The following is a 57,671-nucleotide window of genomic DNA, read 5'->3' as shown; positions in this document are numbered from 1 at the left end:
TGCTGTAATACACGAGGTTTGATTTGATGATGTTTTAGAAAATCATGGATTTGTTGATACAGTTTTTTTCCTTTTTCAGGAGACAACTGAATAAGCCCAAGCGTATTAAAGTAGTGGAGTGGATCATCATCAGCCTCTAGCACCATAATAGTTTGCGTGGGGATTGCTAACATTAATCGCTCTTGCACTAATGAAATACTTTTTAGTGGCTCTGTAACCGGTAAACGTGAAAATGCCAGATCAAGCTCACCCAAAAGTAATTTGTCTTCCATTGTGTTAGAAGGCATATCATCAATGTGAACAGTAATATCAGGGTGAACACGATTAAATTTTGCCAATAATGGTGTAATAAAATTTAATGAGGACAGACCAAATCCTGCATACAGCTCTACTTTTTGAGGTGCACTTAATTGGCGAGCTTGTTTTTCTAGAATACGGGCTTCTCTTAAGACTGACTGAGATTGACTCAGTAAATACTGTCCTTCAGGGGTTAATTTTGCTCCGTGACGCCCACGCTGAAAAAGAGTGACACCCAACTGAGATTCTAATGTTTTTATCTGTTTAGTGAGTGCGGGTTGGCTAATACAAAGCTTTGATGAAGCTTCACCAAAATGTTCTGTTTCAGCTAAAACAACAAATGCGTTCAATAAACGGGTATCCATGATTAATTATTAATCCTATCTTATTTTTCCTTTTATTATTCTAACATAGAATAAATAAATAAAATTAATAACCAAAAGCAATGCATTAATAATGTAAAACAAAAACAGCCAACAAAATAAAAGCTGTTTTTTTATTGAATTACTCTTTACCAAATCGAACTGAAATAGGATCTTGTTCATTTCCTAATCTTGTCGTTAATATCGAATAAAGTTCAGGTCTTCGCCCTGTTAGCCAGCGTCTTCCTGTTGAGTTTTCTAATAATGTAAGATCAAGATCTGCAATCACCATATCATCATCAATTGCTTTGCTCTCTTTTACTATCCGTCCATAAGGGTCAATGATCATCGTATTACCTGTGCGAATTTCTTCCTCATCACGGCCTACACCATTACTAAATAACACAAACATGCCGTTATCATGAGCTCTTGCTGGTAACCAACGCATTAACCAACCTCTTCCATGCTCTCCTTGAAACGCCTCTTGTAATGATTTGGGGTCTTGATGTCGATTTTCCCAAAGTGTCATAGGGATCGGCTTCATACTATGTGGGCTACGTGAATTTGTTCCACCTGTTTGATGAGGCGCGAGTAAAATATCAGCACCTAATAATGCATTAGCCCGTGCATTCTCAACCAAATTATTATCCCAGCAAATTAATACTCCCATTTTAACGCCCCAAGGGGTTTCAAATACGGTGTATTGCTCACCATTTTTGATGATCGGATGTTCGAAGGCATGTAATTTCCGATGCTTATGCAAAGAGCCGTCAGGCATACAAACAACCCATGTATTATAGAGTGTATTATCTTCTGCCCGCTCAATAAGTCCGACACCTATCGCCATTTGATGCGCTATCGCTTTTTGTTTGATTAATGCTAAAGACTCACTGTCAGAAACACGCTCGCTTAATGCATAGACCGCATGTTCTGGCAATTGAGGAACGTGCCAATATCCAGTAATACACATTTCAGGAAGCACTAATACATTCACCTGCTGACTGACTGCACTATCTATAAATTGATGGATTTTCGCTAAATTATAAGCTTTGTCGTTTGCTTTATGCTGAAACTGCACAGTAGCAACGCGTAGTGTTTTAGATGTGTTCATACGTTTTTACCTGTTAAGCCCTGAATTTCTCTCAATATAAAAACGTATTTATTGCTTAAAAGATAATCACTTATTCTCTATTTTCAATAACCTTTTGGAATGAAATAGGATAACAGCAAGAAATAACAGGGTTCTACACCTCTGTTTCACGGAACAAATACCTTATTTTTTGGCATCATAATGGCAATAAAGGAGTATTTATGTCTGCTAAGTCCCTATTTATAATTCTTTCATTGTTAGGATTATCTGTTTCCTGTTTGGCAGGAGATGGCTTAGTGGATAGAACATGGCCAGCTTCAGGACTAGATACACAAAGCTATCGGCAAGCATTAAGACAGCAAACGGCAAGTTCTCGATATACACTTTTTAATATCACACCAGACATGCCCGTTCCGGGTGGTGCAAGCCATTCTGATCCTCAAGGTATTCGTTATATTGCAATGAAATATGGCCCTTATGGTCAACCAGAACACTACAAAACCTACCAAATTATGTTTTCTCACTATTCAAATAGTAGTACGAAGAAAATTCGCTATTTAGGTGAACTATATACCGTTGTCGGCGATATCTATTTGATTGATCCTTTTGCAACAACCAATGAATGGCAACGTGGCCGTAGCCAAATCGTTGAAGAGTATTATGAGATATTAGATGCTCACGGAAATAGAACTGGCAAAGGATTACGCTTTAATAATTGGGATAAACCAATTCATATAACTAAATGGTCATCAAATTAATATACTCTTAATCAATATTCCTTTTTGTTAACTCTCTCTTAATGTCGTCATTTTTTTCTTTTATTAAAATAAGTACTTTGAATATTAACCTACGTTAATACTTTCTAAGTTTATATAAAAAAACATAAGAATATCAATAACTGACATTATTCTCTTAATTTCTATTTAATTTAATTATTTCTTTATATAGAAGTTTAATTCAAAGAAAAGTTAGTTTTTATTTCACTTATCTATTTAAAATAATCATTAGCTCATGAAAATTATAGAATATTATTTCAAACAGTTTCGTACTATCGTATTACCTGATCGTGTGTATTTGAAGAACAAGTTTATACGTAACTTAGGTTATCAGCCTAACTTTAAAATACCGACATCACTTAATGAAAAAATTAATGCTCGTATGCTATTCGATAGAAATCCAATTTATACGCGCTTAGCTGATAAAATCAAAGTCAGAGATTATGTGATAGAAAAGATTGGCCCACACTATCTTGTTCCTATTATTAACACCTATTCTCATCCTGATGAAATCGATATTACTCAACTTCCTTCACGTTTTGTACTCAAATGTAATCATGACAGTGGTAGTACAATCATCTGCCTTGATAAAGCCACTTTTGATTTTGAAAAAGCAAAGAAAAAGCTTCAGTTTCATTTAAAACGTAATCTCTATCCTGTCACTCGTGAATGGCATTATAAAAAAATCAAAGCTCAAATTCTCTGCGAAGAATATATTGATTTATTTGATACACAAAAGCCAATGATACCAACAACTTGTCGTCTTCACTGTTTTAATGGTCAGCCTCTTTATGCTGAAATTGATATTTCTGACACCAAAGGGAATGAGTATATTAATGTGTATGATACAAATTGGCAGTTACAACCTATCACATTAGAAGATCCCAACACTCCAGAACGTGTTGAAAAACCAACCCAATTTGAAAATATGCTGCAATTAGCCGCTAAAATGGCAAGTGACTTTAATTATTGCCGAGTTGATTTTTTAATGTCTGAAAATAGGCTTATCTTTAGCGAAATGACTTTTACTCCAAATGCAGGACGTATCCCCATCAAACCTAAAGAGTGGGATTACAAATTAGGTGCATTGTGGTCATCAATCAAATAGGTGTAATGCGATAACATGTTCGCATGTAGTTATTACACCTATTTTCAATAATCGCACTTTAGTCAATCAGTCGTTGTGGATGAGTAAACACCGTTGCTCTTCCGCGACGACAAAAACCCACCAGTGTCACATTGTATTTATTAGCCACTTCAACAGCTAAAGAGGTTGCGGCAGAAACAGCGAATAAAATTTCTGCGCCACACATAGCGGCTTTTTGCACCATTTCATAACTGGCACGACTAGAGACTAATACCGCACCTTCATTCCATTTTTCTTGTGCTTTCATACCTAAAAGCTTATCAAGTGCGACATGACGACCAACATCTTCACATCCCCCTTGCATTTCACCTTCTGGCGACAACCAAACAGCGGCATGAGTACAACCCGTTAGCTCTCCAATTTCTTGAATGGTTGTCATCTGCTCTAACGCTTTATCAAGGTTTGAAAGTGAAAACGTTTGTGTAAAAGGTAACGGCGTAATAGGACGGAAAATCTCTTCTAGTTGTTCAGTTCCACAAATACCACAGCCAGTGCGGCCAGTCATATTGCGGCGACGCTCTTTTAATCCCATAAAACGTCGGCTTGATAATTCAACTTGAACTTCAATACCTCCGTTACAACTTTCTACAATTTCGATACTGCGGATTTCATTGGAAGATTCTATAATGCCTTCGGATAAAGAAAATCCGACAGCAAACAACTCTAAATTTTTAGGGCTTGCCATCATAACAACGTGAGAAATTCCGTTGTACACTAATGCAACAGGAACTTCGAGTGCAATATAATCGTCTTCTTGTCTGCTAAGTGATCCTTTGTGTTGCACAATTGTTTGATCTACGCCAATGATTACACGTTTAGTTAACAATTTTGTCGATTTTGTTTCATCCATAAGATGAATTCCTAAATTTATTAATACATAATAACAATACGGGTAAAACGATTTTACACTACCTATCAGGCAATGAACCTGATCCTATTAAGGATAATAGGAATAAAAAAACAATCAGCTCCATTTTCGTGAAGAAAATCAGAGTCAGTAAAAGCAATGTATGATGAGGAGAGACCCCATGCAGGTCAGCAGAAGGCAGTTCTTTAAGATCTGTGCTGGCGGTATGGCAGGTACTACAGCGGCGGCGCTTGGTTTTGCACCAGCAGTTGCGCTAGCAGGTTCACGTCAGTATAAATTACTGAGAGCCCGCGAAACCCGCAATACCTGTACGTACTGTTCTGTCGGTTGTGGACTATTAATGTATAGTCTGGGCGATGGCGCGAAAAACGCAAAAGAAACGATATTCCATATTGAAGGTGACTCAGACCATCCAGTAAACCGTGGTGCATTATGCCCTAAAGGCGCTGGTCTTGTGGATTTCATCCACAGTGAAGGTCGTTTAAAACACCCTGAATACCGTGCACCCGGCTCGGATAAATGGGTAAAACTCTCATGGGAAGAAACGTTTGACAGGATTGCGCGCTTAATCAAAAAAGACCGCGATGCCAACTTCCAGAAATTCAATAAAGAAGGTGTAGAAGTCAACCGTTGGTTAACAACCGGTATGCTTTGCGCCTCAGCAGCAAGCAACGAAACTGGGTTTTTAACTCAGAAATTCTCAAGAGCTCTTGGGATGCTAGCTGTCGATAACCAAGCGCGTGTCTGACACGGACCAACGGTAGCAAGTCTTGCTCCAACATTTGGTCGCGGTGCGATGACCAACCACTGGGTTGATATGAAAAATGCCAACCTTATCGTCGTTATGGGCGGTAATGCGGCAGAAGCACACCCTGTGGGATTCCGCTGGGCGATGGAAGCTAAAATCCATAATAACGCCAAGCTCATTGTTATTGATCCTCGCTTCACCCGTACTGCGGCTGTTGCGGATTTCTATACGCCTATCCGTTCTGGTACTGATATTACGTTCTTATCGGGCGTTATCTTATATCTGCTCGAAAATAAGAAATATCAAAAAGAATACGTTGAGGCTTATACCAATGCTAGCTTGATTGTCCGTGAAGACTACCATTTTGATGATGGTTTATTCAGCGGATATGATGCAGAAAAACGTAAATACGATAAAACCACTTGGAACTACGAGATGGATGAAAATGGTTTCGCAAAACGCGATACCACATTACAACATCCTCGTTGTGTCTGGAATCTGTTAAAACAACACGTTAGCCGTTATACGCCTGATGTGGTTACTCAGATTTGTGGTACACCAAAAGACGATTTCTTAAAAGTCTGTGAATATATTGCTGAAACAGCGGCGAAAGATAAAACAGCTTCTTTCCTGTATGCATTAGGCTGGACTCAACATACCGTTGGTGCCCAAAACATTCGTACCATGGCAATGATCCAATTACTGTTAGGTAATATGGGTATGGCTGGTGGCGGTGTTAACGCACTACGTGGTCACTCCAATATTCAAGGCTTAACTGACCTCGGTCTATTATCTCAAAGCTTACCAGGCTATATGACTCTGCCTTCTGAAAAGCAGACTTCATTAGAAACCTACTTAGCTGCGAATACGCCAAAAGCGACAGTACCGGGACAAGTTAACTACTGGGGCAATTATCCTAAATTCTTCGTCAGTATGATGAAGACATTCTATGGCGATAATGCTCAACGTGATAATGATTGGGGCTTCTCACTGTTACCTAAGTGGGACAAACCTTACGACGTTCTACAATACTTCGACATGATGGATAGAGGTGAAGTCAACGGCTATATCTGCCAAGGCTTTAACCCAGTTGCATCGTTCCCGAATAAGAACAAAGTTGTTCGTTCATTATCAAAACTGAAATTCCTTATCACAATGGATCCGCTAAACACTGAAACTTCATGTTTCTGGCAGAACCACGGTGAAGAGAACGACGTTAAAACAGCAGATATCCAGACAGAAGTCTTCCGTCTGCCAACAACCTGTTTCGCAGAAGAAGACGGTTCTATCGTTAACTCTGGTCGCTGGTTACAGTGGCACTGGAAAGGTGGTGATGCCCCAGGTGTTGCTATCCCTGATGCTGAGATTTTATCAGGTATTTTCCATCGTTTACGCCAACTCTATAGAGAAGAAGGTGGCGCGATGCCAGAGCAGGTGTTGAATATGACTTGGGATTACTTTGATCCTGATAATCCAACATCGGCAGAAGTGGCACAAGAAAGTAATGGTAGAGCATTAGTCGATTTAAAAGACGCTGATGGCAATATCATTCTAAAAAAAGGTCAACTGCTTAGCTCGTTCGCTCAGTTACGTGATGATGGTACAACAGCAAGTGGCTGTTGGATCTTCGCCGGTAGCTGGACAGAGAAAGGTAACCAAATGGCCAACCGTGATAACTCAGATCCATCAGGATTGGGTAATACATTAGGTTGGGCATGGGCATGGCCTCTTAACCGTCGCATTATTTATAACCGCGCATCGGCAGACCCACAAGGTCAACCATGGGATCCTAAACGTAAATTAATCGAATGGGATGGCAGCAAATGGACAGGTATTGATGTACCTGACTATAGCAACGCTGCACCGGGTTCTGATGTTGGTCCATTTATTATGCAGCCGGAAGGTATGGGACGTCTGTTTGCTATCGATAAGATGGCAGAAGGCCCATTCCCTGAACACTATGAGCCAATTGAAACACCATTGGGTACTAACCCACTGCATCCAAATGTGGTTTCAAACCCAGCAGCGCGTATCTTTAAAGATGACTGGAAAGATATGGGTAAAGCAGAAGATTTCCCATATGTCGGTACGACTTATCGTCTGACAGAACATTTCCACTTCTGGACTAAACACGCGCGCTTAAATGCGATTATTCAGCCTCAACAATTTATTGAAATTGGTGAGCGTTTAGCCGCAGAAAAAGGCATTGTTCAAGGCGATACCGTTAAAGTCAGCTCAAAACGTGGTTATATCAAAGCGAAAGCAGTGGTCACTAAACGTATTAGAACCCTTGATGTTGATGGACGCAAAGTGGATACCATTGGTATTCCTATTCACTGGGGCTTTGAAGGTGTTGCAGTGAAAGGCTTTATTGCGAATACATTAACGCCATTCGTTGGTGATGCGAATACACAAACGCCTGAGTTTAAAGCGTTCCTTGTTAATGTGGAAAAGGTGTAAGGAGATAAATTATGTCACTGCAATCCCAAGACATTATTCGTCGCTCTGCTACCAATTCCCTTACTCCCGCGCCTCAGGTGCGGGATTACAAGGAAGAAGTGGCAAAACTTATCGACGTAACAACCTGTATCGGCTGTAAAGCCTGTCAGGTTGCTTGTTCTGAATGGAACGATATTCGCGATAAAATTGGCACTAACGTCGGTGTTTACGATAACCCAACTGACCTAACCGCGAAATCATGGACAGTGATGCGTTTCTCTGAAGTTGAAGAGAACGGCAAACTGGAATGGTTAATTCGTAAAGATGGTTGTATGCACTGTGCTGATCCAGGCTGTTTAAAAGCCTGTCCAGCAGAAGGCGCAATCATTCAATACGCTAACGGTATTGTTGATTTCCAATCAGAACACTGTATTGGTTGTGGTTATTGTATTGCAGGTTGTCCTTTCAATGTGCCTCGCATTAATGAAGAAGATAACCGTGCTTACAAATGTACGTTATGTGTTGACCGTGTCGAAGTCGGTCAAGAGCCTGCATGTGTGAAAACTTGCCCAACAGGCGCGATTCATTTTGGTTCGAAAGAAGCCATGATTAATCTTGCTAATGAGCGTGTTTCTGAACTGCAAACTCGTGGTTACGACAACGCTGGTCTTTACGATCCACAAGGTGTGGGTGGTACACACGTGATGTATGTTCTCCATCATGCTGACAAACCAAATCTGTACCACGGTTTACCAGAAAACCCTGAAATTAGCTCTACGGTTAAATTCTGGAAAGGTATCTGGAAACCATTGGCTGCCGTTGGTTTTGCCGCAACCTTCGCGGGTGCTATTTTCCACTATTTAGGTGTCGGTCCAAACCGTACAACTGAAGAAGATGAAGAAGAAGCGCTCAAAGAGATGGAAGCATCTTCTAAAACACAGACCTCTGTGAATAAGGAGGAGCAGAAATGATGAAGAAGAAAGGCGATAAAATTCTTCGCCACACCGCTTCTGAGCGTATTAACCATTGGTTAGTAGTGATTGTATTTCTATTTACTGCTATCAGCGGATTGGGTTTCTTCTTCCCATCTCTGAACTGGTTCATGAATATTTTAGGTACACCAGAACTGTCGCGTTTGTTACACCCATTCGTGGGTAGCGTGATGGCGTTCCTCTTTCTCTTTATGTTCTTCAGATATCTGAAGCACAACTTTATTGATAAAGATGACTTAGTCTGGGCTAAAAACATTCATAAAGTACTGCAAAATGAAGAAGCTGGCGATATTGGCCACTACAACTTAGGTCAGAAGGGCATTTACTGGACATTAAGTATCAGCCTGATCTTACTAACAGTCAGTGGTGTTATTATTTGGCGTCCTTATTTCGCAGAGTATTTCTCGATCCCAGTGATCCGAATTGCCTTATTAGTTCACTCATTATCAGCAATCTTACTGATAATCACCGTATTTGTTCACGCTTATGCAGCATTCTGGGTGAAAGGTTCAATTCGTAGCATGATTGAAGGCTGGGTAACTCGTGGTTGGGCTAAAAAGCACCACCCTCGTTGGTATCGTGAAATTCTCGAAGAAGAGAAAAAAGAAGCCGAAAAGCAGTCAGAGAAATAATGCCCTAAAGCGTATTTCTGAACAAACGGAGGCTTGTAAGCCTCCGTTTTTTATTCAATTTACGTCTGATTTTAAGACGTAAAAAACAATAAAATCACGCTATTATTACCCACTGTCATGGCTTCGTATCTGTATTTGATTTATTCTGAAGCCAAACCCTGTGGGTATTCACTATAAAATTTATGATAATAGGAAGATAGAACGTTATGAGTATTCGCATCGTTCCTAAAGAGCAATTAGGTAAAGAGCAATCAGAAAAAGGGATCAGTTTCATTCCACCCGTATTATTCCCTAATCTGAAAAACCTTTATCAACGTCGTGCTGAACGTTTTCAAACACTAGCAAAAGATAACCCCTTCGCAGACTACCTTGAATTTGCTGCAGAAATTGTCAAGGCTCAAGAAAAAGCACTTCATGACAATCCACTTGTCATTGATCTTGCTCCACTCCTTGCACAACAAGTCGGCGTAGCGCCTTTAGATAGAAAAACATTTAAACGCAGTAAACATTGGCATGCTTTATTAGCCTCGATTATTGCTGAATTACGTCCAGTTGTGCCTGAAAGTGCCACTATCACTTTAGAAAATCTCTCTAAAGCTTCTGAAACTGAATTAGAAGAGATGGCAACAGCATTACTTAATGATGAATATTCAAAAGTCTCAGCAGATAAATCTGTCTTTATTTGGGCAGCACTGTCTCTTTACTGGGCACAATTAGCAGCAAATATTCCGGGTAAAGCTAAAACAGAATACGGTGAAAATCGTCAATTCTGCCCAGTTTGTAACAGTATGCCAGTGGCAAGCATGGTACAAATCGGCACAACACAAGGTTTACGCTATTTACACTGTAATTTATGTGAAACACAGTGGCATGTCGTACGCATTAAATGCACTAACTGTGAATTAACAGGCAAATTAAATTACTGGTCTTTAGACAGTGAAAATGCCCCAGTGAAAGCAGAAAGCTGTGGTGATTGTGGAAGCTATCTGAAAATTTTATATCAAGAAAAAGATGCCAATGTGGATGCTGTCGCTGATGATTTAGCGTCTATTGTTCTTGATGCAAAAATGGAAGAAGAAGGCTTTGCTCGTAGTAGCATTAATCCATTCCTGTTCCCAAATGAATAATAATTAGGTATTAGCATGACAAATGATACGCGCTCACTTTATAGCCAACTGCCATCTATTGATAAGTTACTGCACCAAGCAGACATTCAAGCCCTTGTAACTTCTTATGGTCAGACATTTATTGCAGAGCATTTACGAAAGTTACAAGAAGAAGCGCGTATCATTATTCGTCAAGAAAACGAGTTACCACAATGGCACAACCATTGGGCTGATGAATTAAAAAATCGCATTACATTACAACGAAAATCCTCGATTAAACCTGTTTTCAATTTAACAGGTACCGTTTTACACACCAATCTAGGGCGTGCATTAATGGCAGAATCCGCCATTGAAGCCGTTAGCCAAGTTATGCGTTCACCAGCAACCTTAGAGTATTCTCTCGATGGTGCTTCAAGAGGACACCGTGATCGCGCTATCGCTGACTTGTTATGTGAATTAACAGGAGCAGAAGATGCCTGTATCGTAAATAACAACGCAGCAGCTGTTTTACTGATGCTTGCAACAGTGGCCCCAAATAAAGAGGTTGTTGTTTCTCGCGGTGAATTAGTTGAGATAGGTGGTGCTTTTCGTATCCCTGATGTAATGACACAAGCAGGCTGTACACTCAAAGAAGTCGGTACAACAAACCGAACTCACCTTAAAGATTATCGTAACGCCATTAATGAAAATACGGGTTTGCTAATGAAAGTTCATACTAGCAATTATTGTATTCAAGGCTTTACAGCTGAAGTGCATGGCGATGAACTTGCTACGCTTGGTAAAGAGATGAACTTACCAACCGCTATCGATTTAGGCAGTGGCTCAATGACTAATTTAGCAGCCTTAGGTTTACCTTCAGAGCCAATGCCACAAGATTATCTGCAACAAGACATCGACCTTGTCACCTTCTCTGGCGATAAACTGTTAGGTGGCCCACAAGCAGGGATAATCCTTGGTAAAAAAATGTGGATTGAGGCTATTCAGCGCCATCCTTTAAAGCGTGCATTACGTGTTGATAAAATGACATTAGCTGCTTTAGGCGCCACATTACGCCTTTATCAGCAACCTGAAAAAATGGCTGTTGAAATTCCGACATTACGTTTGTTAACTCGGACACAAACAGAAATTAATGATATGGCGCAACGGTTATTGCCTCATTTTCAGGCATATTATGGGGATAACTACCATATCACGATATCCTCATGTGCTTCTCAAATAGGCAGTGGTTCGTTACCTATTGAAAGTTTACCGAGTGCAGCACTTACCTTTGAAGCCAAAGATGGAAAAGGTAGCCAGTTAGATGCGCTAGCTGCGCATTGGCGTAATTTAGAAAAGCCAATTATTGGTCGAATTACTGATGGTCGCCTGTGGCTTGATCTGCGCTGTCTTGAGGATGAAAATGCATTAATACAGGCACTTTTACTATGATTTTTGCGACAGCAGGTCACGTAGACCACGGAAAGACCACTCTTATACAGGCCATTACTGGGGTAGATACGACCCATTTACCTGAAGAGAAAAAACGAGGCATGACCATTGATTTAGGTTATGCCTATTGGCGTCAAGATGATGGAACCTCAATTGGTTTTGTGGATGTTCCCGGCCATGAGAAATTTCTTTCAAATATGCTCGCAGGTGTTGGTGGGATCTCTCATGCACTATTAATTGTGGCTTGTGACGATGGCGTTATGGCCCAAACCATCGAACATATTTCTATTTTACGTCTTGCTGGCTGTCCTCAAGTTACCGTTATTCTCACCAAAGCAGATCGCGTTACACCTGAGCGAATTGAAGAAGTCCGTTCACAAACAATCGATGTATTAGCCAATTTAGGCTGGCAACAACCTGATATTTTTGTCACCTCAGCCCCTTCTGGTGAAGGTATTCCAGCGCTTCGTAACTACCTTGTTGAGTTGCATCAGCAAGAGCAACAACACCCTCAATGGCATAAGCGTTTTCGTTTAGCAATAGACCGTGTTTTTAGCATTAAAGGGGCTGGTTTAGTTGTCACGGGTACCGCACTTGCAGGACAAATCTCTGTTGGTGATACCTTTTGGCTAACTGGCGCAGATAAACCAGTAAGAATAAGAGCCTTACATGCACAAAATCAGCCCGTAGAGAGCGCGGGGGCAGGTCATCGTATTGCAATTAATATCACAGGGGATGTCAGTAAAGAAAACGTCTCTCGTGGTGATTGGTTACTTTCTCAAGCACCTAACTATCAATCTCATAAAATATTAGTCAGTTTAATTGGAGATGAACCTTTAAAGCATTGGCAGCCTGTGCATATTCACCACGGTACACGCCATATTACAGGTCGTGTTGCTCTTTTAAATGATGCTAATGAAACACCACAGTTAGCAGAGCTTATTCTTGATGAATCCCTTTGGCTGGTGGATAACGACAGACTTATTTTGCGCGATATCAGTGCTCAACGCACTTTAGCCGCAGCGAAAGTCTTACATTTACACTCGCCACGTAGAGGTAAACGACAAGCTCAGTTCTTAACTTGGTTACACCAACTTGATAGCGCAGACAACGTTAGTGCCAATTTAGCGTTATGTTTACCAAAAGGTGAACTTCCTCTAAGTCAGTTTGCTTGGGCTCAGCAATTAACTGAGAGTGCGCTAACTCAGTTATTAGAAACCTTTGATTTAGTCAGCGTTGCAGGCGTTATTCTTTCTAAAGAAAATGCTGATAATGCAAAACAGAAATTACTCGATACCCTTGAGGAATATCACCAACAACATAATGACCAAATGGGTGTGGGTCGTTCTCGTTTAAAACGGATGGCACTACCGACTTATCATGATGAATTGGTCTATCACTTAATAGATCAATTACGTAAAGAAGGTGCTATTAGCCAAAGTCGTGGTTGGCTTCATCTCCCAACTCATGGTCTTGCTTTTTCTCCAGAACAAGATGCGCTATGGCAAAATGCCAAAGCCTACTTTGAACAATCTGAACCTTGGTGGGTACGTGATCTAGCCAATGAAATGAAAAATGATGAGAAGGTGATCCGCTCATTATTACGTAAAGCAGCGCAATTAGGTTTAATTATTCCGATTATTGCCGATCGCTACTATACACACCAAACAATAGAAAAATTTGCATCTATCATTGTGAAATATAATGAAAGCAATGGCAGTGTTACCGCCGCGGATTTCCGTGATGAATTATCCGTTGGGCGTAAATTAGCAGTGCAAATTTTAGAATATTTTGATCGTACGGGTTTTACTCGCCGCAAAAAAGATCTTCATATTTTACGAGACAAAGGGTTATTCTAAATACAGATGTTAATTTAGGCTAAATAAATTTATTTAGCCTATTTAAGGTTATCGCCTACAATATTTGTAAAATACCCCTTTATTCTTTATCGCTATACTCGGAAGAGATATGAAAAAAATATTAGGAAGTGCATATCTTGCACTTATTCTTATAGCCTCACTCTTTATTGTTTTTGAGAAAATAACGTTTATTTATACTGCACTTCTTTCAGTAGGTGCTTATTTTATTCTTTTTTCTCTTTGCTTTATTTTATCTGCTCGAGTCTTATTTTCGGCTATTACCACCGGTACACTCTTCCTGATAACTAAGTTTATTAATCAGCTCAAAGTCCATTATTACAAAGAAACATTAATGTTCTCTGACTTTGATTTAGCTTTTGATAGCTCGAATTTAGGGACATTAGGCCATTATTGGGAAGCCGGTGTTGCATTGATTGCGATGCTAATATGGCTTCTTATCAATATGTCCATCGCTTGGCGTTTTTCCCAAAAATCACGCCCAGCCTTGCGTATAAGTAGCCTACTCTTAATAGTCATTGGGTTTACCACTATCCATTTCACCGTAGAAAAATGGCAGTCTGAATGGGAAGGCACACTTCCGGGTGGACGAGGTACTGTCACTAATTTAATCATGTCTGGTTACCAAACGGCTTATCACCCTCCTTATTTCAAGGAAAATGCGGATTACTTCCTTGAACAAGCAAATAAAACCGTATTACCAGAAACACAAACAGACATAAAACCTGACATTGTCGTTTTATTACAGGAATCGACAGTTAACCCTCATATTTATCAATTTAATACAGATGTTGCACTGCCTGATTTATTTATGTTCCAAAAAGATGAAGGTGTGAGTGCACAAAGCCCTTTACGTGTACAAACCTTTGGTGGTGGTACTTGGCTTTCTGAATTTTCTGTATTAACAGGGCTAAATACGGATGATTTCGGTGCACGCAAAAACTCCGTATTCTATTTTGTTGTCGATAATCTTAATGAAAGTTTATTCCGCCAACTAAAAGCTGAAGGTTATTACACTGTTTTACTCACCCCGTTTAATCGTAGTGCTTACCATGCAGGTTACGCTTATGAAAAAATGGGAATTGATGAAATCATTCAACCTCAGGAGCTTGGCTACCCGGGAACATTAGAGGAAAACCTCTGGAAGATATCGACAGTAGATATGCTGGGTTACGTTGAAGAGGTACTGAAGAAACGTACAGACAAACCCTTGTTCATATTCTCATTAACTATGTATGAACATGGCCCTTATGACGAATCACACAGAGATATGTACCAAATTGCAGGTCATACAGAAAGCAGTAATGCACCGGGTAAATTTAGCCACTATATGGAAAAAATAATTACCAGTGATCCGGCAATTAAAGATTTCTCTAATTTTGTCGCCCAAAGAGAAAAACCGACAATGTTTCTCTATTTTGGTGATCATCAACCTAATATTGAGCTAAATAATTACCAGTCACCATTTACTAACCCCGCACATATCACTCAATTCACATTGAGAGACAACCTAACGCAAGGTGCGTCACTTTCAACGGGTGAGTTAACGGATATTAGCTTCTTAGGTGGCATGATACTGGAGCGTGCTCGTTTGCCATTATCTCCTTTCTACAAAGCAAACATTCAAATGCGCCATTTATGTGAAGGTAAATTAAATGACTGTGAAGACGAGAAATTAGTTAACAGTTATAAAAATTATATCTATAACAAACTTAAAGTTGCAGGTAGTACAGATAATTAATATCAAAAAGAAAGAGGCTAAATATTTAGCCTCTTTCTTTATTTCAAGAAATAAACTTGCAATTATTTGCGTGTCGCAACAATCACACTTGATGCTTTCACTAACGCTAAAACATCACTACCTTTTGCCAGTTTCATCTCTTGTAAGCTTTCATTTGTAATAACAGCTGTCAGTTCTAAACCTTTAGCTGTTTCTAAATGAACGGTAGAGTTCACCGCACCTTGTGCGATTTGAGTTACTTTACCTAAAAATTGGTTACGTGCAGAGAAATTTAAACCGCAATCAGGCAGTGCTAAAACAACCCACGGCGCTTTAATAATGGCAATTGCTTCGCCATCTTTTTTGATCTTTAAACTGTCACAGCTCTCTTTAGTAATAATTGTGGCAAGCTTCTCTCCATGGGCTAAAGATAAAATCACTTCGCTATTAACGGCACCTTCAATAATATCAACAACTTTACCAACTAACTGATTGCGTGCTGAAACTTTCATTTATTCACCTCTATTCTATTATTGATGAGAAATTATATTAATAACACTACCAAATTACTGAGATAACTTTAGCATAAATATCATCAAATAAATTATTTTCAGATCATAGTTTAAAGTTTGTTTATTGTTTAAAAACATAGTGTTACAAAAATATAGAGATAACAAGTTACTATTAACTTATTAGAATCGAATAAGTATAAATAATTTATAAAGTTATTTTTTTAGCACTATCAATATAAAAAAATAGATAACTTAATACCTTTCTGTATTAAAAGGAATTTAAGCTATCTATCATTCAAATTAATTAAATATACTTATTGCCCGTTTTGAGCAAAGGCCGCTAATAAATGTAAAGCGGAAGAATAATAATCCGTATCTTTACTTAAATCGACATCTTCAATAGGTGTTTTCATCGTTAAATCTCTCACCGCCATCATGCCGGGAGTAAGGTTATATTCAGCGCACTCTTGAGCATCAATACTTACCCAAGCTGGGGTTTTATAACGATCAAATTGCTGCCAAAACTGCACAAAAGGTTGTAGCGCTAATTCATCATGTGCCCAAGCTAAATAAAGCGGAATACGTATTGCGTCAAAGCTAAATCGTGCAGGCCATTTTTCACTCGGTTCTATCTTTCCATCTGGATATAAACTTACCCAGTCTGTTGGTAATTGATATTCACCAAATCGCATGTTTCTAAGTAAAGACTGGCTATCATTAATTAACGCTTTCCAGCGAACATCTTGGCTTGTGCGGTAAAAATCTTTCCATGCTGGGAAAATAAAATAGGATGGGTTAATAATAATTTCTTCTGGCGTTTTAAAGCCATTAATACCGGGTGAAAGAACGGTATAATTTTTTGTCTTAATTAAGGTATGTTCCAAAATAGCGTGTTGAATAGAATCAGAAGCTGAAAGGTAACTTTCATCATTCCATTTTTCGCCAGCTTTTAATAATGCCCACGCAATTAAGATATCACCATCTGTCGCATTATTAGGATCAGGGGTATGTTCACTATTTTCAGGCTCATAACGCCATTTAAATAAACCTAAATCGCCACGATAAAGAGAAGCTGCTGTCCAGCGCCATAACTTATTAAATGTTTCATGATCATCACTCATCACAGCCATTAACATGCCATAGCCTTGACCTTCAGAGTGTGAAATATTTTTGTTAGCGCTGTCTATAACTCGCCCATCATCCTTAATATAGCGCTCTTTAAACTGTTGCCATCCTATTTGAGTATCTGCTGCCTGTATTGAGGGTGAAACCATAAGCAACAAACCTAAAATAAAAAAGGTGGAAAATAGAAAATTACAACGAGATAAGTGCCTAAAAGACATTGCCTTTCTCTCCTGCTATTGCCGACCGCTATCTTAGTTCGGTCGGCATATTGCATATTATTTCAAGATAAACTCAAAAGATAGCAACTATCTTTTGTGCTTCACTTACTTCATCTTCTTCTATGACTTCTGTTTTGGGTAACAATGTTTTTTCACAAAAGTCCTGCATCCAAGAAGTAAATTCTTCTTTTAACGCAGAATTATGTAGGCCATATTCAACAAAGGCTTTCATATATCCTAGCTTATTACCACAGTCATGTGATTTACCCACTAAGGTATATGCTTCAGCGACTTCTTTTTTCAATAACAAATCAATCGCATCCGTTAATTGAATTTCACCACCTACGCCAGCTGGTAGACCATCTAATAATTCCCAGATAGCTTCAGAAAAAACGTAACGGCCAACAACAGAAAGATTAGAAGGCGCATCTTCAGGATTTGGTTTTTCTACGATACGACGAATAGGCGCCCAATTACCTTGAGGACAGAAAACCCCTTCACAATCTACAACACCATATTGTTGCACTTGGCTCATTGGCACAGGTTCAACCATAATTTGGCTACGTTCTGTTTTTTCAAAACGTTTTATCATTGCTGATAAATTATCATGTTGAGGATCACAATAGTGTGCATTTAATAAAACATCTGGCAGTAAAACAATAAATGGATTATTACCGATAACTGGACGTGCACAGCAAATTGCATGACCTAAACCTAAAGCATGGCCTTGGCGAATTTGAACAATTTTGACATTGTCAGGGCAAATTGATCGCACTTCTTCTAATAATTTATTTTTAATACGCTGTTCCAGCATATTTTCTAATTCAAAGCTGGTATCAAAGTGATCCGCAATTGAATTTTTAGAAGAGTGAGTCACTAAAATAATTTCCTCAACACCTGCCTGAGCACACTCTTCAACAATATATTGAATTAAAGGGCGATCAACGATTGGCAGCATTTCTTTAGGAATTGATTTTGTTGCAGGTAACATACGAGTACCTAATCCAGCAACAGGGATAACCGCTTTCATCATAATAAAATCCTCTAATAGATATTTATCTAAAACTAATATTTAGTATTATTTTAAATTTACGCTTATATTTCATCAGGAATGCTAGATATATTTTAAAAACAGTCATCTCCCTCTTCGTTAAAAAGAGATAACGTTATTTTTAATATATCTTTACTAAAAAACTTTCTATTTAAAATCTTTTATTTAAAATCCGGAATAAAATCCATATTTGTTACCACCCATTTCTTTTATAGAATAAAGTGTTTCATCTGCAGATTTTAATAATTCAGATAATGTTTTTCCATCTTTAGGATATTCAGCAATACCTAAACTAATTGAAGGGGTTAACATAAAATCCGAATTAATATCGATGGGCTTTTCCATTGATTTCCAAAGTGATTCTATTATTTCTAACAAAATCACAGAACAAGAACGTAATCCTTTAGGGAAAAGCACAGCAAATTCATCGCCACCAAGCCGCCCACAATAGACTTCACTATTTTCTAACTGTGACAATCGTTTTGATATTTCACACAATACCTTATCGCCTGCATGATGCCCGAATTGATCATTAATAGATTTAAATTTATCGCAATCTATAATACCAAGACAAAATGAAGATGGCTGTGAAATATTTAAGCGTTCATTTTCGATTTTTTCAACAATACTTAATCGATTAGATATTCCAGTTAATGAGTCAATATAGCTTTTATTAAACAACTCGTTTCTTAGCTCTACCTTATCAGTAATATCTAAGCTAATAAACACATAGTGAGAAATTAAATTACTTTCATCAAAAACAGGAATAATACTAATATCTTCCCATATATCTTTTTTTGTATCGTTATTTCTTTTGGCTTCTAATCGATATACTCCCTTATTATCATTATTACCATTTACACAATAATTAATTTGATTCTCATCAACTAAGTCAAATAAGCTGTATTTTTTACCTTTTATATTTTCAAAGTGAACATTATTAAATTCGCAATATTTTTCATTTGCATAAATAATGATGCCATTAATATCTGTTACTAACATCATGAAAACATTATTAGTAAATTGCTTTATTAATAAGCATTTAGAATTATCATCATTAAATATCATTTCATTCATTTTTGACCTCCTATGCTCATCAATAAAGCATATATATTATTATTCGGCTGATGAGTTATGCGCATAGCGGAAAATAAAGACATCTTTTGCATCAGTAGGTTGACGATGTACTTGCATCTTGGCATTACCACCTTGATCCGTTAACCAGCCTTCATATAACCCTTCTAAAACACCGGCACTTGCAACACGCCACTGACCATCATCTTGGCTTTGCGTAAAATGAGGCCATGCACAATGAACCAGTAAAAGTTCGCTCATTGCAGGAGATATCGTGACAAAACCCCATTTAAATAGTGTTAATACGCGATTAATATGTGATTCAAGTAATTGAATATTTTCGCTTTCAGGTAAAGGATAACGTAAGGCAATATCTTTACCTATGTTCCTTAATTTATTTCCAGCAGTAGAAATATCATTGTCATTTAAGATTTGAAAAAATAATAATTGAGTTAGATCTTGCCAGCCACTTTCAAAAGGTAATTGTAAGATATCACTGTCATGCTTATTCATTATTTGTCTCCTTAATTATTTAGACAGGAAGTCTGGGGTATATTTTAAGTGTAACCACATATTATCTTCAGCATAATCACCCGATGTATCATGCGATAAGCTGACACCTAACTCGGTTTCTTTGTTTAAATAATATTTCGCGTCTAAACCTAATCTGTAAGTAAAATTCGTTTCGTCTTCTTCTTCGTACTGAGATTTAATACGAGGATCGCTCGCATTCTTTTTATTTAATGCGTTTTGCATATAACCATGTGTTGGGAAATAATCGCTACCTTTCTGTTTGTAACTTTGTATCCCTATTGCACCATTTAATGAGACTTCGCCTTTTTCAAAACGACGGGTATAAGCAACAGGCAATGAAACAGACACATAATCTTGTGGGCTAAAGTAGCCACCGTGTCCTAGAGAGAAGTAGTTTTGGTTATTTCTAAAGTTCATATAATCAACATGCACACCCGCTTTTACTTCTTGTTGATCATCTTTATAGAACTTAGCATAAGTGCCAATCCACGCTTTCACTTCATCATTACTCGCAACACTTTTACCTTCGTAGTTATAGAAACCACCACCAGCATAAGCACCTATTTTTCCATCATCCCAAGCATATTGAACTTTAGCGCCGTTACGAGTTACACGGCCCCAACTTTCGCCAGTCATTGGATCAGTACGCCCCATATAAGAAAGTAGACTATCTTTTATGGCTCTGCGCTCTGCGGTCAGTGTTAGTTGGCCATTTTGGCTAATTTGAGGTGAATATGTGAGGCCACCGACAACCGTTGCAGTATCTTTACCTAATGGCGTTGAGCCCACATCAAAGCTGACATCCTTGTCTGATAAACGCAGTCCTAATTCAACACCTGAAGCACGTTGGCTACCTGCTTCATCGGCATTAATTTTGTTTTTCTCATCATGGTTATCGCTATTCTTAGCAAAGCGTTCAGCATGTTGAAGCTGACCAGTACCAAAGCGGTTAGCTCTTTCTCCTGAAACCGAACCACTGGTCATTGAAACTGGGTTAACACTAAATTCCCAACGGAATTCTTCACCAGGTACACTTGAAATACTCATTGGTGCTGAAATTTCGGTGACGTTAGATAATCCTTTATCACCATTACGATGACGTATAGCTACACCACCCTGTACCCAAGGTGAGACTTTCTCTTCTAGCTCACGAATAGAACGTTGAACCGATGCCATCTCTTTACGTTCATAGATAGAACCCGCAATAGCAGGATTATCACTGCCTCCTAACGTACTTAATTGGCCGACAGAGGTTTTTAATGTGCTATCACTGTTTTGCCATTGCGCACTACGCAGTAACGTTAATGCTTTACGATTTTCACCATTTAATTGCGCAATTTGCGCGGCTTGTAATAAATAAGCTGGTTGTGAAGATGAAGGAATTTGCTGCAACAACTGCTGTGCTTTTCTTCCATCTTTCTGTGCTAATGCCACTTCAATTTGAGCTTGGATTAATTTGCTATCTTTTCCTTGCTCTTTTTCTAAGTAAGAAAGAATTTTGTTTGATTGTTCAGGCATTGATTGCGCTAAATAAACACGACTTAATGCCATTAATAAATCGGGATCATTAGGTGATGCTTTTAAAGCAATGACTAACATGTCGTAAGCCGCTTTAATTTCGCCTTTTTCACGTAAGCTATCGGCTTGCGCAACTTTAGTGGCAACTTCTAAACGTTTTTTCTCAACAATCGGTGTTTCTTGTTGTAAAGCGGGATCATTAATCAAGCTAGATGCCTGTGTATAATGGCCTAACTCATTGAGAACGTTGATGTGACTTGCATAGTTACCTACCGAGCCTTTAGTGCCTTTTGCAATATCACTTTCAACTAATTGTAACGCTTCATCGTTTAATCCACTGTTAACTAATTTCTCTGCTAATTCACCCACATCATTTGGATAATCAGCAACTTGATTAATTAATGGACGTAAAATATTACGCATGGCCACAAGGTTTCCAGCCTGACGATAATGGTCAGCTTGCGCAAGTTGGCGATGGAAACGAGCACGCTGTAATAACTCTTTTTCAGCTTCAGTTTGTTGATTATGGCTACTGAGTAAGTTAAAAACTTTATCCCACTCTTTTTGCTCAACATAAAATAGAGATGCCACATAATCAGAATCTCTTGTTCTGCGGTTTTGTAGCTGTGAAATAATATTTTTTGCACCAACACTATTGCCATCAGCCGTCATTAAGCGTGCTAAATCAAGGTAAACCCAGTTATTTTGCGGGTTTTTACGCTGTGCTTGTAAAAGTAATTGTCTTGCTTGAACACGATTACCACTTTCTAATGCTTTTTGCGCTTCACGGCGTAATTTCTCAGAAGGATCGGTATTCGCAGTCAATTTTTGACGCAAAGAAGCAGATTGTTGAGCCAGTAATTGTTCTGCTTTCGTATTCTGTCCTTCCTGAACTAATAAATAGTAATAAGCAGAAATCACTTTTTCATTACGACTATTTTGCTGATAAAGCCCTGACAGCAATTGGTGGGCAGCCGGTAAATTACCTTGCTTTCGCAATAAGTCAGCTTGTAATAAATTGGCTGATAACCCTTTTTCACCTGAAGCACTGGTTAATGGGGCTAATTGTTCAATAGCTTGTTGAATATTTCCTTGTTTAGCGCGTTGTTGTGCGTTGCGTAATTGTGCATAAAAACCCGCATCTTCCGCTTGTTGCTTCCATTTACTGCCTTGTTCGCCACCCGATTGCGCAGCTTGATTTAATAAACGCTGACCGGTGGTTAAATCACCTGAACGTAATGCGATATAGCCTAAACCTGCTAAGGCTTGCGCATCATTGTTATCTGACGCCAAAGCTTGTTTAAAATAACCTTCGGCTTCTTTCAATTTTCCTTTGTTTAATGCGGTATAACCTGCTTGGCGTGCATTACCTTGAATAGCACCTTGGAAATGCTCTGCAACCGCTTTATCGTTCGGGTTTGCTTGCAAATAAGTTTTATATAACACTTCATCATCAGGGCGAACATTCAACCATAACAGTGCTTGACGCAGACCTTTTTTGGCCGACTCATCACCCGAGATATTCCCTAAAATAGTTATCCCTTCACGACGAGTCTCTTCGTTATAAGTCAGTGTTAATCCTAATGCTTTTTGCGTTTCTTTATTATCAGGCATCAATGCAGCACGTTGCTTTAATCCCGTAATGGCTTGAGGCAACATTGCCGGTACACCTGCCATCGTTTGATAATATTCTAACACCAGTGTTTCAGGTGGCTCACTGCTCACAAATAAACGTTGGTACGCTTTTATCGCTTCTTCGTGTTGCCCCTTTTTCGCTAACTCTCTGGCATATCCTAATTGTTGTTCACTAAATTGTGATGAACGGATGTTTTTTAATCCTTCAATTCGTGGATCTTGCGGTGCAATTTGCGCAAGTTTTTCTCGCCAATAAGTTGCTTGTTTTTCATTACCTTGTTGTGCAGTAAAGAATGCCATTAAATACAGTGCATCCTGATTATTGCTTTCCATAATCAAAACTTTTTGCAATGCTTCTACTGCACGTTCATCGTGCGCTCTACCATGCCAATAATTAGCTTGTTCAATAAGAGAACTGACAATACTTGGATCAGTTGCTGTTGTATTTGCCTCAACTGCGGTTGCTTGTACTTGGCTTGAAGCCCCTAGAATGCAACCTGCATAGATGACTTGAACGATGATATTAAGTGCGTGATTTTTCATCCCATATCCCCCTTATTTGTCTGAACGATGCTGTGATATCTGATGTAAACGACGAGTTGAACGACGTTGTAACCAGTAATAAGTCACGAAGCCCGTCAACGCACAAAAACCAACCGCTAAAAGACCCAGCAAATAGACGTGCCTAGAGCTATACCAAAGGAATTGTTGTAAGAAAGGTAAGTCACCTTGCGAGAAGTGTTCACCTAAATGGAAACTTTTTACGGTGTCTTTACCACTAATAAGTGTGATATCGCCTTTAATCGCCGCATTTATTTGGGCTAAATTTAAGTCATTGATAATGGTTTTTATCGAATCATTACCTTTCGCGGTAACTAACACGACAATCCTATCGCTTGCCCAAGGTGAGATAAAACTTATCATGCCACGCCAATCTTTCACTGAAGATAAGTAACTTGCAGCATCATCACTTTGAGATAAATAATCGCCAGCCATCCAACCTTTTGCTTTATCAATCAATGATTGCGGTTTGACTTCGACGTTTTTATTTAAAAACGAGAAAGCTTGTTGTGAAAAACGTGCTGGTAAAAAACCGTCACTACTTAATGAGCCAATAGCTAACACATCGTGTTGAGAGAGATTATTTTTCTCAAGCTCTTTAGCACCTAAGAAAACTGATGCATGAGAAACCGGTGTACCTGTGGCATAGCCTGATCTCGCCATTAAGTTCACTAAGGTATAAAGCTCTTCTATTGTTGGATTTTCAGGTAATAGCAGTGTGGTTTGTGAAAAATCCGCACGGCGACTAAATGGGAATGATGCCCCTGAAAAATAAGCCAAGTTCGGCATTCTTGAGTAGTGCCAAGTATTTTTAAATTGCAGCGTTGATTGCGGATCAATTTGGCTAATTAAGCTACTGCCATCCGTTAAAATACAAGGAGCATCCTCAGGTTCACGTAAGTCAAAATAAAACTGCAATTGATTCTGACTGTAGATCTGACGAGGATTTAAATAGAGCGTGCTATTTTGCTGTTCACTCTCCATTCCTAGCCATTGTCTTAATATACCTAAAGGTTCTGAACGCGCAGGATACAACGCACCTAAGAATTGGTTATTCAAAGAAGCAATCAATGAAGAGCGACGACTATTTAGTTTATCCGAATGAGGGAAAACATATTTCAAATCTAAAGGTAACGCATCACCATCCCACCAAAAGAGATCGGGAGAGACACGAAACGAAAACTGGTTCGGTGCATGGTTAATACCTTGACGCGAAAAGTCATCACTACCATTGGCAATTTGACTTAACGAAACAGGTTTATTGGTATTTAACCAACGAGGTGCATCATAATCTTTACGCATAGCAAGCGTTTGAGAAGTCACCACTAAGTGATCGTTTTGTGGCAATTTACCGTTGTTTAACGCCCATACTGCTTGGCGAAGAGATTTATCATTATCACCACTGATCAGTAATAATTTAAAAACAGGATCGACCGGGTTATCAACAATGGTTAATTGCCCACTATTTCCTGAAGGTAGTGTAATACCCGCAATAGTCTGTCCTGAATAGCCGACTAAAATACCATCACTTTCAGGTAACTGATTCATTAAAACAGGTAAATCAACTTGCTTAATATCATGACTGAAACTGCCAAACCATGATGCAGCAATAGCTGCTGTTGTTACCTCTGCATGATCAGGTTTATCTGACAATATGATGGGTAACGAGGTCGCTGTCATTCTGTCAGGATCAAAGAACGGTAGGGGCAATCGTTCCAGACTATACCCGCCATTAATCCAGCGACCTCGATAATCTAATGATGAATCAGGTGAAATAACCAGACTTAATCCTTCAGCTAATGGAGGAATACATTGGTTTTCATCCAATGCATCACGATTGGCTAAACGAAAGCTGAGGTTATTTACATTCGTCAACATTATTTCAGGGATTTCTAAAATATATTCATGCTCTTGCCCACCTTCTTCTAAAGGTAGAAATCCCATAGGTTGACCATTTAGCATTAAGTGAAGTGTTTGATCAGATTGAATTAATCCTTGAGACGCTTTCACTTTCATCGTTAATGTGGCGTTATCAATAAATAAATCGTTCGCCATATTAAACGTCACACCAGAAAGTAATCTTCTTCCTGATAACACGATAGGTGATGGACTTCCCATCTGTGCCAATGTTAATTGCTCTTCGATATTACGCGCTTCAGACAATACGCCCTCTTCAAGTTGGATCGGGTTATTCGCATTTTGTTGTACTGGGGAATGCGTATAAGAAGTTGGATCAGGTAAAAGCTCTCCTCCTAGATCTAACATTCCGGTATCTGCTTGAGAAAGATTAATACTTGCTATCGCCATTGCCGTTAGGCTTAGCATTAATGTCAGTTTCTTTTTCATGCTTAGTCATCCCCGTTAATAGATTGCACAGAGAGTGAAGCTTTTGCTTTCGTTCTTGTTGCTGGTGCTTTCACTTTTTGGCGACGACCAAAGAACAGTTCAAAAATACAACGCGTAATGCCTGCCAATTCTTTAAATGGTTTGTCTTTATAATCAGCTTGATGGATCCATGCATCAGCACGACCAAAGACAATACGCACTAATTTGCGGCGAAGATTTAAATCAATAGGCAAGAATTCAAGACGTAGTTGATTGCTTTCTAAACTCACCATATCAACAGGAACAGTAACTTCATCTCGTTGCACATTCAGAGTGATTGAAGTGACATTACGTTGGCGAAGTTCAGACATCTTATTCACGACAATGCGAACACCCCCCATTGAAATATCTTCAGTAGTTGTCGTTAACTCAGCACCATCATCAAAATGTAAGGTAATAGGGAGAGATGCGTTGATCCGTGTATGCTTACGAATTTGTCGAGTCTCTTTACCTACTGCAATAGAGGCAAGAATGATAAATAAACTGTAAGTTGCCCAAGCCAGGTTTAAAACAATAACCAGTGGATCAATACCTTGGAAGTCATTTAATAGGTAACGAACAATAACCCATGAAATCCCAGTGATAAGAAGAAGTGCAGTGATGATTAATGGACGCACAGTGAGGTAATCCATATAGCTTTTATCAAGCAAATCACCTTTATCTGTTACGTTAAATTTACCTAATTTTGGTGAAACTAAGCTCAGTAAAGTTGGTAACACCAAACTAAATGCCATAACGGTTTCATAAATTTCGCCCCAGAAAGAGTAACGGTATTTACCGATATTTTTCGAGTTTACATAAACCGACATGATTAAGTGTGGTAGCGCATAGGCAAATATCATGCTGGCGGATGAAGCGATAATATTGAGGTTAAATAACATAAACAGTAACGGTGCAGTCAAGAAGATGATACGAGGTAAACCGTACTGAAAATGGAGCATGGCATTGAGATAACATAAACGCTGAGGGAATGTTAAACCACGACCTAACATTGGATTATCGACACGGAATATTTGCGTCATCCCTCTAGCCCAACGGATACGTTGGTTAACGTGTAATGCTAAACGTTCTGTTGCAAGACCTGCGGCTAAAGGAATATCAATAAATGCAGAGTTCCAACCTAAACGTTGTAATTTAAGCGCAGTATGCGCATCTTCGGTTACTGTTTCAACAGCGATACCACCGATTTCTTCAAGGGCACTACGACGCATAACAGCACATGAACCACAGAAGAATGTCGCATTCCAGTTATCATTACCACGTTGAACAGGGCCATAGAAAAGCGCACCCTCATGCGGTGCATCTTTAGCCGCACTTAAGTTACGTTCAAATGGGTCTGGCGAGTAGAAATAGTGTGGTGTTTGGATCAGCGCTAATTTTGGATCTTCAAGGAAGCTGCCGACTGTTGCCTGTAAGAAAATACGTGTTGAGATGTGGTCACAGTCAAAAACACAAATTAGCTCACCGTCAGTTAATCCCATCGCATGATTTAAGTTACCCGCTTTTGCGTGATCATGAACTTCACGTTCAATGTAAGTTACACCAACATCACCAGCGAATTGTTTAAATTCTTCACGGCTACCATCATCCAATATATAAACTTTCATTTTATCTTGTGGATAATCGATAGCTTGTGCAGCTAAGACGGTATCACGTACTACATCCAAACTTTCGTTATAGGTTGGAATATAAATATCAACAGTAGGCCATTGAGAAACATCTTTAGGTAAAGGTGCTATTTTTCTATTTAATGGCCATGATGTTTGGAAATATCCTAGAACTAATATTATCCAAGAATAAATTTCAGCCATAAATAAACCACTACCTAAAACAGCCTCGATAGTTGTATTAAAATTTAAGGTATTTGTTGCACGCCAGTAGAGATAACGCGTTGACATCAACAATGAAATAAAAACCATTGTTAACAATCGTTTTTTTGATTTTTTAAAACCGATAACAAATAACAGCAATATATTGATAATACCGAATATATATTGTTGTTCGGCGCTCATTGGCATAACAATGAGTGAAAACATTGTTATCAATAGAAAAGCCGTAATTAATGTTTTAAATATTTTATTCATAAACCCATACCTTTGTCATCGCCATAGATCTTTTCTTAAGACAAAGGCCCCCATCGACATTAATAAATATCGAAAAGAAATAAACCTATCTTAAAAAATAAAATAACAATGGCTAAAGATTGACACCAGTCAATATTATTTATTTACACAAAGAGTTTTGCTTATTTAGATCAGACAGAGGCAATAAATGACAATATATCTTTTAATGATATATTTTCATGTGCATGAACTCTATCTGTTTCTTTGCTATCAAATATTTTATTATCTGCTAACAAATTTTGCTTACTCTTAATTAAATGGTCTTTCTTTGCTTTAACAACTAAAGCATCCTGGTGATAAGAAGGGATAGACGATGAAGTAACAGGCTGTTTTGGTTCGTTTTTCACAACAAGTGAAGTTTCAGAAAACGTATTATTACTTAAATTACTAATTTTATTATTATCTTCTTTATTTATAACTACTGGTTCTATTTTATTATCAACATCTTGTATTGTAGAGGAAGAAAACTCCTGAAAAGCAAAGGCATCTTCCTGAAACTTATCTTTTAGGTTACTAATATCATCATACATAGTGTGGCCCCTTTAATAACAGTACGCTAAACCTTGTTCAATAATTTGATGCTCATCCAAAATAAGGAAGAGAGAACCTTATAGATAATTTTCACAAAAAGTTAAAAATATATCTTTATAAATTAATATTTAAACTCTCATTAAATCATCAATTAATGAACATCAACTATGTAGGGTAAAATAATCTTATAAATACCAATTTATTTAATTACAAATAAACATCATCCGATTAGGAGTAATGATTATTTAAATTAAATTGTATAATTATTTTAATGAAAAAGACAACATCAAAAAAAGTGTAAAAAGTAAAACAGCACTCATTTTTACTTTATAAAAATGGGTACTTTTACTTAATTTAATATTTATTATTACTATCAAAAATAGCGTCTTTTTCACCTAAAAAAACAGGTTTTAAAACCAGATAATAACTAAAGTTAATTAATAACAATTTGTATAAATTTTATAAAAATAAAATTCTAAAATAATTATTTATTGATATTATTTCTTCTAAAAACCAAAGAAGCCATCAAGATCAATTTTAATAAACTCTCTTTTTTTGATTCTAAAAAAGACTAAAAAATAATAATTTAAAATAGAAAACATTATTTATTCATATTGATCATCATCAAAATAGGTTTCTTTTTTACACCTAAAAGGTGAATTTATTGCTTTTTATCACATTACGACCGTTTAATTTTATTAAGGGAAAATAAAATACATCAGTCTTGGTTAAGTTTTAGAAAAAAACATCAAAATAAAAGACAAAAATAGATTATCAATCTATGATGTGTTTTATTATTTACTTATAGTAAATACCGCTAAGAATAACCTGTATTCCAGAATAATTAACTTAAGTAATATTTTATCTATAAAATGGTATTGTTAACTTAGCTTAACAAACATACAAGCGTGATGTAGTTCAAACAATAAATGTAACAATGAAAATAAGTACATAAATTAATTTAAGTTATTGAATTAATAATATAATAAACATTACATTAGTTACAAATACCAATAATCAGTATAAATACCGATATTTACACTTTTTTATATTAAGAATACTTAATTAACTACACCTTTCTACTAAGTGAGTAATATCATTTTAAGATTATCTTTTTATGTAACTATATTAATAAAGATGTTTTTTACATGAGGTTTTTTAAGAGTAATCCTAAGAAACTAAGTTCTATTTTTTTTATCATTCAGCAAAAACCAATCAAATTAAGATTAATTTAATCAGGATAATTTAAAATAGCCGAATCGCTTCACCTACTAACAGAATAGCAAAAAGGCACTCTATCCTTCTTTACTTCTATGCTATCTTTATTAAGTGAATTAGGAGTATTCAACATAATGGGAAAAAAGATGGATTTAGAACAATTAAAAAAAGAATTTCGTACAGGCAGGAAAATAAAGTTCGTTTACTTTTGGGGACACAAAAGCAAAGGTAATGACATCGCAAAAAGTTGCTTTAGCCAATGGTATCCAGCACCTTTTATATTAGATGATGTGCATTATGCTAGTGCTGAGCACTATATGATGGCTGAAAAAGCGAAGTTATTTAATGATATAGAAGTCAGAGAGCGCATTATCACTACATCTAATCCAGGCTCAGCAAAAGCATTAGGCAGAGAAGTAAAAGGGTTTGACCAAAGCATTTGGGAACAACACCGTATGGATATTGTTATTCGAGCCAATATCGCTAAATTTTCCCAAAATGAAGAACTCGGTAAATTTCTGATTTCAACAGGCAATCGTGTGCTTGTTGAGGCAAGCCCCGTAGATAAAATATGGGGTGTCGGTTTAAGTGAGCAAGATAACGAGATTAACAATCCTCTTCTTTGGAATGGATTAAATTTATTAGGCTTTGCTCTAATGAAAGTACGTAGTGTTTTGATTGAAAGTAGAAATCAATAGATAAAGAAAACTCAACTGTCACCAATCACTGTTCTTCTTTAACCTAGTGTATATAAGCAGTAGAGATAACTTAAGTATTGACTGAAATAGAAATGGCCACGTAACGACAACCTTGTCGTTGCTATAAATAATATTTACAGAATAATTAAGAGACTGATATGTATTATGGTTTTGATATGGGCGGCACAAAAATTGAGCTTGCCATTTTTGATAAAGATTTAACTCAAGTATGGCAAAAACGTGTTCCTACACCTAAAAATGACTATCAGGCATTATTGAATGTTTTTAAGGAACTGACTTTAGAAGCTGACAGCGAACTAGGTTGTAAGGGAAAAGTAGGTGTGGGTGTTCCTGGTATTGTGAATGCTAAAGAAGGAACAGTGTTTACCACTAATGTTCCGGCAGCTAAATACAAACCTATGGTTCACGATCTCGCAAATATACTCAATAGACCCGTTAAAGTCGAAAATGATGCTAACTGCTTTGCCTTATCGGAAGCTTGGGATCCTGAGTTTCGTCATCACCCTTCTGTATTAGGTCTTATATTAGGCACGGGAGTGGGTGGCGGATTTGTTATTGATGGCAAAGTATTGTCTGGCAAGAATGGGATTGCTGGTGAAATCGGTCATATGAATCTGAATGTAGATGCAGATAATGTGATCGGCGAAACGATGCCAAAAATTATTTGTGGCTGTGGCAAAAAAGCGTGTTTTGAAACCTATTTATCGGGCCGTGGTTTTGAACGCATGTATAAAGCCTTCAATGATGCCCCACAAAGAGCGGTTGATATTGTTGAGCAATATTATGCAGGCGATGAAAAAACTCAAGAACATGTTGATCGCTATATGAAAGTACTTTCGATTTACCTTAGCAATATTCTTACTGTACTTGACCCTCATTTGATTGTTATTGGTGGTGGATTATCACAATTTAACGCACTGTATGAGCTATTACCTGAATATCTCTCACACTGTGTTTACGGCAATGCACAAATTCCATTAATAGAAAAAGCACGTCATGGTGATGCAGGCGGCGCTCGTGGAGCTGCTTGCCTTAATTTATTAGACTGATAAATAAAAAAGAGCCTTTCTTCTTTTTTCTTAAAGGCTCTTCTATTTATAGCTTATAGTGTTTTATCAGCGCCATCACATTATTAAGGCTATCGGTATGGATAAGATTTGGTTTAAAAAAAGACTCACTTTTCTTGGTGGGTTAACTATCATATTAGTATTACTTCAACTAATTAACTCACTACTCCCCATCTCTCTTCTTCAATGGGGCATTATTCCAAGAACAGGTGAAGGTCTAATTGGTATTTTTATTGCGCCTTTCATTCATGGATCTTGGTCTCATCTATTTAGTAATCTACTCCCGCTTCTTATTCTTAGCTTTTTATCCATGACCCAATCTCTACGAGAATATGTGTTATCCAGTATATTTATCATTATCGTAAGCGGTTTATTAGTTTGGATTTTTGGACGAAATGCTGTTCACGTTGGTGCAAGTGGATGGATTTTTGGGTTGTGGTCTTTGCTTATTGCTCACGCTTTTACTCGACGTAAAATCATCGATATTGTGATCGCACTCTTTGTTCTATTCTATTATGGATCAATGGCCTACGGATTAATCCCAGGACAATTAGGTGTATCAACAGAATCACATATTTCAGGTGTTATTGCAGGGCTACTTTATGCATGGTGTGCAAGAAAGCTAATTCGCCGTAAAAGCCGAGTAGTAGAAGTGGCTAAATAGCCACTTCTCTATAAAACTGTTACTTATGACCAATTGGCAGTATTGTTCTGCCATACATCTCATTTAATACTTCAGCCATTGCAAGATAAAAAGCACTGGCACCACAAATGATACCTTCAAAACCTGCAATTTTTAAAAGCAGTGCATTGCCGGTGATATTTCCTATCGCCAGCAAAGCAAATAAAACTGTCAGGCTTAAAAAGACAAACTGTAGCGCTCTATTGGCTTTTAATGTGCCAATAAACATGAAAAAGGTAAAAATTCCCCACAGCGCTAAAAACACACCTAAAAAGAGAGGTGTTGTTGGTTCGCTTAAGCCCATCACTGGTAATAACCAAATTCCTACCAATGTTACCCAAAAAAAGCCGTAAGAGGTAAATGCAGTGGCGCCAAAAGTATTGCCTTTTTTGAACTCAAAAATTCCAGCAATAACTTGAGCGATCCCACCATAAAAAATTCCCATACTCATAATGACTGAGACAACTGGGAAAAAACCGGCATTATGTATGTTCAACAAAATCGTTGTCATACCAAAACCCATTAAACCTAATGGACCCGGATTGGCAATGCGTTCGTTAGTCATAAAACCTAAAACCTCTAAAAATAATAGGGGAAAATTAAAAAAAATTTGAAGGCGCTGGATGATAAGAGGTAATACATCTAAAAACAATGATCCCAAAGGGTATATTTTTGAATAACCGCCAACACCGATCCCAAGGGGAAATAACTAGTAGATTTAACTTAGAGAAAAGAAGTATTTAGTGATAGATTCTTATATCAACAAAAAGAACAAAGAAAAATAAAGGTCTATAATTTAAAAGTTAATATCAATCAGTTGATACATTAATACTTAAATTTACCTTAACATGCGGTTTTATACATAGAAATGAAATAAAATCTAATACATTAATTAGTTGAATTATTAACCTATAAGCGAGCTTGTTATGAAAAAAATACTTGTATTATTAATCGGTAGTACTTTGGCTTTTGCATCTCAAGCAAGTACAACACATGAAGGTGGCTTTCAAGGATCTATTCAGACCCCCACAGAGCAAGGTGGATTTAAAGGCCCTTCTATTAGTGAAACAACCGTTGCTAAAGCAAAAGATCTTTCTGATGACACTTGGGTTATCTTAACGGGAAAAATTACCAAAAAAATTGGTGATGAGCTGTATGTTTTTGAAGATAGCACCGGCGGTATCAATGTAGATATTGATAATAAAAGATGGCGCGGACAAACAGTGACACCAGAAAATACTGTCAGAATTGAAGGTAAAGTTGATAAAGAGTGGACAAATACTGAGATCGACGTAAAACAAATTACTATTATCAAATAATTACCATCAAATAATTTGTCTTTAAATTAAATACAACCTGATTATTATAAAAGCTAATATACTGAAATATATTAGCTTTTTATTTTTTATTTTTTTATATTTTAGTTTAATCAATAAAATTGGATCCTTTATACAAATTTCTCCGCTTTAATCTCAAGTTAGGTTTAGGTTTATAGTTATTACCAGTTAAAGCACAACCACTCTTCGCAAGAGGTGATTTAACTCATGAGATACCCTCATAGTCGTTTACATCCTAACTACTCTACGTTTACCCTGTTTTCTCCATTTTAAGCCTGCTATGCAGGCTTTTTTCTACTTATATCAAGTCATATTCTCAAAAAATATCAGAAAAGGATAAGCAAAGTATTATTTATACCTTTGTTTTCTATAAATATTTTTTTACAAAACTCTACGCGTTTATACCTTAATTAAATTGACCTTCCAGTAGGGGGAAAGATTATTGTTTCGTCTATCAATTTAATGAAAGGAATAAACAATGAAAAAGTTATTACTGCCTTCTATCATTGCAATCTCTGCTTTTACAAGTACAGCTTATGCTTCTAACCATAATGTTGTTGAGGTTTATAAAACAGAGAGTTGTGGATGCTGTACTTTATGGGCTGATGGTGTAAAAGAAGCTGGCTTTAACGTTAAAGTGAATATCGTTTCAGAAACACAATTAATGGAAAAGTACCAACAAGCAGGTGTACCCAATAATTTATTAAGTTGCCACTTTGCGACTTATCAAGGTAAAGACTTAGTCGGACATATCCCGGTTGATAGCTTAAAAAATATCGACTTAGTGGATAAATCTAAATCTGGTATTGCTGTTGGGGGAATGCCTGCGGGAAGTTTAGGTATGTATGCCGGTGATTATAAAGAGCCTTACCAAGTTATCGCTTTTGATAAATCGGGTAACCAATCCCTATTTAAGTCTTACAACTAGTTTTTTCACTTATTTTTCTTAGTTAGTTTTGTTCTTACTGTAGTGTTGTTTTAATTGCGATATATCTCTCCGATAGTGCTATTTTCCTCTGCCTGTTATCGATTACAGGCAGAGTTTTATTTTATAACCATAAAAAACCAGCCAGCTTTTTACAGCATGACTGGCTCTTTTAGAATAAAACTAATTTTTATTCAACCGTAACAGATTTTGCTAAGTTACGAGGTTGGTCTACGTCTGTGCCTTTAATTAAAGCAACATGATAAGACAATAACTGTAATGGTACGGTATAGAAAATCGGTGCGATCAGTTCTTCAACGTGAGGCAGTGAAATTAACTTCATCGTTTCGTTTTCTTCAAAGCCTGCATCTTGATCAGCAAACACATACAATAAACCACCACGTGCCCGAACTTCTTCGATATTAGATTTTAATTTCTCTAATAATTCATTGTTTGGCGCAATGATGATAACCGGCATATCTGCATCAATTAAAGCTAATGGACCATGTTTTAGTTCACCAGCAGCATACGCTTCTGCATGAATATAAGAGATCTCTTTTAGCTTTAATGCACCTTCTACCGCAATCGGGTATTGGTCGCCACGACCTAAGAATAAAGCATGGCTTTTTTCTGAGAAGTCTTCAGCTAACGCTTCAATCACTTTATCTTTCGATAACATGCTTTCAATGCGACTTGGCAATGCATGTAATGCTGTTGAAACTTCCTGTTCTAATGTCGAAACACCTTTAATACGTCCCATATATGCCACCAGCATTAATAGAACGGTTAACTGTGTTGTAAATGCTTTGGTTGATGCAACACCAATTTCAGCACCCGCTTTAGTCATTAAAACAAATTCAGATTCACGAACTAAAGAAGAGCCCGCAACGTTACAAATTGCTAAAGAAGATAAATAACCTAGCTCTTTAGATAAACGTAAAGCAGCTAATGTATCAGCTGTTTCACCTGATTGAGATAATGTGATCAGTAAGCTATTACGGCGAGTCGCTGGTTTGCGGTAGCGATATTCTGATGCAATTTCAACATCACAAGGAATACCTGCTAAAGATTCAAACCAATAACGAGAAACCATACCTGCGTTATAAGAAGTCCCGCAAGCTACAATTTGAATATGCTCAACTTTAGATAAGATCTCTTCAGCTTTAGGCCCTAACTCACTGAGATCAATTGTTTCTGATTTTAAACGACCTTCAAGGGTGTTTTTAATCGCCAGAGGCTGTTCGTAGATCTCTTTTTGCATGTAGTGGCGATAAACACCTTTATCACCCGCATCGTATTGAACATTTGATTCAATCGTATCACGATTAACTTCTTCGCCATTTACATCAAAAATATGAACGTGGCGACGAGTAATTTCAACAATATCCCCTTCTTCAAGGTAGATAAAGCGACGGGTAACAGGTAATAATGCCAATTGGTCAGAAGCAAGGAAGTTTTCTCCCACACCAAGACCAACCACCAGCGGACTACCAGAACGTGCAGCCACTAATAATTCTGGTGTGCGACTATCCATAATTACAGTACCGTAAGCACCACGTAATTGAGGAATAACGCGTTGTACAACTTCACGTAATGTACCACCTTGACGCTGTTCCCAGTTAACAAGGTGAGCAATTACTTCAGTGTCAGTTTGAGATGCAAACTGATACCCTTTTTTAATTAATTCTGCTTTCAGTTCTTGGTAGTTTTCGATAATGCCATTGTGTACCACGGCAATAGTGCCCGATACATGAGGATGCGCATTATCTTCACAAGGTTCACCATGTGTTGCCCAACGTGTATGAGCAATACCTGTACCACCAATCACTTGTGTCTTTTCTGCTTCATCAGCCAACATTTGTACTTTGCCAGCTTCACGCAGACGTGTCATTTTACAGTCATTATCCACAACCGCTAAACCCGCAGAATCATAACCGCGGTATTCTAAACGACGTAAGCCTTCAATTAAGATTTCAGCGATATCGCGTTGTGCAACTGCACCTACTATTCCACACATTGTGTTATTCCTAAAACTGTGCGTTTATTCGCACTTGAATGTCTTATACCTGATTGGTTTATTCCCCAAGCCATTGTAGAAAGCGGGGATATTTTTTTGTTTTTAGAATAATAGCGTACAAGAAAAGGGCGCTAATTAAATATACGCCCTTATCTTAAAATTATTGTTTTTTCTTCACTGGACGTTTCCATCCACTGATATGAGTTTGCTTAACTCGACTGATCACTAATTCGTTTTCATTCACGTTTTTAGTGAGCGTTGTTCCTGCACCAATGGTTGCTCCATTAGCAACAGTCACTGGTGCCACTAATTGGGTATCTGAGCCAATAAAGACATCATCACCAATAACTGTTTTGAATTTATTCGCACCATCGTAGTTACAAGTGATTGTACCGGCACCAATATTAACGTTAGCACCGACTTCAGTATCGCCTAAGTAAGTCAGATGACCGGCTTTAGAGCCAACACCTAAGCTTGCTTTTTTCATCTCAACAAAGTTACCAACGTGAGCTTTATCCGCTAATTCACTACCAGGGCGAAGACGTGCAAAAGGCCCAACAGTACACTCTTGTGCTAAGTTTGCATCCTCGATCACCGTATATGGGCTAATGATAGAATTATCACCAATCACACAGTTTTTCAGGACACAACCTGTACCAATTTCAACGTTATTCCCTAAAGTCACATCACCTTCAATAATAACGTTAGTATCAATCACGACATCTTTGCCGTGAGTTAATGTACCACGTAAATCAAAGCGCGCAGGATCAAGCAACATGACACCTTCTAATAATAAGCGTTCTGCTTGTTCTGTTTGGTAAATACGTTCTAATGCAGCCAGTTGTAAACGGTTATTCACGCCTTCCATTTCACTATGACGACGAGGGTGAGCCGTCTCAATTTTACGGCCTTCTTTATACGCTAACGCGATAATGTCAGTAATGTAATACTCTTTTTGTGCATTGTTATTATTGAGTTTACCTAACCAACGTTTTAAATCACCACCGTTTGCGACTAAAATACCTGTGTTGATTTCAGTAATTTTGAGCTGTTCTTCAGAAGCATCTTTTTGCTCGATAATGCCAGTCACTTCGCCATTTTCACGAACAATACGACCATAACCCGTTGGGTTATCTAAAATAACCGTTAATAAGCCAATACCGCCTTCTGGTTTTACTTCAATTAAACGTTCTAACGTTTCTTTGGTGATAAGTGGAACATCACCATAAAGCATCAGGATATCTTCATCATCAGCAAAGAAAGGCGCAGCTTGTTGCATTGCGTGACCTGTCCCTAGTTGCTCCGCTTGTAGTACCCAATTAACAGGTTGTGAACCTAATTTTTCTTTCATTAGTTCACCACCGTGCCCATAGACAAGGTGTGTTTGTTGAGCACCTAATGACTTGGCAGTATCAATCACATGTTGAACCATGGATTTACCCGCAAGTTTATGAAGAACTTTAGGTAACTGTGAATACATGCGGGTGCCTTTTCCCGCAGCAAGAATAACAACGCTTTTAGCTGAATTAGACATAATTAACCCGATAACTCCCGTAAAGAATGGCAAGTAAACCTGTTTATGCCAAATAATACTACATATTTCGTCACACAAAATATTTCATGACGCAAAAAAGCCAGTTAGTGAAGAACCAACTGGCTTTTTTATTCATAGACTGCCTATTTACATCAACGTCGAGTCAATTCGATTACACGTAGTTTTGCAATCGCTTTGGCTAATTCTGCTGATGCTTGAGCATAATCAACATCACCATGAGAGGATTGAATGTGTTCTTCAGCTTTACGCTTAGATTCCAACGCTTTCGCTTCATCCAAATCACGACCACGGATAGCTGTATCTGCCAGTACAATGACGCCAGTCGGCTGAACTTCGAGAATACCACCTGAAAGGTAGATAACCTCTTCTTCGCCCGATGTTTTTACGACACGTACCATGCCCGGTTTTATGGCAGTTAATAACGGGGTATGCTGCGGATAAATACCGAGCTCACCTTCGCTACCAGTTACCTGAATTCGTTTGACTTCGCCGTCATATAACTGCTTTTCAGCGCTGACAACTTTCAGGTGGAACGATGTATCGGCCATATCAACCTCCCGTCAGCCGTATTAAAGCTTCTTAGCTTTTTCTACTGCTTCTTCGATAGTACCAACCATGTAGAACGCCTGCTCTGGCAGGTGGTCATAATCACCGTTCAGAATACCTTTAAAGCCACGGATAGTGTCTTTCAGGGAAACGAACTTACCTGGTGAACCGGTAAATACTTCAGCAACGAAGAATGGCTGAGATAGGAAGCGCTGGATCTTACGCGCACGCGCAACAACCAGTTTATCTTCTTCTGACAGTTCATCCATACCTAAGATAGCGATGATGTCTTTCAGTTCCTGATAACGTTGCAGGATTGACTGAACACCACGAGCGACATCATAGTGCTCTTGGCCAACTACCAGTGGGTCTAACTGACGACTGGTTGAATCCAGTGGGTCAACCGCAGGGTAGATACCTAATGAAGCAATTTGACGGCTCAGTACAACTGTCGCATCTAAGTGAGCAAACGTTGTTGCTGGTGATGGGTCAGTTAAGTCATCCGCAGGTACGTATACAGCCTGTACAGAGGTGATTGAACCTGTTTTGGTTGAAGTGATACGTTCTTGCAGAACACCCATCTCTTCAGCCAATGTTGGCTGGTAACCTACCGCTGATGGCATACGACCTAACAGTGCTGATACTTCAGTACCTGCTAAGGTGTAACGATAGATGTTATCGACGAATAACAGCACGTCACGGCCTTCATCACGGAATTTTTCAGCCATAGTCAAACCAGTCAGTGCTACACGCAGACGGTTTCCTGGTGGCTCATTCATCTGACCATAAACTAACGATACTTTGTCAAGAACGTTAGAATCTGTCATTTCATGATAGAAGTCGTTACCCTCACGAGTACGCTCACCAACACCGGCAAATACAGAGTAACCTGAGTGCTCGATCGCGATATTACGGATCAATTCCATCATGTTAACTGTTTTACCAACACCCGCACCACCGAACAGACCTACTTTACCACCTTTAGCAAACGGACAGATTAAGTCCATTACTTTGATACCGGTTTCAAGCAGTTCTTGTGAGTTTGATAACTCTTCGTAGGTAGGTGCTTCACGGTGGATAGACCAACGTTCTTCAGTTGCAATATCACCTTTCATATCAATAGGTGTACCCAGAACGTTCATGATACGTCCCAGTGTTGCTTTACCTACTGGTACTTCAATTGGGTGGCCCAAGTTTTCAACTTTTAAGCCACGGCTTAAACCGTCTGATGTACCCATTGCGATACAACGAACGATACCACCGCCTAACTGTTGCTGAACTTCCAGCACCAGTTTTTCTTTACCATTCATAACCTCAAGAGCGTCGTATACTTTAGGGACGCTATCCTGAGGGAACTCGGCGTCCACTACGGCGCCGATTACCTGGACAATCTTTCCAGTAGCCATCTTGAATCCTCTACGTAATTCGTAAACCTAGCTGTTATACCGCGGCTGCACCAGACACAATTTCTGTAAGTTCCTGAGTAATGCTTGCTTGGCGTGCTTTGTTGTACACCAATTGCAGTTCTTTAATCAGGTTACCACCGTTATCTGTAGCGGCTTTCATCGCGACCATTCGGGCGGCCTGCTCACTCGCTAAGTTCTCTACGACGCTCTGGTAAACTTGCGATTCGATATAACGACGCAGTAAAGTATCCAGTAACGCCTTAGGATCAGGTTCGTACAGATAATCCCAAGATTTTTCTTTCAGCTCTTCATCATCACCTGGTGGTAATGGTAAAACCTGAAGAATTTTAGGCTCTTGAGCCATGGTATTGATGAACTTATTTGCCACCACATACAGTTTATCTAAACGACCTTCGTCATAAGCCTGCAACATGATATTGACTGGACCGATAAGGTCTGACAGTTTTGGATCATCACCCATACCAGTTACTTGACCAACAACATTCCCGCCTACTGAGCCAAAGAATGAAGCGGCTTTAGAACCGATTAGTGCTAAATCTACCTGCACACCTTTTTCAGACCACTCTTTCATGTCTGCCAGCAGTTTTTTGAACAAGTTAATGTTCAAACCACCACACAAACCACGGTCGGTCGAAACAACCAGGTACCCGACACGTTTAACTTCACGCTCTTCGAGGTATGGATGTTTGTATTCCAGATTCCCTAACGCAAGGTGACCAATCACACTGCGCATGGTTTCTGCATAAGGACGGCTGGCTGCCATGCGTTCCTGCGTTTTACGCATTTTCGACGCGGCGACCATCTCCATCGCTTTAGTGATCTTCTGTGTGTTTTGCACACTGGCGATCTTCGAACGTATCTCTTTTGCGCCGGCCATTTCTGCTTCTCCTCATGAACCAGACGGCCTAATGTTTAACTATTAGGCCGAATAGTTATTACCAGGACTGAGTCGCTTTGAAGTTTTCTAGCACGCCTTTCAGCTTCGCTTCGATTTCTTCGTTATAAGTACCAGTCTGGTTGATTTCTTTCAATAAATCAGCATGTTCACGAGAGGCATAAGCTAATAAAGCCGCTTCAAATGGCACAACTTTTGAAATTTCAACATCTTCCAGATAACCACGTTCTGCTGCAAACAGTGATAAAGACTGTTGTGCGACAGACATTGGTTCGTACTGTTTCTGTTTCAGCAATTCAGTCACTTTCTGACCGTGGTTCAATTGTTTACGGGTAGCATCGTCCAGATCTGAAGCGAACTGTGAGAATGCTGCCAGCTCACGATACTGCGCAAGTGCAGTACGGATACCACCAGAAAGTTTCTTCATGATCTTAGTCTGAGCTGCACCACCAACACGAGATACGGAGATCCCTGGGTTAACAGCTGGACGGATACCTGCGTTAAACAGGTTAGATTCTAAGAAGATCTGACCATCGGTAATAGAGATTACGTTCGTAGGAACGAATGCAGAAACGTCCCCTGCTTGCGTTTCGATAATTGGTAACGCAGTCAGAGAGCCGGTTTTACCTTTAACTTCACCATTAGTGAAAGCTTCTACATACTCAGCATTAACGCGAGCAGCACGCTCCAGTAAACGGGAGTGCAGATAGAAAACGTCACCAGGGTATGCTTCACGTCCAGGTGGACGACGAAGTAACAGTGAAATTTGACGGTATGCGACAGCCTGTTTAGACAGGTCATCATAAATAATCAGGGCATCTTCACCACGGTCACGGAAGTATTCACCCATTGCGCAACCTGAATAAGGAGCTAGGTATTGCAACGCTGCTGATTCTGATGCAGAAGCAACAACAACAATGGTGTTTTCTAACGCGCCATGTTCTTCTAATTTACGAACAACGTTCGAAATAGTAGAGGCTTTCTGACCGATAGCGACATAGATACATTTAATGCCAGAGTCGCGTTGGTTGATGATCGCATCGACAGCCAGAGCAGTTTTACCTGTTTGACGGTCACCGATGATCAATTCACGCTGACCACGACCGATTGGGATCATGGCATCGACGGATTTGTAACCTGTTTGTACAGGCTGATCAACTGATTGACGGTCGATAACACCAGGAGCAATCATCTCAACAGGTGAGAATCCATCATGCTCTACTGCACCTTTACCATCAATCGGCTCACCCAGTGTGTTTACCACACGGCCAAGCAGACCACGCCCTACAGGTACTTCCAGAATACGACCTGTACATTTAACTTTCATGCCTTCTGCTAAGTCAGCATAAGGACCCATCACAACCGCACCAACAGAGTCGCGCTCTAAGTTCAGTGCGATAGCGAAACGGTTACCCGGCAGTGCGATCATCTCACCCTGCATAACTTCGGCTAAACCGTGGATACGAATGATACCGTCACTAACGGATACAATCGTACCTTCATTGTGAGCTTCACTCACTACATTGAACTGAGCAATGCGCTGCTTGATCAGTTCGCTGATTTCAGTGGAATTCAGTTGCATATGCTCCAGTCCCCTTAAGACTGCAAGACGTCCGTTAATCGCTCTAAACGGCCACGAATACTGCCATCGATGACGAGGTCACCGGCGCGTATAATCATGCCTGCGATAACAGACTTATCAATTTTGCAATTCAGCTTCACTTTGCGTGATAGACGTTTTTCCATCGCTGCAGAAATGTTAGCTAGCTGCTGTTTAGTTAGCTCAATGGCAGAAGTTACTTCAACGTCAACCGTTGACTCTAGTACTGCGCGCAATTGAATAAATTGGCTCAATACTTCAGGCAACGTTGATAAACGGCCATTATCAGCCATAACACGAATTAAATTCTGAGCATGACCATCTAATTGTTCGCCACAAAGGTCAACAAAGATGTCAGCCAGTTTTTCTGATGCTAAAGAACCAGAAAGTAATTCGGTTACCTGCTCATTGCGTGCTACTTCAGCGGTGAACGCCAGCATAACCTGCCATTTATCGACAGCCTGGTTTTCCACAGCAAAGTCAAAAGCTGCTTTGGCGTAGGGGCGAGCTACCGTTGCTATTTCAGACATGCCCCTCCCTCCTTACAGTTCAGCGACCAGTTTATCAACGATGTCGCTATTAGCAGCTTCATCCACGGAACGTTCAATAATTTTCTCGGCACCTGCGATAGCCAGCATTGCGACTTGTTTACGAAGTTCTTCACGAGCACGTTTACGCTCTGCATCCAATTCGGATTGAGCTTGTGCAACGATCTTACTACGTTCTTGCTCTGCTTCTGCTTTAGCGTCTTCAATCATTTGAGTGCGTTGTTTATTCGCGGATTCAATGATTGCTTGAGCTTCTGCTTTTGCTTTCGCTAGCTGATCGCCTGCATCGGCTTTCGCTAAATCTAAGTCCTTTTTAGCACGTTCTGCAGATGATAAACCGTCAGCAATTTCTTTTTGACGTTTTTCAATGGCCGCCATAATTGGTGGCCATACGAATTTCATACAGAACAAAACAAACAGGACAAATGCGACGGCCTGGCCGAGGATTGTTGCATTTAAATTCACAGCACAATACCTCTTTCTTGGTTATTAACTAACTTGATGCTTTTACTGCTCATTGCCATCATTAGGCAACAGCAAACATCACGTAAAGGCCCAGACCCACAGCAATCATTGGGATGGCGTCAACCAGACCCATAACGATAAAGAACTGTGTACGCAGAAGAGGGATCAGATCAGGCTGGCGAGCAGCACCTTCTAAAAATTTGCCTCCGAGGATTCCGATACCGATTGCAGCACCGATTGCAGCTAAACCCATCATAATAGCGGCAGCCATGTACAGCAGATCCATACTCAGGTTTTCCATGACAGTCTCCAGTTTGTTTCAGTTATTTCTTCAAAGAGTTAATAATTAATGTTCTTCAGATGCCATCGACAGATAGACAATCGTTAGAACCATGAAAATAAATGCTTGTAACGTAATAATCAGTATGTGGAATATTGCCCAAGGAAGGCTTAATAACCACTGTGACCACCACGGTAACAGACCAGCAATAAGAATAAAGATCAGTTCACCTGCATACATGTTACCAAACAGTCGAAGACCGAGGGAAACAGGTTTTGATAGCAGGCTTACCCCTTCCAAGATTAAGTTGATAGGAATAAAAATTGGGTGATTAAAAGGCTGTAAAGTCAGCTCTTTTGTAAACCCTTTTATGCCTTTCATCTTAATGCTATAGAAAAGGATCAGGATAAATACACCAATTGCCATCGATAGAGTAATACTCACGTCCGCAGTCGGAACGATGCGTAACGCTGGTAACCCTAAGATGTGTTCACCGATATAAGGGATGAAGTCGATTGGTAATAAATCCAGGGCATTCATTAACAGCACCCAAACGAACACAGTCAATGCCAAAGGTGCAATGACCTTGCTCTTTCCGTGATACATATCACGGACGCTGCTATCAACGAAACCGATGATCATTTCTACTGCAGTCTGGAATTTTCCCGGTACGCCACTGGTTGCTCTTACTGCTACTTTTCTAAACAGCCATAGGAATAGTGCTCCCATCAATACTGAAAAGAAAAGTGAGTCAATATTTAACACCCAGAATGATGGCGCATTTTCAGCATGGGGATTGACCAACTCGAAAGTACGCAGGTCCAACTGAAGGTTATTCAGGTGGTGACCTATGTAGTCTCTAGTGGTTAATGCTTCTCCTGATGCAGACATGATGCCAATTACCCTTTTGTTGTTAAAAACGCTAACCGTTAATGACGGCTGGTGCAACGACCTGCATAACAAGCACCGCTAAGTAGGTCATGACCAGTGGTGCAAATGCCGCTTTAAACACTCCTAAAGCAACAATCAGCAAGGCTATTGATAATATAACCTTCAACCCTTCACTGAAAGCAAAAAGCCAGTTTATGCGAACTGGAGCTTCTTCTTCGTTGACTTTTTGTAAGCGCATTAACAAAAGAAAAGCAATATTGGGTAACCAACATGCCAATCCGCCTAAAAAAGCCGAAAAACTCCAGTCTGTACTCTTTAAGTAGAAACTCGCACTGAGAATAACAAAAGTCATAAACTGCAAAAATAACAGTTTCAGTGCAACTTTCCCGTTGTAGAGGGAGACAGACATGACGTTTGTATTCTCCAGACTAGCTATCGTAAAAGGTATTACTGAATGATGTATCAAACTGTCTTTGCTATAAAGTGTCAAGTGACAAAAACGAGCAAATTATACGGGGCGTGGCAATGAATTCAATCAATAAGTAGCGAAAAAGTGAAGATTAATTTAAATTTCTTACCAAGGTTCCATTTATGAAAAATGATTAAGAACAAAAAGAGTAAAAATAATAGTGCTGAAGAAAATAAATAAAGTGATTTACATCACAAATATAAAAGTATAAATAAAGCTTATTTCATAAAATATATAACAGAGTTAACAAATAAACTCCCTTTTATGAACAAATTAGTGGCAATTGAAAAATAATTAGCCAATTTTCAATTAAATAAATTCAATATTTTTATAATGCACAGAATTATTAATTTATTTTGGAAATAAAAAGAGAAAAACTAAGGTTACAAAGAGGATTAAAGTAAAAGATAATAAATTGTTAATTTATTGTTTTATTAAGGTGAATTTTAATGTTCCTCATAAATCCCCATAAAACAAATGGCGATAACATTGTAAATATTATCGCCAGAGCACAAAAAATGAAAAAGGATCAGTGAGACTCAATATTTTTGATTAAATAATCACCAAATGTCTTTGTTCATTCAATTCAGGTATCGATAAGCTAATCACTTTTTCAGGCATTTTTAATCCATTATCAGCAAGTTCATCTAACTCTTCTTGATGAATTTGTCCTTTCAATGCATAAAAACGACCGTGTTCTTCAGTCACTAAATGAGAGCACCAAGAGAGCATATCGTTCATAGAGGCAAATGCTCGACTGATAACGCCATCAAAAGGCTTCTCTGTTTGGTATTCTTCAACACGGTATTGAACTGGCTCAATATTATTAAGTCCTAGTTCATGCTGAACTTGCTTCATAAAGCGAACGCGTTTACCTAAGCTATCCAATAACACAAAATGGTGATCGGGACGCATTATCGCCAATGGAATACCTGGCAATCCAGGTCCAGTTCCCACATCAATAAATCTTTCACCTTCAAGATATTGGCTCACAACAATGCTATCCAAGATATGACGAATAAGCATTTGCTGTGGATCTCTTACTGATGTGAGATTGTAGGCTTTATTCCATTTATCAAGCATCGCAACATAACCTGTAAGTTTTTCAGCTTGAATATCGGTAAGCTCAATATTGGCTTGCTTAGCCAGCTTTTTTAGCCGATTAAGTAAGTCACTCATGATGCGCTCCTGCGTAATAGGCCCTGTTTTTTTAACCAAACTAATAAAATGGAAATAGCAGCAGGTGTGACTCCTGAGATCCGCGATGCTTGTCCGATCGATGTTGGTTTGTGATCGTTAAGTTTTGCAATAACTTCGTTAGATAATCCGCTGACTTGTTTATAGTCCAGATCAATCGGTAACGCGGCATTTTCATTGCGTAGCTGCTTTTCGATCTCTTCTTGCTGGCGATTAATGTAGCCTTCGTACTTAACTTGGATCTCAACTTGTTCAGCAGCTTGCGGTTTTGAATCATCAATACCCGGTGCAAAACGAGTGATGTTTTTCAGTATGTCGTAAGTCATTTCTGGGCGACGTAATAAATCTTCACCATTAGCTTCTTTAGATAATGGCGTATTCAGCAATTCATTGATTTCTGAAAGATTATCAGCTTGTGGATGAACCCAAATATTTCTTAAACGTTGACGTTCTTTTTCGACAAGCTCAACTTTTTCACTAAATTGTGCCCAACGGTTGTCATCAACCATACCTAATTCACGACCAATTTCAGTTAGACGTAAATCAGCATTATCTTCACGTAACATCAAGCGATATTCAGCACGAGAAGTAAACATGCGGTATGGCTCTTTTGTACCAAGAGTACAAAGATCGTCAACTAACACACCAATGTATGCTTGATCACGACGTGGGAACCAACCTTCTTGATCGAAGGCATAACGTGCCGCATTAAGACCTGCAAGCATACCTTGAGCAGCAGCTTCTTCATAACCGGTTGTACCGTTAATTTGGCCAGCAAAGAATAACCCGTTGATAAATTTGCTTTCTAGAGTTTGTTTTAGATCTCTAGGATCGAAGAAGTCATATTCAATAGCATAGCCAGGTCTAATGATCTTCGCATTTTCCATACCTTTCATAGAATTTACAATTTGCATTTGAACATCAAAAGGTAAGCTCGTTGAAATCCCATTTGGGTAAATTTCGTTACTTGTTAAACCTTCTGGCTCTAAAAAGATTTGATGTGAGTTACGATCAGCAAATCTCATCACTTTATCTTCAATAGATGGGCAATAACGAGGCCCTATTCCTTCGATGACACCAGCGTACATTGGGCTACGATCGAGGTTATTACGAATAACATCGTGCGTTTTTTCGTTTGTGTATGTGATATGGCAAGGCATTTGTTCAGGATGCTGATCCACATTTCCTAAAAACGAGAAAACAGGCATTGGAGTATCACCCAACTGAACAGCTAATTGGCTAAAGTCGATAGTTCTAGCATCAATACGCGGTGGTGTACCTGTTTTTAAACGACCTACACGTAGCGGTAATTCGCGTAGTCTGTGTGATAACGAAATTGAAGGTGGATCACCTGCACGACCACCACTGTAATTTTCTAAACCAATATGGATTTTACCATCTAGGAAAGTCCCGACGGTTAGAACAACAGATTTAGCACGGAATTTTAAGCCCATGCGAGTGACAGCACCTGTCACTTGGTCGTTTTCAACAATGAGATCTTCAACAGGTTGTTGGAAGATCATTAAATTAGGTTGATTTTCAAGAGTAGTACGAACAGCTTGGCGATAAAGAACACGGTCAGCTTGTGCTCTTGTTGCTCTTACAGCTGGGCCCTTACTTGCGTTAAGAGTTCTGAATTGGATACCTGCATGGTCAATAGCAGTTGCCATTAATCCACCCATGGCATCGATCTCTTTTACCAGATGCCCTTTACCAATCCCACCAATAGCTGGGTTACAAGACATTTGGCCCAAAGTATCAATATTGTGGGTCAGTAATAGGGTTTGACGCCCCATACGAGCTGCAGCCATAGCGGCTTCTGTACCGGCGTGACCACCACCGATGACAATGACGTCAAAGTGTTCTGGATAAAACATGTGTGAACCTTAAATGTTACGAATGCTGAATGTGTTGCATTGGGAAAACGAATTCTACTCAACTTTTTGACAGATACAAGCGAGCAGATCCGCAGGTAATTATTTAAAGATCTTTTTATTTAAAGATCTCTTTATTAGATCTTTTATTAGGGAAGCGATCCTCTGTGGATAAGTGGATTTTCTATTTAAAGATCATAAAAGTGTAAAGGATCATATACTGTGAATGATCCGTGATCTATCTGCTGATAAGCTGGGATCAAAATGACGACTTATGCACAAGTCATTTCTTGATATAGCCTTATACAATGGATAACTACGGGTTAACCCCTGCTTTTAAGCAGAGTTATCCACATTCGTTTGCTGTTTTTTTGTGCAAATTAAAATAAATTTTTCCAAGAAGCTATCCATTCTTCTGCTGGATCTTCCGGAATATCGTACTTTTGAATATCAATTTCGAGACGATCGCCAAGGCGAGTTGCCCCTTTTTCCACCAATTTTTGATCCAATGTTCTGATCGCACCGCAGAAAGTGTCATATTCACTACTTCCTATGCCGATCGCACCAAAGGTGATATTACTAAGATCAACGGAATCAGCAGATATTTCATTAGCAAAAGGCAGTAGGTTGTCAGGAATATCACCCGCACCATGCGTTGATGTGACCACCAGCCAGATCCCTTCATTTGGAAGATCATTAAGAGAAGGCCCATGGTGCAGATCTGTCTCAAATCCTTCATCAGATAAGATCTCTGCAAGGTGTTCTGCGACATATTCAGCACTACCCATGGTACTGCCACTAATAAGAGTGACTTTTTTCATTAATGATCTCCTTATGTTCAAGACGCGCTATTGTACGCTGTGAATCACTTGGGATCTACCTGTGGATAATGTGGTTATAAAAAAAAATAAGAATTTACCCTTATGGCTTGATCGTCCTTATTATCGGGTTTTGCAGTGAGATCAGGGTTTCTGTTGACTGAATTTCATCAATTGTCTGAATTTTGTTGATAAGTACGTCTTGTAAGGCTTCTATACTTTTACACATAACCTTAGTAAAAATACTGTATTGCCCTGTTGTGTAGTACACCTCTACAACTTCATCTAACTTGTCTAGTTTATCTAATGCTGTGTGATAGTCTTTTGCACTTTTAAGAATAATGCCAATAAAGCAGCAGACATCAAAACCGAGTTGCTTTTCACTAATATCAACTCGAGTTCCTGTAATAATTCCCGCCTGCTTCATTTTCTCAACTCGAACATGAATTGTGCCTGGGCTAACTTCGAATTTTTTGGCTAATTCAGCGTAAGGTGTTCTCGCATTCGCCATTAATGCGTGAAGTATGTCACGATCGAGATTATCGATCTGATAAATATTGTCCATAATTCCCCTCTATTTTTAACGATAATACATTTTTATAGCGTTATTTTTAACGATTTAAAACAAGCAAGGCTATTTTTAATGAAGTATATTGAATTTAATACCCGTTTTGTTGCTTAATCTATATCAGCAAAACACGACATCATCACTAGGGATACAAAAATGGAAAAATCATTCATCCAGACTCAACAGCAAATTAGCTTTGTTAAATCTTATTTTTCACGACTGCTGGAAAAAGAATTAGGACTGATTGAAGTTCAAGGACCGATCTTAAGTCGCCTTGGTGATGGAACTCAAGATAACTTATCAGGCCATGAGAAGGCAGTACAAGTTAAAGTCAAATCTTTACCAGATTCTACTTTTGAGGTTGTCCATTCATTAGCTAAATGGAAACGTAAAACATTAGGTCGTTTTGGATTTAGTTCTGGGCAAGGTCTTTATACTCATATGAAAGCTTTGCGACCAGACGAAGATCGCTTAACTCAAATCCACTCGGTTTATGTTGATCAGTGGGATTGGGAAAAAGTGATGGAAGATAAAGAGCGTACAGTTCCTTATCTTAAACAGACAGTGGGTAAAATTTATCAGGCAATAAAAGAAACTGAAAAAGCCGTCAGTGAAGAATTTGGTCTGGTACCGTTCCTGCCAGATCAAATTCAATTTATCCACACTGAAGAGTTACTGCGTCGTTATCCTGACCTTGATGCTAAAGGTCGTGAAAAAGCGATTGCAAAAGAATATGGCGCCGTTTTCTTAATTGGCATTGGCGGTAAGCTTTCTAGTGGTGAACCTCATGATGTGAGAGCACCTGATTATGATGACTGGACGACACCAAACGAAGACGGATTTGAAGGTTTAAACGGTGACATTCTTGTCTGGAACCCTGTTCTACAAGATGCGTTTGAATTGTCATCAATGGGTATCCGTGTCGATCCTGAAACATTAATGCGTCAGTTAACATTAACAGATGATACTAAACGCCTTGAGCTGGATTGGCACAAAGCATTAATGCATGGTGATATGCCACAAACTATCGGTGGCGGTATCGGTCAATCTCGTTTAGTGATGCTATTGTTACAAAAAGAGCACATTGGACAAGTACAATGCGGCGTGTGGGAAAAAGACACCCGTTTAGCTTTCGCCGATATGCTGTAATTATTGGCGCCAGCGTCGAAGTAAACGACTTTTTAATCCAGTATCAAAACGCCATATATGGTCAAAGATTTTCATGATGCTGGGTTTACCGTAATTGGATAGGGTAACCGCATGGAAGCGATTGTGCTGTTGCTGTTGGCTTTTTTTGATTTTGTTGATTAGGTTTTCGGGTAACCTTTGGGCGACAAAGTCAGAAATAACAACAGCATCAGCATCTTTCCATGCTGGGCTATTAAGTTTTTCCGCGACATTATCTAAACAAGCACTTAAATCTGTTCCCCCTCTAAATGATTGATTCAAAAACTTGATAAGATCTTGTAGGCCATTAGACGATGACAACTGGTAATGTATAGTTTCAGTGGAAAATAACATCACATGGCATGAACGATTATCAGCTAGCGCTATTTTCATCAATGCTAATCCAAAAGCTTTAGCACACTGTTCGTTAAATCCCCCCATTGAACCTGATGTATCAATACATACAATAAAAGGCCCTCTCGGTCTTTCTTCATCATGGTGATGAGTTACTGGACGCAATACAGTGCGCTCTTGCCAATTATCCCCTTGTAACCGATAAGTATTGAGCTGCTTTTCCACCAGCTTTCGATAAAACTCATATTCGATTTCATTAATACCTAACAAGGCGAGTTCGGCAGGAAGTAAGCGCAAGATATCATCACTGAGCCCTATTCCATTGACTTGCTCTGGTGTTGTATCGGGTGCTTTCTCAACAATAGTCACAGGTTCAAAAATCACACTCTCTTCAGGAAGTGATTTGGCTGTTTTGCTACGCCCAAGCAAACTTGCGAGTTTATGTAATTCAGGTTGTTGATCGAGAAAGTCGCTATAACGTTGAATAATTTTCTCATCGAAAGGTGTTTTTGTTAAAACGCCTTTGCTCATATCCCATAAACGCCCTGCTGCACGCTCATTTTCTGAGAATGTATTACTTAAGCTTCCACTTAACGCTAAACGTTCTTGTAGTTCAGCGAGGAGTTGCTCTTGTTCTTGGTCAAATAGCGCTTTGTGTAATGCTGTGACTTGGAAAATTAAACTTATCCGCCAGTGTTGAATAAACAAAGCTTGTTGAGCTGGTGAAAAAGGTTTATTGGTTTTAATTAGTTGTGATGCTTCTTCAATAAAAGAGGAGTCTAGCTTGTTTAATTCAGCCAGTATTTGCTCTACTTGCTGATTAAATATGGCGTTACCTAATGACTGAGTTTGTTGATAAAGGGCAAATTCATCAGCAATCATAGTAGGTACTAAGGTTTCTTTTACTCTTTGCTGTAAGCTTTTTTTCCATTGATGGATATCTTTAAGTAAGGCTTTTTTGAGTCTTGGATGCTTTTCAAAAAATACCGCTAATTGAGGTGATGCAAGTACAGCAATAATAACTTCCTCAATAAGCTGCCCTTCATTTATGGCTAAAAGCATATCTAATGTTGAAAGTGTCAGCATAATATCATTACTTTATTTGGCTTTTTAATTGCGATAATTTTTCATTAAGCTGAACAAAACTTTGCTCGATGGAAATAAGCCAATCATTATCAATAAATAAATTTGGTTGATGATGATTAAATTTTTCCTGCTCACCATAAATTTCTTGAGTCAGATCTTTTAATTTATCTAGCCACTCTTTGTTATTTTCAATAGGAGCAGCAGGCGCTGTCTCTTTTTGTTGATAAAGAGATGTTGTTCGACGACTCACATCTAAAATTTCTAATACACCATCTTGACGTATTTGCGCATTAATTGATTGTGGGAAACCAATACCATTTAAACGCGCTAATAATTCATCCCCTTTAGCTAAAAAATTTTCTAATGCTTTTTGCTCGATAGTAATAAAGTTAACTTGAATACTATGGATATGCAGAGGGATATGTAAAAACAACGTGAATTTATCAACCTGCATTTTTTCTGATAGGCTAAAATGTGCATTTCGTCCAAACATTCCACTTTGTTTTTCAAAACGAAAGGCCTGCTGATCTTGTTTACTTCTTGTTGATTGCATCCACTCAGCCCATAAACTTTCTGTTTTTCTAATCAACTCTAGCTGATGGTAGGCTTGTTCTGTTAAAAGGCTTTGTAATAACTTATCTAATAATGCAAATGATGCTTGGTCATGCCACAGGCAATCTTTTAATAAAATAAGATCTAATGGTGAAATAGCACTACGGCCATTAAAAAAAGCACTGGCTTGTAAAAGGCGTACCGCTTTTTTCCAACGTCTATCTGAAACATAAGGTGCGGCATCACTTTTATCTAAAGACTCACGAAGTTGATAAATTAAATCAAATAAGTGGTCATCTAAAGTGACCTTTTCTAATTCTGATTGCCAACGAGAGAACTCTTCTGCGGTAATTTGGATATGTTCTGGAATATGAAAAGAGCCTACTTCTTTATTAATGAGTAGTGCACGAAAGTTTTTCTTATCCTGAACTTTGGTTAGCCAAATACGGATAAGCATTCGGTCATATAGTGCTTCAAGACTACTGTCTGAATCAGGTAGCTCATTAGAGGCAGAGACTAATAAACGCATTGGAATAGCAACTTCAGCTTCTCCATTTCTAAATTTACGCTCATTAATCGCTGTTAATAACGTATTAAGAATAGCGGGCCCTGCTTTCCATATTTCATCAAGAAAGACAACTTCAGCATCAGGTAGATATCCCTCAACTAAACGCTGATATTTACCTTCATCTTTTAAAGCTTGAATAGATAAAGGGCCAAAAATTTCTTCAGGGGTTGAAAAACGCGTCATTAGGTATTCAAAAGCTTTAGCCTCTTTAAAGGCTTCTTTCATTCTTCTGGCTATTAAACTTTTAGCAATACCTGGAGGGCCAAGTAAGAAAACACTCTCACCACTCAGTGCTGCAAGTAGACAAAGACGGATAGCTGACTGTCGCTCATAAAGCCCAGTTTCAAGATATTGGCTAAGTTGTGAAATCCGCTCTGCAAGTTGCATAAACACTCCTAATAATGGGTACTTATTTTCGTCATCATCCTGAAAATATCAGAAAAGGATTGCTGACATATAGTCAAACATTCTATTAGCACACAAATTGTTTATAACAAAAATCGATTCAGCTTCCTACTGCTTATTTTTGGTTCTTTTTTGTTTTACTAGCGAAACGTTTCGATGGTGATCACGTTTTTTCATTAATGTTGCTGAGATGATCGGTTTAAAATATTGAATGTCATTTATGCGATACATCTAGAATTTATTACTGAGAGTAAGGAAAAATCATGGAAGCGAAGAAACTTGTGATTTTAGGTAGTGTTAATGCTGATCATATTCTTAATGTTGCCCATTTTCCGCTTCCTGGTGAAACTATTTCAGGTAACCAATTTCAAATGGTATTTGGCGGTAAAGGTGCTAATCAGGCGGTCGCCGCTGGGCGTTGTGGTGCGAATATTTCATTTCTTGCTTGTCTAGGAAATGATGATATTGGTAAAAAAGCCAAAGCTCAATTAATGACGGATAACATTGATACCAAGAGCATTGAGTTAATTGATGACGTAGCAACAGGTGTCGCGCTGATTTTTGTTAATCAGCAGGGTGAAAATGTCATCGGTATTCATGCTGGTGCTAATGGGCAACTAGATGCAAGTTATGTTCAGCGCCATGGGAATATAATAAAAGAAGCTGATGCTCTATTAATGCAATTAGAATCACCACTTGATTCTGTTTTGAAAGCCGCAGAAATCGCTAAACAAGAAAATGTGCAAGTAATATTAAATCCAGCGCCAGCTCAGGAATTACCTGATGAGCTGTTATCACTTGTCGATATTATTACGCCAAACGAAACAGAGACTGAATATCTGACTGGAATTAAAGTCATCGATGATGAAAGTGCTCAACAAGCAGCGGATGTTTTACATAATAAAGGTATTAAAACGGTTCTTATTACATTAGGAAGCCGTGGAGTTTGGGTGAGTGAGCAAAATAATAAAGGTTGTATCGTTCCTGCATTTAAAGTGAAAGCAGTAGATACCATCGCAGCAGGTGATACATTTAATGGCGCGTTAATCACTGCTTTATTAGAAGGGCAATCTATGATGTCAGCGATTAAATTTGCTCATGCTGCGGCTGCCATTGCTGTCACTCGAGCAGGCGCTCAACCATCAGTGCCTTGGCGTCATGAAGTGGATACTTTTTTAGCTTCATCCTTATAGGGTGTTTCTTCTATATATAAAGAAAAAGAGAGCCTAGGCTCTCTTTTTTAGTTTGAATAAAGCTATCAGGCTTTTCTCTTTTTATTAGTTAGATTATCGCCATCATGTTTATCAAGGAGTAAGAATACAAAGGAAGACAGCAATGTAATGATACCAACAGTAATAAAAGTATAATGGAAGTTATCAACCGTAGTGCCCACATTCTCTGTATCAAAATATCCTAAAATAGAAGCACTTACTGCAATACCAAAACTTATTGCCAATTGTTGGGTGACAGCCAAAACACTATTTCCTGAACTTGCATTGTTGTCTGTTAAATCAGCCAATGAAATTGTATTCATTGATGTAAATTGTATAGACATGACCACCCCTAATAAAAAGAGTGGAATGACAAGATAGTAAATAGACATATCTGGTGATTGAAGTGAGAACTGGGCTATCATCAAACCAATAATAATTGTGATAGCAAAGAGTGTTCGGCGATAGCTAAATTTTACTAAGATCTTTGTGACAAATGATTTTGCTAAAATAGAACCTAAAGCCATTGGTGCCATCATCATACCGGAAATTATTGCAGGGTAACCAAAACCCACTTGCAACATAAGTGGCATTAAAAAAGGAATACACCCAGTTCCTAATCTTGTTGCAATATTTCCTGCAATACCGACAGAGAATGTGCGTGTTTTAAATATATTGAGAGGGATTAGTGGTTGCTGGTGGCGTCTTGCATGATTGACGTATAACCCTAGTAAAGAAAATCCACCTAAAATAATGGCAATAGGAATATAGCGAGAGATATTTTTATCACCAAAAAGATCAAGACTGACAGAAAGCATGACTAAGCCAAAACCAAAGAAAATAAAGCCAAGTAAATCAAACTTTCGTTTTGGCATAGTGAAATTAGGCATATGCTTGATGGCATAGAAAATACCTAATAGGCCAATAGGAATATTTATAATAAATATCCAATGCCAAGAGGCATAAGTAACCAATATCCCTCCTAAAAGAGGTCCAGCTATGGGGCCTACTAATCCTGGCATTGTGACAAAGTTGAGAATGGGCAGTAATTCGCTGCGTGGATAAGCTCTTAATAAAGCAAGGCGTGCAACCGGCATCATCATTGCGCCACCTATACCTTGTATAATTCGTGAAATAACAAGAAAAGTGAGGTTAGGAGAAAGTGCACATAATAAAGAGCCACCAGAAAATAAAGAAACCGCAATAATAAAAATTTTACGCGTTCCAAGTCTATCGGCTAACCATCCACTGACGGGGATCAATAATGCAACAGTTAAGGTATAGCTGATAACAGCCGATTGCATCGCGAGAGGAGAATGATTAAGGCTTTTTGCTATGTCTGGTAATGCCGTATTAAGAATGGTTGCATCGAGAGCCTGCATAAAAAAAGCCATTGCAGCAATCCAAGGCAACCCAGACATATTTTTGGCGGATTTCAACATGAAGCATATACCGTCTTTGTTCTATATTTTGATTATCGCTTCATTATAAACAGAAAACCTACAAAATTTGTATTAAAACTATTCAATCACTGGTTAATAAAATTAAACAGAGATCACGCGCCTTATTTCCATCTTTATCAATAATTGCCTGAACAATTTGGTTATGTGTTTCCGGTTGAACGGTTTCATTGCCCACAATAAGATCAAAATACTTTTTATAAGCAGAAAGAAATAATGAGCCAAAAGAGGCAAAGAACGGATTGCCACTTGCTTGATAAATGAGATAGTGAAATTGAGTATCGATATCTAGCCAATGTTGTCTGTCAAAATTCTCATCAAGTAACTGCATTTCTCTGCCAAATAAAGCAAGAGACTGTTTTTGGCTTTCGGTTGCATTAAATGCGGCTAAATAACAGGCTTGAGGTTCTATTGCTAAACGAACGTGATGGAAATAGTGGCTGACTTTATTAAATTCACCACTGTCTATCCACCAATTAAGAAGATCATTATCTAATAGATTCCAATTTTGCATTGGAGTGACACGAGTACCTATTCTTGGACGAGGTAAAAGCATTCCTTTAGCAGCAAGCATTTTTATTGCTTCTCTAATAACAGTCCTGCTGACGGAGAGTAATTCTGCTAATTCTATTTCTCCTGGTAACAAAGATTCAGGTTCATAGTGACCAGAAAGAATTTGTTTACCTAATTTTTCAGCAACTATATAAGAAAGATTTTTTTGAGAAGCTGAACGTTGTTCGCTAAATTGCATAATAAAGGTTACCTATACCATAATTTGTCTTCTATCTTACGTGAGTCAGCTAGAGAAAGCTGTTCGGATTTCACGCTATCAGCATAAAATTAGAGCGTTTTTCTTTATTTTGTTGAAAAAAAAAGCGAACAGAAAAAAAGTTGAAATAAATACTTGCGCTAATCCGAGAACTCCCTATAATGCGCATCCACTGACCGACGATGAGCTGACAACAGCCACGAAGGACAGCGAAGAGAAAAGAAAAAAGTTTGAAAAAACTCTTGACTCTTC

The 57,671-nt window shown here is 38.5% G+C and carries 49 protein-coding genes (1 of these 49 running past the window's edge); 17 read left to right on the top strand and 32 right to left on the bottom strand.

Going from position 1 to position 57,671, the window contains the following annotated elements; genetic code table 11:
* Positions 1-662: the 5' portion of a LysR family transcriptional regulator gene (locus C0T34_RS12445; RefSeq protein ID WP_098941521.1), read on the bottom strand. 226 nt of this gene lie to the left of the window's left edge; 662 of the gene's 888 nt are visible here — the first part of the coding sequence; its start codon is at positions 660-662; the stop codon falls past the left edge of the window.
* Positions 663-801: 139 nt separating this feature from the next.
* Positions 802-1,770, bottom strand: coding sequence for a nitrilase family protein (locus C0T34_RS12440; protein WP_109850237.1), 969 nt, complete (start codon positions 1,768-1,770; stop codon positions 802-804).
* A 200-nt stretch (positions 1,771-1,970) separates the two neighbouring features.
* Between C0T34_RS12440 and umoA the strand changes: the two genes are divergently transcribed.
* Both umoA and C0T34_RS12430 read left to right on the top strand, forming a co-directional pair.
* Positions 1,971-2,507, top strand: a complete 537-nt coding sequence (gene umoA / locus C0T34_RS12435) for a UmoA family flagellar biogenesis regulator (protein WP_109850236.1) — start codon at positions 1,971-1,973, stop codon at positions 2,505-2,507.
* 253 nt (positions 2,508-2,760) lie between these two features.
* Entirely contained in the window at positions 2,761-3,633 is an 873-nt protein-coding gene (locus tag C0T34_RS12430) for an ATP-grasp fold amidoligase family protein (RefSeq protein WP_109850235.1), read from the top strand.
* Between the two features lie 58 nt (positions 3,634-3,691).
* Here the strand turns inward: C0T34_RS12430 and fdhD are convergent, their stop codons facing one another.
* On the bottom strand, positions 3,692-4,522 hold the full coding sequence (gene fdhD / locus C0T34_RS12425; RefSeq protein WP_109850234.1) for a formate dehydrogenase accessory sulfurtransferase FdhD: 831 nt from the start codon (positions 4,520-4,522) through the stop codon (positions 3,692-3,694).
* A gap of 178 nt (positions 4,523-4,700) precedes the next feature.
* Here fdhD and fdnG point away from each other — a divergent pair, with 178 nt between their 5' ends.
* The 7 genes from fdnG (at position 4,701) to C0T34_RS12390 (ending at position 15,503) form a co-directional block, all read left to right on the top strand.
* The gene (gene fdnG / locus C0T34_RS12420) at positions 4,701-7,748 is read left to right on the top strand and encodes a formate dehydrogenase-N subunit alpha (RefSeq protein WP_109850233.1); all 3,048 of its coding nucleotides are present in this window, start codon (positions 4,701-4,703) and stop codon (positions 7,746-7,748) included.
* An 11-nt stretch (positions 7,749-7,759) separates the two neighbouring features.
* Positions 7,760-8,698, top strand: coding sequence for a formate dehydrogenase subunit beta (fdxH, locus tag C0T34_RS12415; protein ID WP_098941527.1), 939 nt, complete (start codon positions 7,760-7,762; stop codon positions 8,696-8,698).
* A complete protein-coding gene (gene fdoI / locus C0T34_RS12410; RefSeq protein ID WP_075673730.1) occupies positions 8,695-9,351 on the top strand; it encodes a formate dehydrogenase cytochrome b556 subunit in 657 nt (218 codons plus the stop codon). The genes fdxH and fdoI overlap by 4 nt, the downstream gene beginning before the upstream one ends.
* 206 nt (positions 9,352-9,557) lie before the next feature.
* Positions 9,558-10,478: a formate dehydrogenase accessory protein FdhE gene (fdhE, locus tag C0T34_RS12405; protein WP_075673731.1), complete on the top strand. Its 921-nt coding sequence runs from the start codon at positions 9,558-9,560 to the stop codon at positions 10,476-10,478.
* Positions 10,479-10,493: 15 nt separating this feature from the next.
* Complete coding sequence (gene selA / locus C0T34_RS12400) at positions 10,494-11,885, top strand: L-seryl-tRNA(Sec) selenium transferase (protein WP_109850232.1); 1,392 nt, start codon at positions 10,494-10,496, stop codon at positions 11,883-11,885.
* Positions 11,882-13,744, top strand: coding sequence for a selenocysteine-specific translation elongation factor (selB, locus tag C0T34_RS12395; protein WP_098941529.1), 1,863 nt, complete (start codon positions 11,882-11,884; stop codon positions 13,742-13,744). The genes selA and selB overlap by 4 nt, the downstream gene beginning before the upstream one ends.
* A 109-nt stretch (positions 13,745-13,853) precedes the next feature.
* Entirely contained in the window at positions 13,854-15,503 is a 1,650-nt protein-coding gene (locus tag C0T34_RS12390) for an LTA synthase family protein (protein ID WP_109850231.1), read from the top strand.
* Positions 15,504-15,565: 62 nt separating this feature from the next.
* On the opposite strand, the gene C0T34_RS12385 is transcribed toward C0T34_RS12390, so the two are convergent.
* The 9 genes from C0T34_RS12385 to C0T34_RS12345 form a co-directional block, all read right to left on the bottom strand.
* Positions 15,566-15,994, bottom strand: a complete 429-nt coding sequence (locus C0T34_RS12385) for a TOBE domain-containing protein (protein ID WP_098941531.1) — start codon at positions 15,992-15,994, stop codon at positions 15,566-15,568.
* Positions 15,995-16,308: 314 nt separating this feature from the next.
* Positions 16,309-17,337, bottom strand: a complete 1,029-nt coding sequence (locus tag C0T34_RS12380; protein ID WP_109850230.1) for a glycosyl hydrolase family 8 — start codon at positions 17,335-17,337, stop codon at positions 16,309-16,311.
* Positions 17,338-17,410: 73 nt separating this feature from the next.
* Complete coding sequence (gene galU, locus C0T34_RS12375; protein WP_226892339.1) at positions 17,411-18,370, bottom strand: UTP--glucose-1-phosphate uridylyltransferase GalU; 960 nt, start codon at positions 18,368-18,370, stop codon at positions 17,411-17,413.
* Between the two features lie 183 nt (positions 18,371-18,553).
* Positions 18,554-19,465, bottom strand: a complete 912-nt coding sequence (locus tag C0T34_RS12370) for a sensor domain-containing diguanylate cyclase (protein ID WP_109850229.1) — start codon at positions 19,463-19,465, stop codon at positions 18,554-18,556.
* A gap of 39 nt (positions 19,466-19,504) precedes the next feature.
* Entirely contained in the window at positions 19,505-19,975 is a 471-nt protein-coding gene (bcsD, locus tag C0T34_RS12365) for a cellulose biosynthesis protein BcsD (protein ID WP_098941534.1), read from the bottom strand.
* 15 nt (positions 19,976-19,990) lie between these two features.
* Entirely contained in the window at positions 19,991-23,692 is a 3,702-nt protein-coding gene (locus C0T34_RS12360) for a cellulose biosynthesis protein BcsC (RefSeq protein ID WP_098941535.1), read from the bottom strand.
* A 12-nt stretch (positions 23,693-23,704) separates the two neighbouring features.
* On the bottom strand, positions 23,705-26,056 hold the full coding sequence (gene bcsB, locus C0T34_RS12355) for a cellulose biosynthesis cyclic di-GMP-binding regulatory protein BcsB (protein ID WP_098941536.1): 2,352 nt from the start codon (positions 26,054-26,056) through the stop codon (positions 23,705-23,707).
* A gap of 2 nt (positions 26,057-26,058) precedes the next feature.
* Positions 26,059-28,179 (bottom strand): UDP-forming cellulose synthase catalytic subunit, encoded by a 2,121-nt coding sequence (gene bcsA / locus C0T34_RS12350; protein ID WP_098941537.1) that lies wholly within the window; start codon positions 28,177-28,179, stop codon positions 26,059-26,061.
* 170 nt (positions 28,180-28,349) lie between these two features.
* Entirely contained in the window at positions 28,350-28,748 is a 399-nt protein-coding gene (locus C0T34_RS12345) for a hypothetical protein (protein WP_098941538.1), read from the bottom strand.
* A 1,353-nt stretch (positions 28,749-30,101) separates the two neighbouring features.
* Between C0T34_RS12345 and C0T34_RS12340 the strand changes: the two genes are divergently transcribed.
* The 3 genes from C0T34_RS12340 to C0T34_RS12330 all read left to right on the top strand — a co-directional run bounded on the left by C0T34_RS12340 (position 30,102) and on the right by C0T34_RS12330 (position 32,417).
* Entirely contained in the window at positions 30,102-30,665 is a 564-nt protein-coding gene (locus C0T34_RS12340) for an NADAR family protein (protein WP_226892340.1), read from the top strand.
* Positions 30,666-30,823: 158 nt separating this feature from the next.
* Positions 30,824-31,735 carry an N-acetylglucosamine kinase gene (gene nagK, locus C0T34_RS12335; RefSeq protein ID WP_109850228.1) on the top strand — a complete coding sequence of 304 codons (912 nt, stop codon included), beginning with the start codon at positions 30,824-30,826 and terminating at the stop codon, positions 31,733-31,735.
* 97 nt (positions 31,736-31,832) lie between these two features.
* A complete protein-coding gene (locus C0T34_RS12330; RefSeq protein ID WP_098941540.1) occupies positions 31,833-32,417 on the top strand; it encodes a rhomboid family intramembrane serine protease in 585 nt (194 codons plus the stop codon).
* A gap of 19 nt (positions 32,418-32,436) precedes the next feature.
* Here the strand turns inward: C0T34_RS12330 and satP are convergent, their stop codons facing one another.
* Positions 32,437-33,000: an acetate uptake transporter gene (satP, locus tag C0T34_RS12325; protein ID WP_109850227.1), complete on the bottom strand. Its 564-nt coding sequence runs from the start codon at positions 32,998-33,000 to the stop codon at positions 32,437-32,439.
* 361 nt (positions 33,001-33,361) lie between these two features.
* On the opposite strand from satP, the gene C0T34_RS12320 reads away from it, so the two are divergent.
* Together C0T34_RS12320 and C0T34_RS12315 are read left to right on the top strand one after the other, a co-directional pair.
* Positions 33,362-33,754, top strand: a complete 393-nt coding sequence (locus C0T34_RS12320; protein ID WP_098941541.1) for a YgiW/YdeI family stress tolerance OB fold protein — start codon at positions 33,362-33,364, stop codon at positions 33,752-33,754.
* Between the two features lie 496 nt (positions 33,755-34,250).
* Positions 34,251-34,700: a DUF411 domain-containing protein gene (locus tag C0T34_RS12315; protein ID WP_098941542.1), complete on the top strand. Its 450-nt coding sequence runs from the start codon at positions 34,251-34,253 to the stop codon at positions 34,698-34,700.
* 187 nt (positions 34,701-34,887) lie between these two features.
* Here C0T34_RS12315 and glmS read toward each other — a convergent pair whose 3' ends face one another.
* The 15 genes from glmS to asnC all read right to left on the bottom strand — a co-directional run bounded on the left by glmS (position 34,888) and on the right by asnC (position 49,844).
* Positions 34,888-36,714, bottom strand: coding sequence for a glutamine--fructose-6-phosphate transaminase (isomerizing) (glmS, locus tag C0T34_RS12310; protein ID WP_109850226.1), 1,827 nt, complete (start codon positions 36,712-36,714; stop codon positions 34,888-34,890).
* A gap of 160 nt (positions 36,715-36,874) precedes the next feature.
* Positions 36,875-38,248 (bottom strand): bifunctional UDP-N-acetylglucosamine diphosphorylase/glucosamine-1-phosphate N-acetyltransferase GlmU, encoded by a 1,374-nt coding sequence (gene glmU / locus C0T34_RS12305; RefSeq protein ID WP_098941544.1) that lies wholly within the window; start codon positions 38,246-38,248, stop codon positions 36,875-36,877.
* 152 nt (positions 38,249-38,400) lie between these two features.
* Positions 38,401-38,817 carry a F0F1 ATP synthase subunit epsilon gene (locus tag C0T34_RS12300; RefSeq protein WP_006534340.1) on the bottom strand — a complete coding sequence of 139 codons (417 nt, stop codon included), beginning with the start codon at positions 38,815-38,817 and terminating at the stop codon, positions 38,401-38,403.
* 21 nt (positions 38,818-38,838) lie between these two features.
* Positions 38,839-40,221 (bottom strand): F0F1 ATP synthase subunit beta, encoded by a 1,383-nt coding sequence (gene atpD / locus C0T34_RS12295; RefSeq protein ID WP_023583323.1) that lies wholly within the window; start codon positions 40,219-40,221, stop codon positions 38,839-38,841.
* Between the two features lie 34 nt (positions 40,222-40,255).
* Positions 40,256-41,119, bottom strand: coding sequence for a F0F1 ATP synthase subunit gamma (atpG, locus tag C0T34_RS12290; protein WP_006534342.1), 864 nt, complete (start codon positions 41,117-41,119; stop codon positions 40,256-40,258).
* A 58-nt stretch (positions 41,120-41,177) separates the two neighbouring features.
* Positions 41,178-42,719 (bottom strand): F0F1 ATP synthase subunit alpha, encoded by a 1,542-nt coding sequence (gene atpA, locus C0T34_RS12285; protein ID WP_006534343.1) that lies wholly within the window; start codon positions 42,717-42,719, stop codon positions 41,178-41,180.
* Between the two features lie 14 nt (positions 42,720-42,733).
* Entirely contained in the window at positions 42,734-43,267 is a 534-nt protein-coding gene (atpH, locus tag C0T34_RS12280; RefSeq protein WP_006534344.1) for a F0F1 ATP synthase subunit delta, read from the bottom strand.
* Positions 43,268-43,279: 12 nt separating this feature from the next.
* On the bottom strand, positions 43,280-43,750 hold the full coding sequence (atpF, locus tag C0T34_RS12275) for a F0F1 ATP synthase subunit B (protein WP_036914499.1): 471 nt from the start codon (positions 43,748-43,750) through the stop codon (positions 43,280-43,282).
* 61 nt (positions 43,751-43,811) lie between these two features.
* Positions 43,812-44,051 (bottom strand): F0F1 ATP synthase subunit C, encoded by a 240-nt coding sequence (gene atpE, locus C0T34_RS12270; RefSeq protein ID WP_004246596.1) that lies wholly within the window; start codon positions 44,049-44,051, stop codon positions 43,812-43,814.
* A 45-nt stretch (positions 44,052-44,096) separates the two neighbouring features.
* A complete protein-coding gene (gene atpB, locus C0T34_RS12265) occupies positions 44,097-44,921 on the bottom strand; it encodes a F0F1 ATP synthase subunit A (protein ID WP_023583322.1) in 825 nt (274 codons plus the stop codon).
* 31 nt (positions 44,922-44,952) lie between these two features.
* The gene (gene atpI / locus C0T34_RS12260) at positions 44,953-45,330 is read right to left on the bottom strand and encodes a F0F1 ATP synthase subunit I (protein ID WP_098941545.1); all 378 of its coding nucleotides are present in this window, start codon (positions 45,328-45,330) and stop codon (positions 44,953-44,955) included.
* Positions 45,331-45,942: 612 nt separating this feature from the next.
* Positions 45,943-46,569 carry a 16S rRNA (guanine(527)-N(7))-methyltransferase RsmG gene (rsmG, locus tag C0T34_RS12255; protein WP_109850225.1) on the bottom strand — a complete coding sequence of 209 codons (627 nt, stop codon included), beginning with the start codon at positions 46,567-46,569 and terminating at the stop codon, positions 45,943-45,945.
* Positions 46,566-48,464, bottom strand: coding sequence for a tRNA uridine-5-carboxymethylaminomethyl(34) synthesis enzyme MnmG (mnmG, locus tag C0T34_RS12250; protein WP_109850224.1), 1,899 nt, complete (start codon positions 48,462-48,464; stop codon positions 46,566-46,568). The genes rsmG and mnmG overlap by 4 nt, the downstream gene beginning before the upstream one ends.
* 377 nt (positions 48,465-48,841) lie before the next feature.
* Entirely contained in the window at positions 48,842-49,282 is a 441-nt protein-coding gene (mioC, locus tag C0T34_RS12245; RefSeq protein WP_098941548.1) for an FMN-binding protein MioC, read from the bottom strand.
* 100 nt (positions 49,283-49,382) lie between these two features.
* The gene (gene asnC, locus C0T34_RS12240; RefSeq protein WP_023583317.1) at positions 49,383-49,844 is read right to left on the bottom strand and encodes a transcriptional regulator AsnC; all 462 of its coding nucleotides are present in this window, start codon (positions 49,842-49,844) and stop codon (positions 49,383-49,385) included.
* Positions 49,845-50,003: 159 nt separating this feature from the next.
* On the opposite strand from asnC, the gene asnA reads away from it, so the two are divergent.
* Entirely contained in the window at positions 50,004-50,996 is a 993-nt protein-coding gene (gene asnA, locus C0T34_RS12235) for an aspartate--ammonia ligase (protein ID WP_098941549.1), read from the top strand.
* Here asnA and viaA read toward each other — a convergent pair whose 3' ends face one another.
* Both viaA and ravA read right to left on the bottom strand, forming a co-directional pair.
* Positions 50,997-52,454, bottom strand: coding sequence for an ATPase RavA stimulator ViaA (viaA, locus tag C0T34_RS12230; RefSeq protein WP_098941550.1), 1,458 nt, complete (start codon positions 52,452-52,454; stop codon positions 50,997-50,999). It abuts the gene before it with no gap.
* A 7-nt stretch (positions 52,455-52,461) separates the two neighbouring features.
* On the bottom strand, positions 52,462-53,961 hold the full coding sequence (gene ravA, locus C0T34_RS12225) for an ATPase RavA (RefSeq protein ID WP_098941551.1): 1,500 nt from the start codon (positions 53,959-53,961) through the stop codon (positions 52,462-52,464).
* Between the two features lie 281 nt (positions 53,962-54,242).
* Here ravA and rbsK point away from each other — a divergent pair, with 281 nt between their 5' ends.
* Positions 54,243-55,172 carry a ribokinase gene (gene rbsK / locus C0T34_RS12220; RefSeq protein ID WP_098941552.1) on the top strand — a complete coding sequence of 310 codons (930 nt, stop codon included), beginning with the start codon at positions 54,243-54,245 and terminating at the stop codon, positions 55,170-55,172.
* Between the two features lie 65 nt (positions 55,173-55,237).
* Here the strand turns inward: rbsK and mdtD are convergent, their stop codons facing one another.
* Entirely contained in the window at positions 55,238-56,632 is a 1,395-nt protein-coding gene (gene mdtD / locus C0T34_RS12215; RefSeq protein ID WP_098941553.1) for a multidrug transporter subunit MdtD, read from the bottom strand.
* An 82-nt stretch (positions 56,633-56,714) separates the two neighbouring features.
* The gene (locus C0T34_RS12210; protein WP_023583311.1) at positions 56,715-57,401 is read right to left on the bottom strand and encodes a FadR/GntR family transcriptional regulator; all 687 of its coding nucleotides are present in this window, start codon (positions 57,399-57,401) and stop codon (positions 56,715-56,717) included.
* 40 nt (positions 57,402-57,441) lie between these two features.
* Here C0T34_RS12210 and C0T34_RS18225 point away from each other — a divergent pair.
* Positions 57,442-57,671, top strand: a 230-nt coding sequence (locus C0T34_RS18225) for a hypothetical protein (protein WP_109850223.1), incomplete at its 3' end; no start/stop codon positions are given.

The sequence above is a fragment of the Proteus sp. CA142267 genome (genome assembly GCF_003336825.1).
Classification (GTDB): domain Bacteria; phylum Pseudomonadota; class Gammaproteobacteria; order Enterobacterales; family Enterobacteriaceae; genus Proteus; species Proteus terrae.
This window is presented reverse-complemented; position numbering and strand designations above follow the sequence as displayed.

What these genes read in the sequence shown, in the direction of transcription:
- C0T34_RS12360 (WP_098941535.1), bottom strand. Translation starts at nt 23,692, where the DNA reads ATGAAAAATCACGCACTTAATATCATCGTTCAAGTCATCTATGCAGGT.
- fdxH (WP_098941527.1), top strand. Translation starts at nt 7,760, where the DNA reads ATGTCACTGCAATCCCAAGACATTATTCGTCGCTCTGCTACCAATTCC.
- C0T34_RS12390 (WP_109850231.1), top strand. Translation starts at nt 13,854, where the DNA reads ATGAAAAAAATATTAGGAAGTGCATATCTTGCACTTATTCTTATAGCC.
- umoA (WP_109850236.1), top strand. Translation starts at nt 1,971, where the DNA reads ATGTCTGCTAAGTCCCTATTTATAATTCTTTCATTGTTAGGATTATCT.
- ravA (WP_098941551.1), bottom strand. Translation starts at nt 53,961, where the DNA reads ATGCAACTTGCAGAGCGGATTTCACAACTTAGCCAATATCTTGAAACT.
- satP (WP_109850227.1), bottom strand. Translation starts at nt 33,000, where the DNA reads ATGACTAACGAACGCATTGCCAATCCGGGTCCATTAGGTTTAATGGGT.
- galU (WP_226892339.1), bottom strand. Translation starts at nt 18,370, where the DNA reads ATGATGAAAGCGGTTATCCCTGTTGCTGGATTAGGTACTCGTATGTTA.
- fdoI (WP_075673730.1), top strand. Translation starts at nt 8,695, where the DNA reads ATGATGAAGAAGAAAGGCGATAAAATTCTTCGCCACACCGCTTCTGAG.
- C0T34_RS12370 (WP_109850229.1), bottom strand. Translation starts at nt 19,465, where the DNA reads ATGAATGAAATGATATTTAATGATGATAATTCTAAATGCTTATTAATA.
- C0T34_RS12430 (WP_109850235.1), top strand. Translation starts at nt 2,761, where the DNA reads ATGAAAATTATAGAATATTATTTCAAACAGTTTCGTACTATCGTATTA.
- bcsB (WP_098941536.1), bottom strand. Translation starts at nt 26,056, where the DNA reads ATGAAAAAGAAACTGACATTAATGCTAAGCCTAACGGCAATGGCGATA.
- selA (WP_109850232.1), top strand. Translation starts at nt 10,494, where the DNA reads ATGACAAATGATACGCGCTCACTTTATAGCCAACTGCCATCTATTGAT.
- C0T34_RS12320 (WP_098941541.1), top strand. Translation starts at nt 33,362, where the DNA reads ATGAAAAAAATACTTGTATTATTAATCGGTAGTACTTTGGCTTTTGCA.
- asnC (WP_023583317.1), bottom strand. Translation starts at nt 49,844, where the DNA reads ATGGACAATATTTATCAGATCGATAATCTCGATCGTGACATACTTCAC.
- atpB (WP_023583322.1), bottom strand. Translation starts at nt 44,921, where the DNA reads ATGTCTGCATCAGGAGAAGCATTAACCACTAGAGACTACATAGGTCAC.
- C0T34_RS12300 (WP_006534340.1), bottom strand. Translation starts at nt 38,817, where the DNA reads ATGGCCGATACATCGTTCCACCTGAAAGTTGTCAGCGCTGAAAAGCAG.
- mnmG (WP_109850224.1), bottom strand. Translation starts at nt 48,464, where the DNA reads ATGTTTTATCCAGAACACTTTGACGTCATTGTCATCGGTGGTGGTCAC.
- C0T34_RS12385 (WP_098941531.1), bottom strand. Translation starts at nt 15,994, where the DNA reads ATGAAAGTTTCAGCACGCAATCAGTTAGTTGGTAAAGTTGTTGATATT.
- bcsA (WP_098941537.1), bottom strand. Translation starts at nt 28,179, where the DNA reads ATGAATAAAATATTTAAAACATTAATTACGGCTTTTCTATTGATAACA.
- viaA (WP_098941550.1), bottom strand. Translation starts at nt 52,454, where the DNA reads ATGCTGACACTTTCAACATTAGATATGCTTTTAGCCATAAATGAAGGG.
- atpI (WP_098941545.1), bottom strand. Translation starts at nt 45,330, where the DNA reads ATGTCTGTCTCCCTCTACAACGGGAAAGTTGCACTGAAACTGTTATTT.
- C0T34_RS12380 (WP_109850230.1), bottom strand. Translation starts at nt 17,337, where the DNA reads ATGTCTTTTAGGCACTTATCTCGTTGTAATTTTCTATTTTCCACCTTT.
- fdhE (WP_075673731.1), top strand. Translation starts at nt 9,558, where the DNA reads ATGAGTATTCGCATCGTTCCTAAAGAGCAATTAGGTAAAGAGCAATCA.
- nagK (WP_109850228.1), top strand. Translation starts at nt 30,824, where the DNA reads ATGTATTATGGTTTTGATATGGGCGGCACAAAAATTGAGCTTGCCATT.
- atpG (WP_006534342.1), bottom strand. Translation starts at nt 41,119, where the DNA reads ATGGCCGGCGCAAAAGAGATACGTTCGAAGATCGCCAGTGTGCAAAAC.
- atpE (WP_004246596.1), bottom strand. Translation starts at nt 44,051, where the DNA reads ATGGAAAACCTGAGTATGGATCTGCTGTACATGGCTGCCGCTATTATG.
- mioC (WP_098941548.1), bottom strand. Translation starts at nt 49,282, where the DNA reads ATGAAAAAAGTCACTCTTATTAGTGGCAGTACCATGGGTAGTGCTGAA.
- atpD (WP_023583323.1), bottom strand. Translation starts at nt 40,221, where the DNA reads ATGGCTACTGGAAAGATTGTCCAGGTAATCGGCGCCGTAGTGGACGCC.
- C0T34_RS12315 (WP_098941542.1), top strand. Translation starts at nt 34,251, where the DNA reads ATGAAAAAGTTATTACTGCCTTCTATCATTGCAATCTCTGCTTTTACA.
- C0T34_RS12340 (WP_226892340.1), top strand. Translation starts at nt 30,102, where the DNA reads ATGGGAAAAAAGATGGATTTAGAACAATTAAAAAAAGAATTTCGTACA.
- C0T34_RS12440 (WP_109850237.1), bottom strand. Translation starts at nt 1,770, where the DNA reads ATGAACACATCTAAAACACTACGCGTTGCTACTGTGCAGTTTCAGCAT.
- selB (WP_098941529.1), top strand. Translation starts at nt 11,882, where the DNA reads ATGATTTTTGCGACAGCAGGTCACGTAGACCACGGAAAGACCACTCTT.
- rsmG (WP_109850225.1), bottom strand. Translation starts at nt 46,569, where the DNA reads ATGAGTGACTTACTTAATCGGCTAAAAAAGCTGGCTAAGCAAGCCAAT.
- C0T34_RS12210 (WP_023583311.1), bottom strand. Translation starts at nt 57,401, where the DNA reads ATGCAATTTAGCGAACAACGTTCAGCTTCTCAAAAAAATCTTTCTTAT.
- bcsD (WP_098941534.1), bottom strand. Translation starts at nt 19,975, where the DNA reads ATGAATAAGCATGACAGTGATATCTTACAATTACCTTTTGAAAGTGGC.
- rbsK (WP_098941552.1), top strand. Translation starts at nt 54,243, where the DNA reads ATGGAAGCGAAGAAACTTGTGATTTTAGGTAGTGTTAATGCTGATCAT.
- atpH (WP_006534344.1), bottom strand. Translation starts at nt 43,267, where the DNA reads ATGTCTGAAATAGCAACGGTAGCTCGCCCCTACGCCAAAGCAGCTTTT.
- glmU (WP_098941544.1), bottom strand. Translation starts at nt 38,248, where the DNA reads ATGTCTAATTCAGCTAAAAGCGTTGTTATTCTTGCTGCGGGAAAAGGC.
- glmS (WP_109850226.1), bottom strand. Translation starts at nt 36,714, where the DNA reads ATGTGTGGAATAGTAGGTGCAGTTGCACAACGCGATATCGCTGAAATC.
- atpA (WP_006534343.1), bottom strand. Translation starts at nt 42,719, where the DNA reads ATGCAACTGAATTCCACTGAAATCAGCGAACTGATCAAGCAGCGCATT.
- asnA (WP_098941549.1), top strand. Translation starts at nt 50,004, where the DNA reads ATGGAAAAATCATTCATCCAGACTCAACAGCAAATTAGCTTTGTTAAA.
- C0T34_RS12345 (WP_098941538.1), bottom strand. Translation starts at nt 28,748, where the DNA reads ATGTATGATGATATTAGTAACCTAAAAGATAAGTTTCAGGAAGATGCC.
- C0T34_RS12330 (WP_098941540.1), top strand. Translation starts at nt 31,833, where the DNA reads ATGGATAAGATTTGGTTTAAAAAAAGACTCACTTTTCTTGGTGGGTTA.
- fdhD (WP_109850234.1), bottom strand. Translation starts at nt 4,522, where the DNA reads ATGGATGAAACAAAATCGACAAAATTGTTAACTAAACGTGTAATCATT.
- mdtD (WP_098941553.1), bottom strand. Translation starts at nt 56,632, where the DNA reads ATGTTGAAATCCGCCAAAAATATGTCTGGGTTGCCTTGGATTGCTGCA.